60 protein-coding genes (1 of these 60 running past the window's edge) are annotated in these 56579 nt (G+C 75.5%); 45 read left to right on the top strand and 15 right to left on the bottom strand.

Translation table 11 applies throughout. The features are described 5' to 3' along the window. Positions 1-37 precede the first annotated feature (37 nt). From ACI789_RS05395 to smc, 12 genes are all read left to right on the top strand, one after another. Positions 38-1636 carry a DAK2 domain-containing protein gene (locus ACI789_RS05395; protein WP_457007061.1) on the top strand — a complete coding sequence of 533 codons (1599 nt, stop codon included), beginning with the start codon at positions 38-40 and terminating at the stop codon, positions 1634-1636. Next, the gene (recG, locus tag ACI789_RS05400) at positions 1636-3822 is read left to right on the top strand and encodes an ATP-dependent DNA helicase RecG (protein WP_457007062.1); all 2187 of its coding nucleotides are present in this window, start codon (positions 1636-1638) and stop codon (positions 3820-3822) included. Before ACI789_RS05395 ends, recG begins: the two co-directional genes overlap by 1 nt. Before the next feature lie 7 nt (positions 3823-3829). Further along, positions 3830-4384, top strand: coding sequence for a 16S rRNA (guanine(966)-N(2))-methyltransferase RsmD (rsmD, locus tag ACI789_RS05405; RefSeq protein ID WP_457007063.1), 555 nt, complete (start codon positions 3830-3832; stop codon positions 4382-4384). Further along, entirely contained in the window at positions 4381-4869 is a 489-nt protein-coding gene (gene coaD, locus ACI789_RS05410; RefSeq protein WP_456917650.1) for a pantetheine-phosphate adenylyltransferase, read from the top strand. The genes rsmD and coaD overlap by 4 nt, the downstream gene beginning before the upstream one ends. Next, entirely contained in the window at positions 4866-5558 is a 693-nt protein-coding gene (locus ACI789_RS05415; protein WP_457007064.1) for a hypothetical protein, read from the top strand. The genes coaD and ACI789_RS05415 overlap by 4 nt, the downstream gene beginning before the upstream one ends. A gap of 233 nt (positions 5559-5791) precedes the next feature. Then, positions 5792-6364: a YceD family protein gene (locus tag ACI789_RS05420; RefSeq protein WP_456917648.1), complete on the top strand. Its 573-nt coding sequence runs from the start codon at positions 5792-5794 to the stop codon at positions 6362-6364. A 2-nt stretch (positions 6365-6366) separates the two neighbouring features. After that, positions 6367-6546, top strand: a complete 180-nt coding sequence (rpmF, locus tag ACI789_RS05425) for a 50S ribosomal protein L32 (RefSeq protein WP_456917647.1) — start codon at positions 6367-6369, stop codon at positions 6544-6546. Between the two features lie 17 nt (positions 6547-6563). Beyond that, positions 6564-7358 carry a ribonuclease III gene (gene rnc, locus ACI789_RS05430; protein ID WP_457007065.1) on the top strand — a complete coding sequence of 265 codons (795 nt, stop codon included), beginning with the start codon at positions 6564-6566 and terminating at the stop codon, positions 7356-7358. Positions 7359-7364: 6 nt separating this feature from the next. Next, positions 7365-8297, top strand: coding sequence for a bifunctional DNA-formamidopyrimidine glycosylase/DNA-(apurinic or apyrimidinic site) lyase (gene mutM / locus ACI789_RS05435; protein ID WP_457007066.1), 933 nt, complete (start codon positions 7365-7367; stop codon positions 8295-8297). Next, positions 8294-8563, top strand: coding sequence for an acylphosphatase (locus tag ACI789_RS05440; protein WP_457007067.1), 270 nt, complete (start codon positions 8294-8296; stop codon positions 8561-8563). Before mutM ends, ACI789_RS05440 begins: the two co-directional genes overlap by 4 nt. 148 nt (positions 8564-8711) lie before the next feature. Beyond that, complete coding sequence (locus tag ACI789_RS05445; RefSeq protein WP_456917643.1) at positions 8712-8903, top strand: hypothetical protein; 192 nt, start codon at positions 8712-8714, stop codon at positions 8901-8903. Positions 8904-8996: 93 nt separating this feature from the next. Continuing rightward, positions 8997-12569 carry a chromosome segregation protein SMC gene (gene smc, locus ACI789_RS05450; protein WP_457007068.1) on the top strand — a complete coding sequence of 1191 codons (3573 nt, stop codon included), beginning with the start codon at positions 8997-8999 and terminating at the stop codon, positions 12567-12569. Between the two features lie 93 nt (positions 12570-12662). On the opposite strand, the gene ACI789_RS05455 is transcribed toward smc, so the two are convergent. Continuing rightward, entirely contained in the window at positions 12663-13466 is an 804-nt protein-coding gene (locus tag ACI789_RS05455) for an endonuclease/exonuclease/phosphatase family protein (protein ID WP_457007069.1), read from the bottom strand. 4 nt (positions 13467-13470) lie between these two features. Beyond that, complete coding sequence (locus ACI789_RS05460) at positions 13471-15150, bottom strand: alkaline phosphatase D family protein (RefSeq protein WP_457007070.1); 1680 nt, start codon at positions 15148-15150, stop codon at positions 13471-13473. Between the two features lie 72 nt (positions 15151-15222). On the opposite strand from ACI789_RS05460, the gene ftsY reads away from it, so the two are divergent. Next, on the top strand, positions 15223-16443 hold the full coding sequence (gene ftsY, locus ACI789_RS05465) for a signal recognition particle-docking protein FtsY (RefSeq protein WP_457007071.1): 1221 nt from the start codon (positions 15223-15225) through the stop codon (positions 16441-16443). A 110-nt stretch (positions 16444-16553) separates the two neighbouring features. On the opposite strand, the gene ACI789_RS05470 is transcribed toward ftsY, so the two are convergent. Genes ACI789_RS05470 through ACI789_RS05490 form a run of 5 tightly spaced genes read right to left on the bottom strand, consistent with a single transcriptional unit; the run spans position 16554 to position 20243 of the window. Beyond that, positions 16554-17618 (bottom strand): threonine aldolase family protein, encoded by a 1065-nt coding sequence (locus tag ACI789_RS05470; protein ID WP_457007072.1) that lies wholly within the window; start codon positions 17616-17618, stop codon positions 16554-16556. A 43-nt stretch (positions 17619-17661) separates the two neighbouring features. Next, positions 17662-18438 carry an energy-coupling factor ABC transporter ATP-binding protein gene (locus ACI789_RS05475; RefSeq protein WP_457007073.1) on the bottom strand — a complete coding sequence of 259 codons (777 nt, stop codon included), beginning with the start codon at positions 18436-18438 and terminating at the stop codon, positions 17662-17664. Next, positions 18435-19217: a cobalt ECF transporter T component CbiQ gene (cbiQ, locus tag ACI789_RS05480; protein WP_457007074.1), complete on the bottom strand. Its 783-nt coding sequence runs from the start codon at positions 19215-19217 to the stop codon at positions 18435-18437. The genes ACI789_RS05475 and cbiQ overlap by 4 nt, the downstream gene beginning before the upstream one ends. 1 nt (position 19218) lies before the next feature. Continuing rightward, the gene (locus ACI789_RS05485) at positions 19219-19545 is read right to left on the bottom strand and encodes a PDGLE domain-containing protein (RefSeq protein WP_457007075.1); all 327 of its coding nucleotides are present in this window, start codon (positions 19543-19545) and stop codon (positions 19219-19221) included. Further along, entirely contained in the window at positions 19542-20243 is a 702-nt protein-coding gene (locus ACI789_RS05490; protein WP_457007076.1) for an energy-coupling factor ABC transporter permease, read from the bottom strand. Before ACI789_RS05490 ends, ACI789_RS05485 begins: the two co-directional genes overlap by 4 nt. A 345-nt stretch (positions 20244-20588) precedes the next feature. On the opposite strand from ACI789_RS05490, the gene ACI789_RS05495 reads away from it, so the two are divergent. The 6 genes from ACI789_RS05495 (at position 20589) to ACI789_RS05520 (ending at position 28045) form a co-directional block, all read left to right on the top strand. After that, the gene (locus tag ACI789_RS05495; RefSeq protein ID WP_457007077.1) at positions 20589-21947 is read left to right on the top strand and encodes an ammonium transporter; all 1359 of its coding nucleotides are present in this window, start codon (positions 20589-20591) and stop codon (positions 21945-21947) included. Next, on the top strand, positions 21944-22282 hold the full coding sequence (locus ACI789_RS05500) for a P-II family nitrogen regulator (protein WP_456917632.1): 339 nt from the start codon (positions 21944-21946) through the stop codon (positions 22280-22282). The genes ACI789_RS05495 and ACI789_RS05500 overlap by 4 nt, the downstream gene beginning before the upstream one ends. Positions 22283-22380: 98 nt before the next feature. Next, positions 22381-24759, top strand: a complete 2379-nt coding sequence (locus tag ACI789_RS05505) for a [protein-PII] uridylyltransferase (protein WP_457007078.1) — start codon at positions 22381-22383, stop codon at positions 24757-24759. Between the two features lie 84 nt (positions 24760-24843). After that, positions 24844-25062: a hypothetical protein gene (locus ACI789_RS05510; RefSeq protein ID WP_457007079.1), complete on the top strand. Its 219-nt coding sequence runs from the start codon at positions 24844-24846 to the stop codon at positions 25060-25062. Between the two features lie 219 nt (positions 25063-25281). Then, positions 25282-26865 (top strand): signal recognition particle protein, encoded by a 1584-nt coding sequence (gene ffh / locus ACI789_RS05515; RefSeq protein ID WP_457007080.1) that lies wholly within the window; start codon positions 25282-25284, stop codon positions 26863-26865. A 97-nt stretch (positions 26866-26962) separates the two neighbouring features. Beyond that, positions 26963-28045: an amidohydrolase family protein gene (locus ACI789_RS05520; RefSeq protein ID WP_457007081.1), complete on the top strand. Its 1083-nt coding sequence runs from the start codon at positions 26963-26965 to the stop codon at positions 28043-28045. Here ACI789_RS05520 and ACI789_RS05525 read toward each other — a convergent pair. Together ACI789_RS05525 and ACI789_RS05530 are read right to left on the bottom strand one after the other, a co-directional pair. Further along, on the bottom strand, positions 28039-29292 hold the full coding sequence (locus ACI789_RS05525) for a HAMP domain-containing sensor histidine kinase (RefSeq protein ID WP_457007082.1): 1254 nt from the start codon (positions 29290-29292) through the stop codon (positions 28039-28041). The two genes, ACI789_RS05520 and ACI789_RS05525, sit on opposite strands and share 7 nt — an antisense overlap. Further along, complete coding sequence (locus ACI789_RS05530; protein ID WP_457007083.1) at positions 29289-29975, bottom strand: response regulator transcription factor; 687 nt, start codon at positions 29973-29975, stop codon at positions 29289-29291. The genes ACI789_RS05525 and ACI789_RS05530 overlap by 4 nt, the downstream gene beginning before the upstream one ends. Before the next feature lie 122 nt (positions 29976-30097). Between ACI789_RS05530 and ACI789_RS05535 the strand changes: the two genes are divergently transcribed. Next, entirely contained in the window at positions 30098-30703 is a 606-nt protein-coding gene (locus ACI789_RS05535) for a hypothetical protein (RefSeq protein WP_457007084.1), read from the top strand. Between the two features lie 86 nt (positions 30704-30789). Beyond that, entirely contained in the window at positions 30790-32562 is a 1773-nt protein-coding gene (locus tag ACI789_RS05540; protein ID WP_457007085.1) for a proline--tRNA ligase, read from the top strand. Here ACI789_RS05540 and ACI789_RS05545 read toward each other — a convergent pair. Beyond that, on the bottom strand, positions 32535-32930 hold the full coding sequence (locus ACI789_RS05545; RefSeq protein WP_457007086.1) for a VOC family protein: 396 nt from the start codon (positions 32928-32930) through the stop codon (positions 32535-32537). The genes ACI789_RS05540 and ACI789_RS05545 overlap by 28 nt on opposite strands. A 157-nt stretch (positions 32931-33087) precedes the next feature. Between ACI789_RS05545 and rpsP the strand changes: the two genes are divergently transcribed. From rpsP to ACI789_RS05625, 16 genes are all read left to right on the top strand, one after another. Further along, positions 33088-33540 carry a 30S ribosomal protein S16 gene (gene rpsP / locus ACI789_RS05550; RefSeq protein WP_457007087.1) on the top strand — a complete coding sequence of 151 codons (453 nt, stop codon included), beginning with the start codon at positions 33088-33090 and terminating at the stop codon, positions 33538-33540. Positions 33541-33543: 3 nt separating this feature from the next. Further along, positions 33544-33780, top strand: a complete 237-nt coding sequence (locus ACI789_RS05555; protein ID WP_456910496.1) for an RNA-binding protein — start codon at positions 33544-33546, stop codon at positions 33778-33780. An 11-nt stretch (positions 33781-33791) separates the two neighbouring features. Then, a complete protein-coding gene (gene rimM, locus ACI789_RS05560) occupies positions 33792-34340 on the top strand; it encodes a ribosome maturation factor RimM (RefSeq protein ID WP_457007088.1) in 549 nt (182 codons plus the stop codon). Continuing rightward, positions 34337-35074, top strand: coding sequence for a tRNA (guanosine(37)-N1)-methyltransferase TrmD (trmD, locus tag ACI789_RS05565; protein WP_456917620.1), 738 nt, complete (start codon positions 34337-34339; stop codon positions 35072-35074). Before rimM ends, trmD begins: the two co-directional genes overlap by 4 nt. Further along, complete coding sequence (locus tag ACI789_RS05570) at positions 35067-35567, top strand: NUDIX hydrolase (RefSeq protein ID WP_457007089.1); 501 nt, start codon at positions 35067-35069, stop codon at positions 35565-35567. The genes trmD and ACI789_RS05570 overlap by 8 nt, the downstream gene beginning before the upstream one ends. Before the next feature lie 145 nt (positions 35568-35712). Continuing rightward, positions 35713-36069, top strand: coding sequence for a 50S ribosomal protein L19 (gene rplS / locus ACI789_RS05575; protein ID WP_436691790.1), 357 nt, complete (start codon positions 35713-35715; stop codon positions 36067-36069). Between the two features lie 66 nt (positions 36070-36135). Beyond that, positions 36136-37077, top strand: coding sequence for a signal peptidase I (gene lepB, locus ACI789_RS05580; RefSeq protein ID WP_457007090.1), 942 nt, complete (start codon positions 36136-36138; stop codon positions 37075-37077). A 261-nt stretch (positions 37078-37338) separates the two neighbouring features. Then, positions 37339-38043, top strand: a complete 705-nt coding sequence (locus tag ACI789_RS05585) for a LuxR C-terminal-related transcriptional regulator (protein ID WP_457007091.1) — start codon at positions 37339-37341, stop codon at positions 38041-38043. A gap of 459 nt (positions 38044-38502) precedes the next feature. After that, positions 38503-39186, top strand: coding sequence for a ribonuclease HII (locus tag ACI789_RS05590; protein ID WP_456917616.1), 684 nt, complete (start codon positions 38503-38505; stop codon positions 39184-39186). After that, the gene (locus ACI789_RS05595) at positions 39183-39503 is read left to right on the top strand and encodes a DUF2469 domain-containing protein (RefSeq protein WP_456917615.1); all 321 of its coding nucleotides are present in this window, start codon (positions 39183-39185) and stop codon (positions 39501-39503) included. Before ACI789_RS05590 ends, ACI789_RS05595 begins: the two co-directional genes overlap by 4 nt. Before the next feature lie 131 nt (positions 39504-39634). Next, positions 39635-39994 carry a YraN family protein gene (locus ACI789_RS05600; RefSeq protein ID WP_457007092.1) on the top strand — a complete coding sequence of 120 codons (360 nt, stop codon included), beginning with the start codon at positions 39635-39637 and terminating at the stop codon, positions 39992-39994. Beyond that, entirely contained in the window at positions 39991-41511 is a 1521-nt protein-coding gene (locus ACI789_RS05605; RefSeq protein ID WP_457007093.1) for a YifB family Mg chelatase-like AAA ATPase, read from the top strand. Before ACI789_RS05600 ends, ACI789_RS05605 begins: the two co-directional genes overlap by 4 nt. Then, a complete protein-coding gene (dprA, locus tag ACI789_RS05610) occupies positions 41508-42761 on the top strand; it encodes a DNA-processing protein DprA (protein WP_457007094.1) in 1254 nt (417 codons plus the stop codon). Before ACI789_RS05605 ends, dprA begins: the two co-directional genes overlap by 4 nt. Positions 42762-42875: 114 nt before the next feature. After that, entirely contained in the window at positions 42876-43811 is a 936-nt protein-coding gene (locus ACI789_RS05615) for a tyrosine recombinase XerC (protein WP_457007095.1), read from the top strand. A gap of 109 nt (positions 43812-43920) precedes the next feature. Beyond that, positions 43921-44721 carry an RNA polymerase sigma factor WhiG gene (gene whiG, locus ACI789_RS05620; protein WP_456917610.1) on the top strand — a complete coding sequence of 267 codons (801 nt, stop codon included), beginning with the start codon at positions 43921-43923 and terminating at the stop codon, positions 44719-44721. Positions 44722-44739: 18 nt separating this feature from the next. Then, positions 44740-45153, top strand: coding sequence for a thiol-disulfide oxidoreductase DCC family protein (locus ACI789_RS05625; protein WP_457007096.1), 414 nt, complete (start codon positions 44740-44742; stop codon positions 45151-45153). A gap of 10 nt (positions 45154-45163) precedes the next feature. On the opposite strand, the gene ACI789_RS05630 is transcribed toward ACI789_RS05625, so the two are convergent. Further along, the gene (locus tag ACI789_RS05630; RefSeq protein ID WP_457007097.1) at positions 45164-45658 is read right to left on the bottom strand and encodes a M23 family metallopeptidase; all 495 of its coding nucleotides are present in this window, start codon (positions 45656-45658) and stop codon (positions 45164-45166) included. A gap of 309 nt (positions 45659-45967) precedes the next feature. Here ACI789_RS05630 and rpsB point away from each other — a divergent pair, with 309 nt between their 5' ends. From rpsB to ACI789_RS05655, 5 genes are all read left to right on the top strand, one after another. Further along, positions 45968-46897, top strand: a complete 930-nt coding sequence (gene rpsB, locus ACI789_RS05635; RefSeq protein ID WP_456920822.1) for a 30S ribosomal protein S2 — start codon at positions 45968-45970, stop codon at positions 46895-46897. A 116-nt stretch (positions 46898-47013) separates the two neighbouring features. Next, positions 47014-47829: a translation elongation factor Ts gene (gene tsf, locus ACI789_RS05640; protein ID WP_457007098.1), complete on the top strand. Its 816-nt coding sequence runs from the start codon at positions 47014-47016 to the stop codon at positions 47827-47829. Positions 47830-48026: 197 nt separating this feature from the next. Continuing rightward, on the top strand, positions 48027-48812 hold the full coding sequence (gene pyrH, locus ACI789_RS05645) for a UMP kinase (RefSeq protein WP_457007099.1): 786 nt from the start codon (positions 48027-48029) through the stop codon (positions 48810-48812). Positions 48813-48882: 70 nt separating this feature from the next. Next, entirely contained in the window at positions 48883-49440 is a 558-nt protein-coding gene (gene frr, locus ACI789_RS05650) for a ribosome recycling factor (RefSeq protein ID WP_456920825.1), read from the top strand. Positions 49441-49462: 22 nt separating this feature from the next. Then, positions 49463-50566, top strand: coding sequence for a phosphatidate cytidylyltransferase (locus ACI789_RS05655; RefSeq protein WP_457007100.1), 1104 nt, complete (start codon positions 49463-49465; stop codon positions 50564-50566). Between the two features lie 15 nt (positions 50567-50581). Here ACI789_RS05655 and ACI789_RS05660 read toward each other — a convergent pair whose 3' ends face one another. Together ACI789_RS05660 and ACI789_RS05665 are read right to left on the bottom strand one after the other, a co-directional pair. After that, on the bottom strand, positions 50582-51667 hold the full coding sequence (locus tag ACI789_RS05660) for a GNAT family N-acetyltransferase (protein ID WP_457007101.1): 1086 nt from the start codon (positions 51665-51667) through the stop codon (positions 50582-50584). After that, positions 51664-52440 (bottom strand): polyphosphate kinase 2 family protein, encoded by a 777-nt coding sequence (locus ACI789_RS05665; RefSeq protein ID WP_457007102.1) that lies wholly within the window; start codon positions 52438-52440, stop codon positions 51664-51666. The genes ACI789_RS05660 and ACI789_RS05665 overlap by 4 nt, the downstream gene beginning before the upstream one ends. 129 nt (positions 52441-52569) lie before the next feature. On the opposite strand from ACI789_RS05665, the gene ACI789_RS05670 reads away from it, so the two are divergent. After that, the gene (locus ACI789_RS05670; protein WP_457007103.1) at positions 52570-53565 is read left to right on the top strand and encodes a hypothetical protein; all 996 of its coding nucleotides are present in this window, start codon (positions 52570-52572) and stop codon (positions 53563-53565) included. A gap of 57 nt (positions 53566-53622) precedes the next feature. Here ACI789_RS05670 and ACI789_RS05675 read toward each other — a convergent pair whose 3' ends face one another. After that, positions 53623-54270: a TrmH family RNA methyltransferase gene (locus ACI789_RS05675; protein ID WP_457007104.1), complete on the bottom strand. Its 648-nt coding sequence runs from the start codon at positions 54268-54270 to the stop codon at positions 53623-53625. Positions 54271-54303: 33 nt separating this feature from the next. Between ACI789_RS05675 and rlmN the strand changes: the two genes are divergently transcribed. Both rlmN and ACI789_RS05685 read left to right on the top strand, forming a co-directional pair. After that, a complete protein-coding gene (rlmN, locus tag ACI789_RS05680; RefSeq protein ID WP_457007105.1) occupies positions 54304-55479 on the top strand; it encodes a 23S rRNA (adenine(2503)-C(2))-methyltransferase RlmN in 1176 nt (391 codons plus the stop codon). Next, positions 55476-56204 (top strand): VIT1/CCC1 transporter family protein, encoded by a 729-nt coding sequence (locus tag ACI789_RS05685; RefSeq protein ID WP_457007106.1) that lies wholly within the window; start codon positions 55476-55478, stop codon positions 56202-56204. Before rlmN ends, ACI789_RS05685 begins: the two co-directional genes overlap by 4 nt. Before the next feature lie 60 nt (positions 56205-56264). Here the strand turns inward: ACI789_RS05685 and ACI789_RS05690 are convergent, their stop codons facing one another. After that, positions 56265-56579: the 3' portion of a DUF2631 domain-containing protein gene (locus ACI789_RS05690; RefSeq protein ID WP_457007107.1), read on the bottom strand. The gene runs 12 nt beyond the window's last position; 315 of the gene's 327 nt are visible here — the last part of the coding sequence; the start codon falls outside the window, past its right edge — the gene reads right to left on this strand; the stop codon is at positions 56265-56267.

A 56579-nucleotide genomic window follows, 5' to 3' on the forward strand; every position in this document is an offset into this window, starting at 1 on the left:
CCCGGGCCCTGTCGGCCGGCGTGGGTACCCTCCGGCCGTGCTGCGGGCGCTCGACGACGCCGCGGTCGGTCAGTGGTGCCGAGCCGCGGTCGCCGGCCTGTCCGCGTCCCGGAGCCGGCTCGACGACCTCAACGTCTTCCCCGTCCCCGACGGGGACACCGGCACCAACCTCCTGCTCACCGCCCAGGCCGCGCTGGCCGAGCTGGAGCGCGGCGCGGGCGAGCCGGCGTGGGCGCCGCTGGCCCGCGGCGCGGTGCTCGGCGCCCGGGGCAACTCCGGCACGATCCTCGCGCAGCTCCTGCGCGGGCTGGCCGACCAGCTCGCCGACGCCGGACCGGCCGACGGCCCGACGTTCGCCGCGGCGCTGCAGAAGGCCGCCGACGCCGCCTACGCCGCGGTCGCCGACCCGGAGGAGGGCACCTTCCTCACCGTGGCCCGCGCCGGCGGGGAGGCCGCGGTGGCGGCGGTCGCCGAGGGGCGCGGGGAGCTCGCCGACGTCGTCCGGGCGGCAGCCGACGGCGCCCGGACGGCGCTCGAGGCGACCCCGGGGCAGCTGGCCGTGCTGCGCGACGCCGGTGTCGTCGACGCCGGCGGGGCCGGGCTGTGCCTGGTCCTCGACGCGCTGGTCGCCACGGTGACCGGGGTCGAGCCGGCCCGCCCGCCGCTGGTCCGCACCCCCACCCGCCCGCACGACCGCGGCGGCGACCGGCCGCACCAGCCCCCGGCCGGCCCCGGCAGCGAGGTCCAGTACCTGCTGGCCGACAGCGACGAGGCGACCGTGGCCCGGTTGCACGACCGGCTCGCCGCGCTCGGCGACAGCCTGGTGGTGGTCGGCGTCGACACGCCGTCGGGCCGCGAGTGGAACGTGCACGTCCACACCGCCGACGTCGGTGCCGCGATCGAGGCGGGCATCGAGGCCGGCCGGCCGTACCGCATCTCGGTCACCCCGCTCGCGCCGGTGCCGCCGCCGGCCCCGGTGCCCGGCGCGCGGGCGGTGGTCGCCATCGTCGCCGGCGACGGGCTGGCCGGGCTGTTCGCGGGGGAGGGCGCCCGGGTGGTCCCGTGCGGCCCGGACGGCGTCACCGAGGACGACGTGCTCGCCGCGGTCATCGAGTCGGCCGCCGCCACGGTCGTCGTCCTGCCCAACGACGCGGAGCTGACCGCGCCGGCCGCCCGCGCCGCCGAGCGCGCCCGGGAGGCCGGCCGCGACGTGGCCGTCGTCCCGACCCGCTCGCCGGTGCAGGGCCTGGCCGCGATCGCCGTCGCCGATCCCTCGCGCCGGTTCTCCGACGACGTCATCACGATGGCCGAGGCGGCCGCGGCGACCCGCTGGGCCGACGTCACCGTGGCCGAGCAGGAGGCGCTGACCAGTGCCGGGCCGTGCCGGCGGGGGGACGTCCTCGGCTCCGCGGAGGGCGACGTGGTGCTGGTGGGCGGCGACCTCGCCGGGGTCTCCTGCGAGCTGCTCGACCGGATGCTCTCGGCCGGCGGGGAGCTGGTGACCGTCGTCGTCGGGCCCGACCGGGCGCTCGGCGACGCCGTGTGCGCCCACCTGGCCGCGACGCACCCGCTGGTCGAGGTGACCCGGTACGACGACGGGCCCGGTGCGGTCCCGCTCCAGGTGGGGGTGGAGTGATGGCGGTCGACATGACGACCCGGCTGGACCGGGTGCTCGGGGCGAAGACGGCGAAGGCGATGGGCGAGCAGCTGGCGCTGCACACCGTCCGGGACCTGCTGCGGCACTACCCGCGCCGCTACGCCCGCCGCGGCGAGATGACCAAGCTCGAGGACCTCCAGGTCGGCGACCGCGTCACCGTCCTCGCCCAGGTGCGCAAGGTCGCGACGCGGAAGATGCGCAACCGCCCGGGCACGCTCACCGAGGTGACCGTCGGCGACGGCGCGGGCTCCATGCAGCTGGTCTTCTTCAACCGCAGGCACGCCAACCTGGTCGAGGGTGCCTGGGGCCTGTTCGCCGGCACCGTCGGCGAGTACCGCAACTCCAAGCAGTTCGCCCACCCCGACTGCCACCTGATGACCGGGGACGACGACGAGGACTGGGCGCGCGCGCTCATCCCGATCTACCCGGCGACCAAGGACGTCTCCAGCTGGGTGATCCAGCGCTCGGTGCGGCTGCTGCTCGACGCCGGCGGCGGGTTCGGCTTCGTCGACGACCCGCTGCCCGAGGAGATCCGGGCCCGCCACGGGCTGCCCAGCCTGGCCGCGGCGCTGCTCGACATCCACCGCCCGACCTCGGCCGAGGACGTCGAGCACGCCGAGCACCGGCTCAAGTGGGACGAGGCGCTCACCCTCCAGCTGACCCTCGCCGGACGGCGCCGGGCCGCGGCGCTCGAACCCGGCGTGGCCCGCCCGCGCCGCACTGGCGGCCTGCTCGACGCGGTCGACGCCGCACTGCCGTTCGCGCTCACCGAGGGGCAGCGCGACGTGGGAGAGGAGCTGTCGGCCGAGTTGTCCCGGGAGCAGCCGATGCACCGGCTGCTGCAGGGCGAGGTGGGGTCGGGCAAGACCGTCGTCGCGCTACGGGCGATGGCGCAGGTCGTCGACGCCGGCGGACAGGCCGCGCTGCTGGCGCCGACCGAGGTGCTGGCCGCCCAGCACGCCCGGGGCATCCGCGCGCTGCTGGGCCCGCTCGGCCGTGCCGGCGAGCTCGACGGCGACCCCGCCGGCACCCGGGTCACCCTGCTCACCGGCTCGCTCAAGGCCGCCGCCCGCCGCGCGGCGCTCGCCGAGGTCGCCGAGGGGCACGCCGGCATCGTCGTCGGCACGCACGCGCTGCTGCAGGAGACCGTGGAGTTCGCCGACCTCGGCCTGGTCGTCGTCGACGAGCAGCACCGCTTCGGCGTCGAGCAGCGCGACGCGCTGCGGGCCAAGGGCAACCGGCCGCCGCACGTGCTGGTCATGACCGCCACGCCCATCCCGCGCACCGTCGCGATGACCGTCTACGGCGACCTGGAGACCTCCACCCTGCGCCAGCTGCCCAGCGGGCGCGGCGGGGTGCGCAGCTCGGTGGTCCCGGCGCGGGAGAAGCCGGCCTGGGTGGACCGGGCCTGGGAGCGGCTGCGCGAGGAGGTGGCCGCCGGCCGGCAGGCCTACGTCGTCTGCCCGCGCATCGGCGAGGACGCCGGTGCCGACGAGGAGCCCGAGGACGCCGACGGCGCCCCCGCCGAGGAGGCGGCGGCGTCGGACCGGCGCCCGCCGCTGGCCGTGCTCGACGTCGCCGAGGCGCTGCGCGAGGGGCCGCTGGCGGGGCTGCGGCTGGAGGTGCTGCACGGCCGGCTCACGCCCGAGGAGAAGGAGGCCCGGATGCGGGCCTTCGCCGCGGGGGACGTCGACGTGCTCGTCGCCACCACGGTCGTCGAGGTCGGCGTCGACGTCCCCAACGCCACGGTCATGGTCGTGATGGACGCCGACCGCTTCGGCGTCAGCCAGCTGCACCAGCTGCGCGGCCGCGTGGCGCGGGGCAAGCACGAGGGGCTGTGCCTGCTGGTCAGCGAGGCGGCGACCGCCTCGGCCACCGGTCAGCGACTGGCCGCGGTCGCGTCCACCTCCGACGGCTTCGAGCTGGCCCGCCTGGACCTGGAGACCCGCCGCGAGGGCGACGTCCTCGGCGCCGCGCAGTCCGGCCGCCGCTCGGGCATCAAGCTGCTGTCGCTGCTGGAGGACGAGGAGCTCATCGCCGAGGCCCGCGCCGAGGCGACCGCGCTGCTGGCGACCGGAGGTGGCCTGGCCGACTTCCCGGGCCTGGCGATGGAGGTCGCCGCGCTGGCCACCGACGAGCGCGCCGAGTACCTCGAGAAGGCCTGACGGCGCCGTGACCCGCGTGATCTCCGGGGTGGCCCGCGGGCGGCGGCTCAAGGTGCCGCCGTCTGGCGTGCGGCCCACCGGTGACCGCGCCCGCGAGGGCCTGTTCAACAGCCTCGCGTCGCTCATGGACGTCGAGGGCGCCGCCGTCCTGGACCTCTACGCCGGGTCGGGCGCCCTCGGGCTGGAGGCGCTCAGCCGCGGCGCGCAGCAGGTGGTCTTCGTCGAGTCGGGGCCGCGCGTGCTGCCGGTGCTGAGGGCCAACCTCGCCGCCGTCGGCCTGCCCGGCGGCCGGGTGGTCGCGGGCTCGGTGCCCACCGTCGTGGCGGGGCCGCCGCCGGCCCGCTTCGACCTGGTGCTCGCCGACCCGCCGTACGCCACGCCGGCGGTGCAGGTCCTCGGCGTCCTCGGTGCGCTCGTCGAGGGCGGCTGGCTGGCCGAGGACGCCGTGGTCGTGGTCGAGCGCCCGGCCCGCGAGGAACCGTGGGAGTGGCCGACACCGCTGCGCGGACTGCGCGACCGTCGCTACGGGGAGGCCCTGCTCCGGTACGGTCGCTGTCCGTGAGGCGTGCGGTCTGCCCCGGTTCGTTCGACCCGGTCACCAACGGCCACGTCGACGTCATCACGCGGGCGGCCGCGCTGTACGACGAGCTGGTCGTCGCTGTGCTGGTCAACCCCGGCAAGGCCGGGCTGTTCACCGTCGAGGAGCGCATGGAGCTGCTCCGCGACGCCGTCGCCGGCCTGGACAACGTGACCGTCGACAGCTTCCAGGGCCTGCTGGTCGACTACTGCCGCGACCACGACATCCCGGTGATCGTCAAGGGGCTGCGGGCGGTCAGCGACTTCGAGTACGAGCTGCAGATGGCGCAGATGAACCGCGAACTGGCCGGCGTGGAGACGCTCTTCGTGCCGACCGCGCCGCAGGTGGGGCACCTGTCGTCGAGCCTGGTCAAGCAGATCGCCACCTTCGGCGGGGACGTCTCCAGCCTCGTCCCCAAGGCCGTGCACGCGCGGCTGCTGGCCCACCGGGATCGGGGTTCTTCGTCGTGACAGAGGTCGTGTACCGGCTCTACGAGACCGTCGACGAGCTGAGCAGCGTCATCGAGAACGCCCGCAACGTGCCGATGTCCGGCGGCTCCTGCATCGTCCCGCGCGACGTCCTGCTCGACCTGCTCGACGACCTCCGCGAGAACCTGCCCGAGGAGGTGCACAAGGCCGGCGCCATCGTCGAGCAGCGCACCGAGATCCTCCAGCAGGCCCAGGCCGAGGCCGAGCGGCTGACCGGCCGCACCCGCAGCGAGAGCGAGCAGGTCGTCGGCTCCGCCCGGCGGCAGCGCGAGGAGATCCTCGGCACCGCCCGACGGCAGCGCGACGAGCTCCTCGCCCGCGCCCAGGCCGAGGCCGAGGACCTGCTGGCGCAGGCCGAGGAGGAGGCCCAGCGGATCGTCGCGGAGGCCCAGCAGCACGGCGAGGCCGTGCTGGCCGACGCCCAGGCCCAGCACGCGCAGGTCCTCGCCACCGCCCAGGCCGAGCACGAACAGCTGGTCAGCGAGACGGAGGTCTACCGCAGCGCGCTGGCCCGGGCCGACGAGCTCGGCGCGCAGAGCACCGCGGACGCCGCCCGCATGCGGGCCGAGGTCGACGACTACGTCGACACCCGGCTGGCCGACTTCGGCACCACGCTGGAGCGGATGCTGCGCTCGGTGGAGAAGGCCCGCTCCGCGCTGCGCGAGTCCTGAGGGGCGACCCCCGTCCCGCCGCCGCCGGGTGGGTCGGCTCACCCGGTCGGCCCGGACGGCGCCGTCCGGGCATCGGGTAGGCTGGTCCTCCGGTCCGACCGCCTCAAGGCCCCGCGCCCCGGCCGGCCACCTCCCCGCTGCCTACCGCGAGTACCGACATGCCTGCCGCTCAGCCGCCCCGCCCAGGCGCCGCGTCCCCGGACGCCCGGCGCCCCGCTGCCAACCCCTGGCGCGTGGACCTGCGGGAACTCGGCCGGCGGGCCGGCTCCCTGCAGGAGCTGGAGCGGACGATCCCGGCTCCCGCGGACTGGCGGGTGGAGCTCATCGGCGTCCCCGAGGGCGCCGACGTGCACCTCCGGCTCCGGCTGGAGTCGGTGATGGAGGGCGTGCTGGTCTCCGGGGACGTCGACGTCCCCGTCGCCGGCTCGTGCGCCCGCTGCCTGGAGCCGGTCGAGGACACCCTCGAGCTCGGCGTCCAGGAGCTGTTCGCCTACGAGGGCAGCACGACCGAGGCCACCAGCGAGGAGGACGAGGTCCGCACCGTCGAGGCCGACCACATCGACCTCGAGCCGATGGTCCGCGACCTCGTCGTCCTCAGCCTGCCGCTGGCGCCCACCTGCACCGAGGACTGCTCGGGGCTGTGCGTGGACTGCGGGCAGCGGCTCGACGACCTGCCGGCCGACCACGCCCACGAGGTGCTCGACCCGCGCTGGGCCGGACTGGCGGGGCGCTTCGGCGCCTCGCAGGCCGACCGTTCCGACTCCGGACCGGGCACCCCCGGTCCGGGCAACCCAGAGGAGAACTGACCGTGGCCGTCCCGAAGCGGAAGATGTCCCGCGCCAACACCCGCATGCGTCGCTCGCAGTGGAAGGCGTCCGCTCCCACGCTCTCGCCGTGCCCGAACCGGGCCTGTGGCGAGCTCAAGCCGCCGCACACGGCCTGCCCGAACTGCGGTCAGTACCAGGGCCGTCAGGTCCTCTCGGTCTGAGCTCCCCGAGTCCCGCCGTGGCGACGCCGGCCACCGGTACCCCGCCCGCCCCGGGTGGGGTGCCGGGCTGCTCGCCGGCCGGGCAGGCGCACGCCGAACGGTCGGCCGCCTGGCTCCGCGACGCCCTCGGCGTCGAGTTGCCCGGCGGCCTGCTGGCGTTGGCGCTGACCCACCGGTCCTACGCCTACGAGAACGGCGGGCTGCCCACCAACGAGCGCCTGGAGTTCCTCGGCGACTCGGTGCTCGGCCTCGTCGTCACCGACGAGCTGTACCGGCGCCACCCCGAGCTGCCCGAGGGCCGGCTGGCCAAGCTGCGGGCCTCGGTGGTCAACATGACCTCGCTGGCCGGGGTGGCGCGGCGGTTGGGCGCCGGGGGGCTGGGCCCGCACCTGCTGCTCGGCCGCGGTGAGGAGACCACCGGCGGCCGGGAGAAGGACTCGATCCTCGCCGACGCCGTCGAGGCGCTGATCGGTGCGGTGCACGTCGGCCTCGGCCTGGACGTCGCGGCCGCCATCGTGCACCGGCTGTTCGACCCGCTCCTGGACCAGGCCGCCACCCGCGGCGCCGGCCTGGACTGGAAGACCAGCCTGCAGGAGCTCGGCGCCGCCCTCGGCCTGGGCGCGCCGACCTACGTGGTCGAGGACGACGGCCCCGACCACGCCAAGACGTTCACCGCCGCGGTCGTCCTCGACGGCGGCGTGCGCGGCCGCGGCTCCGGCCGCACGAAGAAGGCCGCCGAGCAGGAGGCCGCCGAGGCCGCGTGGCGGGCGCTGTCCGGCGACGGCGCCCCCGAGACGTCGACCGAGGACTGACCCGCCGTGCCCGAGCTGCCCGAGGTCGAGGTGGTGCGGCGCGGCCTGGAGCGCTGGGTCGCCGGGCGCACCGTCGCCGCCGTCGAGGTCGCCCACCCCCGGGCGGTCCGCCGGCACCTCGAGGGCACCGAGCACTTCGTCGCGGCGCTGACCGGCCGCACGTTCACCGCCGCCCGCCGCCGCGGCAAGTACCTGTGGCTGCCGCTGGCCGAGCCCGACGGCACCCCCTCCGGCTCCGCGCTCGTCGCGCACCTCGGCATGAGCGGCCAGCTGCTGGTCGAGAAGGCCTCGCAGCCCGACGAGACGCACCTGCGCGCGCGGTTCACCTTCACCGACGGCGGCCGCGAACTGCGCTTCGTCGACCAGCGCACCTTCGGCGGGCTGGCCGTCGAGGAGATGGCCTGGGACGGTGGGGCGGGTGAGGTCACTGCGGACGGCGCCCTGCCGCCGCGGCTGGCGCACATCGCCATCGACCCGCTCGACGACTCCTTCGACACCGCCGGGTTCAGCGCGGCGCTGCGGCGCCGACGCACCGAGGTCAAGCGGGCGCTGCTGGACCAGACGCTCATCGGCGGGGTCGGCAACATCTACGCCGACGAGGCGCTGTGGCGGGCCCGGCTGCACGGCGCCCGGCCCACCGACAAGCTGACCCGGGCCCAGGTCGAGGACCTGCTCGCCGGCGTCCGCGACGTGCTCGGCGAGGCGCTGGCGCAGGGCGGGACCTCCTTCGACTCGCTGTACGTCGACGTCAACGGCCAGAGCGGGTACTTCTCGCGGTTCCTCGCCGTCTACGGCCAGGAGGACCGGCCCTGCCCCCGGTGCGGGACGCCGGTCGTCCGGGAGTCGTTCATGAACCGGTCCAGCTACAGCTGCCCGTCCTGCCAGCCGCGCCCCCGCGCGCGCCGGACCGCCGCCGGCGCCCGGGCGGGCCGGCCGTGACGCGCCGCGCGGTCGCCGTGGTGTCCGGCTCGGTCCAGGGGGTCGGCTACCGCTGGTTCGTGCGCGGCCGCGCCGAGGCCGCCGGGCTGGCCGGCTCGGCGACCAACCTCGCCGACGGCCGCGTCGAGGTCGTGCTCGAGGGGGACGACGCGGCGGTGGCCGCCGTCCTGGCCGATCTGGAGGGCCCGCGGGCGCCGGGTGTGGTGACGCGGGTCGACGTCCGGGACGAGCCGATCCAGGGGAGCGGCGGCTTCACCACGGCGTGACGAACGCGACACCCCCACGACACGTGACCTGTGCAGAGTCGGCGTTGACCTGCGTGACCTGGCCTGTCACCCTGGAACACACGGACCGCGCCGACCGTCGTACGGGGCGCAGGTCATCCCTCAACGCAGTCGAAAGGCCGTTATCGCCATGGCCAAGGCCCTGTTCGGTCACGTCGTCACCCCCGCGGAGCTCCGAGTAGTCGAGGAGAACGCCGTCCTGCGGGCCAAGGTGCGCCGGCTGGAGCAGGAACTGCAGGAGCTGCGCGCCCAGCGCGACGCGGCCATCGCCCACGAGCTGCTCAGCCTGGCCGGCGAGAACGCCGAGCCCGCGCTGGCGTAAGAAAGGACCCCGTCCTCCCCGCCCTTTCGCACGCTCAGGGCGGGACCCGGGACGGGGCCGGTGGCCGCGCCCCGCGGCTGAGCCACTCATCCTGTGCACCTGTCGAGCCTGACGCTGAAGGGCTTCAAGTCCTTCGCCTCCGCGACGACCCTGCGCCTCGAGCCGGGGATCACCGCCGTCGTCGGACCCAACGGCTCCGGGAAGTCCAACGTCGTCGACGCCCTCGCCTGGGTCATGGGCGAGCAGGGGGCCAAGAGCCTGCGCGGCGGCAAGATGGAGGACGTCATCTTCGCCGGCACCGCCGGGCGCCCGGCGCTCGGCCGGGCCGAGGTCACCCTCACCATCGACAACGCCGACGGCGCGCTCCCGATCGAGTACACCGAGGTCTCGATCACCCGCCGCATGTACCGCTCCGGCGAGAGCGAGTACGAGATCAACGGCGACAAGGTGCGGCTGCTCGACGTCCAGGAGCTGCTCAGCGACTCCGGCATCGGCCGCGAGATGCACGTCATCGTCGGGCAGGGACAGCTCGACGCCGTCCTCTCCGGTCGCCCCGAGGACCGCCGCGCCTTCGTCGAGGAGGCCGCGGGCGTCCTCAAGCACCGCAAGCGCAAGGAGAAGGCGCTCCGCAAGCTCGACGCGATGCAGGCCAACCTCGACCGGCTCGGGGACCTCACCGCGGAGCTGCGCCGCCAGCTCAAGCCGCTGGGCCGGCAGGCGGAGGTGGCCCGCCGCGCGGCCGGCGTCCAGGCCGACCTGCGCGACGCCCGCCTGCGGCTGCTCGCCGACGACCTGGTGCGGCTGCGCGACGCCCTGGACAAGGACGTCGCCGACGAGGCCGCCGCACGGCAGCGGCGGGCCGTCGTCGAGGCCCAGCTGGGAGACGCCGCCCGGCGGGAGTCGGCGCTGGAGGCCGAGCTCGCCGCCAACGCCCCGCTGCTGGGCTCGGCCCAGGAGACCTGGTACCGGCTGTCGGCGCTCACCGAGCGCTTCCGCGGCGTCGCCCAGCTCGCCGCCGAGCGCCACCGCCACCTGTCGGCCGTGCCCGCCGCGACCACCGGCGGCCGGGACCCCGACCAGCTCGAGGCCGAGGCCGACCGGGTCGCCGCCACCGAGGCCGAGCTCGCCGCCGGCCTGGAGGCCGAGCGCGGCCGGTTGGCCACTGCGGTGACCGCTCGCACCGAGGCGGAGACCGCGCTCGCCGAGGCCGAGCGGGCGTGGGTCGCCGCCGCGCGGGCGCTGGCCGACCGCCGGGAGGGCCTGGCGCGGTTGTCCGGCAAGGTCGCCGCCGCGCGCTCGCGGGTGGCGGCCGGCGAGTCGGAGATCGAGCGGCTCGCGCTGTCGGCCGGGGAGGCCGCCGACCGCGCCGAGGTCGCGGCCGAGCGGCTCGCCGAGCGCCGCGACGAGGTCGCCGACGCCGAGGACACCGACGTCGCCCTGGTCACCGCCCACCAGGACGCCGTCACCGCGCACGCCGAGGCGGCCAAGGCGGTCACCGAGCTGGCCGCGGCCGAGCGGGCCGCCGAGCGGGACCGCGCCTCCTGGCAGGCCCGCCGCGACGCGCTGGCCCTCGGCCTGGCGCCCGCCGACGGCTCGGCGGCGGCGCTGGCGGCCGGCCTGCCGGGTGTGCTGGGGCCGCTGACCGAGCGGCTCACCGTCGAGCCCGGCGCCGAGGTGCCGCTGGCGGCGGCGCTGGCCGGCATGGCCGACGCGCTGGTCGTCGACGGCGTCGCCGAGGCGGCCGCGGTGCTGGCCCACCTCAAGGACGCCGACGGCGGCCGGGCCGGGCTGCTGGTCACCGGCGGCCCGCAGCCCCTGCCCCGCGAGGGCTGGCCGCACCTGCCCGAGGGCGCCCGCTGGGCGCTGGACCTGGTGACCGCGCCCGAGCAACTGCAGCCCGCGCTGGCCCGTGCGCTGGACCGGGTCGCGGTCGTGCCGGACCTGGCCGCCGCCGTGACGCTCGTGGGCACCCACCCCCGGGTGCGGGCGGTGACCGCCGACGGTGACCTGGTCGGCGCCGACTGGGCGGTCGGCGGGCAGGCCAACGTCCCCTCCGGCCTGGAGCTGCGCGCCCGCGTCGACGAGGCCGACCGGGAGCTGACCGCCGCCGCCGCGCGCGCCGCCGACCTCGCCGACCGCCTGGCCGCGGCGCGGGAGACGGCGCGGGAGCGGTCCGCCGACGTCGACGCCGCGCTGGCCGCGCGCCAGGCCGCCGACCGCACCCGCTCCGCAGTCGCCGCGCAGCTGGCCGAGCTGGGCGCCGCCGCCCGTTCGGCCGCCGCCGAGGCCGAGCGGTCCGCCGCCGCCCGCGTGCGGGCCGAGCAGGCGCTGGAGCAGGCACAGGCGGCGCTGACCGACCTGGAGGAGCGGCTGGCGCAGGCCGAGGCCGCGCCGGTGGAGGAGGAGCCCGACCCCGCCGAGCGCGACCGGCTGCGGCTGGAGGCCGCCGCGGCCCGGCAGTCCGAGACCGAGGCGCGGCTGGCGGTGCGCACCGCCGAGGAGCGTGCCCGGGCGCTGACCGGCCGCGCCGAGTCGCTGCGCCGCCAGGCCCGGCAGGAGCGCGCCGCCCGGGAGCGGGCCGCGGCCGCCCGGCTGGCCCGGCAGCGCGGCGCGCAGGTCGCCGCCCGCGTGCGCGCCGGGGCCGACGCGGCGCTCACCGCGCTGGCCACCAGCCTCGCTCGCGCCGCCACCGAGCGCGACGAGCTGGCCCGGGTCCGCACCGCCCGCGAGGCCGAGCTGCTCGAGGTCCGGACGGCGGTCCGCACCGCCACCGCCGAGCTGGAGCGGCTGACCGACGAGGTGCACCGCGACGAGGTCGCCCGGGCCGAGCAGCGCTACCGGATCGAGACGCTGGAGGCGCGCGCCGCCGAGGAGTACGGCGTCGACCTGCCCACGCTGCTGGCCGAGTACGGCCCGGCCGCGCCGGTGCCGCCCACCCCCGCCCAGGTCGCCGCCGCGCAGGCCGCCGGGGAGCCGGAGCCCGAGCCGGTGCCCTACGACCGTGCCGCGCAGGAGCGCCGGGCCGCCCAGGCCGAACGTGACCTGGCCACCCTCGGCAAGGTCAACCCGCTGGCGCTGGAGGAGTTCGCGGCCCTGGAGGAGCGGCACTCCTTCCTGGCCACGCAGCTGGAGGACCTCAAGGCCACCCGCCGCGACCTGCTCACCGTGGTCCGGGAGGTCGACGAGCGGATCCACGACGTGTTCGCCGCCGCCTTCGCCGACGTGCAGCGCGAGTTCGAGCAGGTCTTCGCCACCCTGTTCCCCGGCGGCTCGGGCCGGCTCTACCTGACCGACCCCGAGGACCTGCTCACCACCGGCGTCGAGGTCGAGGCCCGCCCGCCCGGCAAGAAGGTCAAGCGGCTGTCGCTGCTCTCGGGGGGCGAGCGCTCGCTGACCGCCGTCGCCCTGCTGGTGGCGATCTTCCGCGCCCGGCCCTCGCCGTTCTACGTGCTCGACGAGGTCGAGGCGGCGCTCGACGACGTCAACCTCGGCCGGCTGCTGACCCTCGTGGAACAGCTGCGGGCGACCTCGCAGCTGATCGTCATCACGCACCAGAAGCGGACGATGGAGATCGCCGACGCCCTGTACGGGGTGAGCATGCGCGGCGACGGCATCACCGGCGTGATCAGCCAGCGCCTCCGCGAGGACCAGGCCGAACCCGCCTGACCTGGCGGATCGGGGCCCCGCAGCGTCACTGGGGTGGCCCCCTCCCGGGTCCCGCCGCGAGCTTGCGAGGCGTGGGGAGGAGGGGGTCCTTCTTCAGACGACGGCGGGCAGTTCCAGGTCGACCACCAGGGGCAGGTGGTCCGAGGCGCCGGCGCCGTCGAGGACCCGGGCCGTGGCCACGCCGATCCCCGGGGTGACCCAGACGTGGTCGATCCGCTTGTGCGGCCGGCGGGCCGGGTGGGTGTGGCCCTCGTCGTGCCGCCAGAACTTCCAGCCGGCCCGGTCGTCCCGGTCGCGGGCGAGCTCCCACGCGTCGGTGAACCGGTCGCGCAGCGCGGCCAGCTCGGGGGCGTCGGGCTCGGCGTTGAAGTCACCGACGAGGACGGCGGCCTCCGCGGGGTCGGCGTGCAGCCGCGCCAGCGCCTCCGCCTGCGCCGCCCGCTGCTCGGTCGGGCGGGTGGACAGGTGGGTCGTGGTCACCCACAGCGCCCCCTCGGGGAGCGCCACCTGCACGCGCAGGGCGCTGCGCGGCTCGCCGTCCCCGGGCAGCCGGTGGACGGCGGAGGAGCGGATCGGCAGCCGGGACAGCAGCGCGTTGCCGTACTGGCGGCGCATGGTCTTCTCGTCGCCGCGCGGCTCGTCGATCGCCGGTCCCCAGGCCAGCTCCATGTCCAGCGCCTCCGACAGCAGCAGGGCCTGGTCGACGTCCTCGCTGCGGTCGCTGTAGCGGCGGTCCACCTCCTGCAGGCACACCAGGTCGGCGTCGACCGCGGCGACCACCTTGGCCAGGCGGGCGAGGTCGTGCCGGCCGTCGTCCCCGACGGCGTGGTGGGTGTTGAAGGTGGCCAGCCGCAGCCGGGTCGGGGGCCGTCCGGGGCCGGGAGCGGGTCGGGTCACCCGTTCAGCGTGTCACCTCCGCGGCGACGGGACCGGACAGCGGGAGGTCGGCGACCTCGCGCAGGGCGTCCTGCCCGGTGGCGTCGCGCTCGGCCACGAACAGCCGGAAGCGCGCCTCGCGGTCGTGCAGCACCAGTTCGCCCAGCTGGTTGCCGAACCAGGGGCCGGTCACCTTGGCCCAGTCCAGGCCGGAGGGCTGCACCCGGCCCAGCCGGGCGATCCCGGTGGTGAGCCGCCGCGCCCAGCGGCTCCAGCCCATCCGGAATCCGACCTTGATCGGGTGCGGTGCCTGGTTGTGCAGCGGGGAGACCGTCAGCTGGTGTACCCGGGTGGTCAGCCCGGCGGGCTCCACGAGCTCGGCGGCGTAGGCGTGGTGGACGTCGCCGGAGAGCACGAGTGTGGTCGCCGGCGCCCGGCCGTGCTCCCCGCGGGCGATCGACACCACGGCGCGCCCCAGCCGCTCGAAGGAGTCGCCGAACGCCGCCCAGTGCTCGAGGTCGGCGGCCTGCCGCAGCTTCTCCGACAGCCGGCCGACCGGCCCGCCCAGATGGCGCCGGTTGAGCGTCTCGTTCCACCGCTCGATCTCGTGGATCGCGTGCGGCAACAGCCAGGGCAGCGAGGTGCCCAGGATCAGGTGCTCGACGCCCTCGTCGGCGGCGCGGCGCATCGCCGCCTCCACCCAGGCGAACTCGTCGTCGTCGAGCATCTTCCGGTCGCGTTCGTCGAGCACCCGGCCGGCGCGGCTGTCCACCATGATCATCCGTGCCTCGCCCCAGTGGCGCACGAAGCTCCAGCGGATCGACCGCGGGTCGGTGTCGGCGGCCCGGGCCATCTCCCGCAGCACCGGGTCGGCGTCGCCGACGGAGTCCCGCACCGCCTGCCAGGTCCGGTTCTCCGCCAGCTCCTGCGGGCTGAGGTTGCCCAGGTGCTGGTAGACCCAGTAGCTGACCAGCCCGCCCTCGATCCGGCCCACCCACCAGTCCTGCCGGGTGGTCTCCCGGCGCCAGGCGGCGGAGGTGTTCCAGTCGTCGATCATCTCGTGGTCGTCGAAGATCATCGACGACGGGACCGTCGACAGCAGCCAGCGCACCTGGGGGTCGCTCCAGGACTCGGCGTAGAGCCGGGTGTACTCCCCGTAGTCGGCGACCTGGCTGTCCTCGGGGGCGTGGGCGCCGCGGCGCAGCGCCAGCCAGCGGCGGGTCGCCGTCGTCAGCTCGTCGGCGTAGACCTGGTCGCCGAGCAGGACCAGGGCGTCGGGCCAGGTGTCCTCCGGCTCGCCGGCCAGCCGCGCGGCATAGGTGTCCAGCGCGTCGGGCGGGATGCCCTCGTCGGCGTCCACCGTGCTGGGCGTGGCGTACCGGCAGGAGCCGAAGGCGATCCGGAAGGGGCCGGGGCGGCCGGGGGTGCGGATCCGGCTGGCCGGGAAGCGTGAGGTCGCCTCCGGCCACACCCGCTCGCCGTCGAGGTGGACCTCGTAGGGCGTGGTGCTGCCCGGTTCGAGGTCCTCGACGACGACCAGGGCGTAGTGGTGGCCGCCCACGGTGAAGGTCCGCGTGCGCCGGCCCAGCACCTCGACCTCGCACGGGCGGTCGGTCTCGACCCAGACGGTCGCCGACACGGGGTCGACGTGGCGCAGCAGCGGACCGAGCAGCAGGACCGGGGACTCCCGGCCGGGGAGGGGCATGCCGGACAGGGTGGCCCACGGACCTGTGCATCGCCCACCCCGGCCGGTACGGCTACTGGGAGACTGGGGGCCATGGAGTTCGTGCTGATCGCGGTCGCGATCCTCGTCGTCGCCCTGGTCCTCGGGGTCAGCCTGCTGGTCGGCCGCGGTCGGCGGACGACCCGCCTGGACGAGGACGCCGCCGCCGGCACGACGCTGACCCGTCCGCGGCCGCCCGCGCCCCCGCGCCCGGCCGAGCCGGCCCCGCCCGCCGGCACCACCGCCCCCAGCGACCAGACCCAGCCGGACACGGTGCAGCCGGAGGCGCCGCCCACGCCGCTGCCGCCGGCCGAGCCCGAGCCCGGCCTGGTCTTCGAGACCCCGCCGCCGTCGGCGGGCCGCCTGGTGCGGCTGCGCTCGCGCCTGGCCCGCTCGCAGTCCTCGCTCGGCCGCGGCCTGCTCACCGTCCTCGCCCGCGAGCGGCTGACCGAGGACGACTGGGAGGAGGTCGAGGAGACCCTGCTGGCGGCCGACGTCGGCGTCGCCGCGACGCAGCAGATCGTCGACCGGCTGCGCACCCAGTCGATGGTGCTGGCCACCGCCTCGGGGGCGCAGCTGCGCGAGCTCCTGGTGCGGGAGCTGACCGCCGTCCTGGGCCCCGACCTCGACCGCACGCTGCACGTCGACCGGCACGATGGCCGGCCCGGCATCGCGCTGGTCGTCGGCGTCAACGGCGCGGGCAAGACCACCACCGTCGGCAAGATCGCCCGGGTGCTCGTCGGCGACGGCAGGAGCGTGGTGCTCGGCGCGGCCGACACCTTCCGGGCCGCGGCGGCCGACCAGCTCGAGACGTGGGGCGAGCGGGTCGGCGTCCTCACCGTGCGGGGCCGGGAGGGGGCCGACCCGGCGTCGGTGGCCTTCGAGGCGGCACGCACCGGCGTGGAGGCCGAGGTCGACACCGTGGTCGTCGACACCGCCGGCCGGCTGCACACCAAGGGTGGCCTCATGGACGAGCTCGGCAAGATCAAGCGGGTCGTGGAGAAGGTCTCGCCGGTCACCGAGGTGCTGCTCGTCCTGGACGCGACGACCGGTCAGAACGGCGTCGTGCAGGCCCGGGTGTTCACCGAGGCCGTCGACGTCACCGGCGTCGTCCTGACCAAGCTCGACGGCACCGCCAAGGGCGGCATCGTCGTCTCGGTGCAGCGCGAGCTCGGCATCCCGGTGAAGTTGGTCGGGCTGGGGGAGGGCGCCGACGACCTCGCCCCGTTCGAGCCGGAGGCCTTCGCCGAGGCGCTGGTCGGTGGAGCCGACTGACGAAGGACCCCGTCCTCCCCACCCCTCGCAGGCTCGGGGTGGTGCCCTGGACGGGGCCGCCCTGCCCCCCGCTGCTCGCCAGCTCGCGGCGGGCCCCTGCAGGGGGGCCGTCAGCCGGTGAGCGCCGCGACGGCGGTGCGCACCTCGTCGTCGCGCAGCGCCATCGTCGCGTCGCCGACCGACAGCTCCACCCGCACGACGGCGGGGTCCCCGGTGCGGGCGGCGCGGGCGAACGTCCACAGCCCGTGCTCCACCGCCAGGGCCCGGGCGGCCGCCTCGAACGCCTCCGGCGTGGTGCGCAGCAGCAGGTGCAGCATCGGCGTCTCCGGCGGGTCGGGGACGACGGCGACGCCGGGCAGGTCGCGCACCGCGTCGGCGACCTCGCGGGCGCGGCGCAGGTAGGCCGGCATCAGCGGCAGGCGACGGCGCAGGCAGGTCAGGGCGGACGCCGCCCCGGGCCACATGCCGAACAGCGTGCCGCCCATCCGGCGCCGCCACTCGCGCACCTCGGCCACGACGTCGGCCGGCCCGGCCAGGCAGCAGCCCGCCAGCGCGCCGAGGCCCTTGTAGAAGCTGACGTAGACGGTGTCGAAGAGGCCGGCGATCTCGGCGGGGGAGCGGTCGTACCCCGCCGAGGCCTCCCACAGCCGGGCGCCGTCGAGGTGGGCGGCCGCGCCGCGCTCGCGGGCCCAGGCGGCCTGCTCGACGACGTCGTCCCAGGGAGGGAGGCGGCCGCCGAGGTCGCGCTGCGGCAGCTCGACCAGCAGCGCGGCCGGGTGCTCGGCGACCCCGTCGAGATCGGCGCGCAGCAGCAGCCGGTCCCGGTCGCCGACGGGACGGCCGACCATGCCGTGCAGCCGCTCGAGCGCCTGCTCCTCGTGCAGGGCCAGGTGGCACTCGGGGTGGAACAGCACGGTGCGCCGTCCGCGGCGGTCGGCGTGCACGCGCAGCGCCGCCTGCTGGGCCATCACGCCGCTGGGGAGGTAGGCGGCCGCGGGGAGGCCGAGCACCCCGGCGACCTCGGCCTCCAGGTCGGCGACCACGCCGCCGTCGCCGTAGCGGTCCAGCGCCGTGTCGGCCGGGACGGACGCCAGCAGGTCGCCCGCCCGCCACTCCCCGTGCCCGCTCAGGGACCGGTCGCAGGAGGCCCGCAGGCTCAGCAGGTCGTCGTCCACCGGGCCAGTCTCGCCGGGCCGGTCCGGCTCGGGCCGCGGCGGGTCAGGGGACGGTGTCGGGGTCGAACCCGTAGGGCAGCTCGAGCCGGTGGTGGCGGAGCAGGTCGGCGTCGGCGAGCAGCTCGCGGGTCGGCCCGTCGGCGACCACGACGCCGCCGTCCAGCACGACCGAGCGCGGGCACAGCTGCAGGGCGTAGGGCAGGTCGTGGGTGACCATCAGCATGGTCACCGGCAGCGCCTCCAGGACCTCGGCCAGCTCGCGGCGGCCCGCGGGGTCCAGGTTGGACGACGGCTCGTCGAGCACCAGGATCTCCGGGTGCATCGACAGGACCGTGGCCACGGCGACCCGCCGGCGCTGACCGAACGAGAGGTGGTGCGGCGGGCGGTCGGCGGCGCCGGTCATGCCCACCTGCTCCAGCGCCGCGGCCACCCGGGCGGCGACCTCCGCCTCGGGCAGTCCGAGGTTGCGCGGGCCGAAGGCGACGTCCTCGCCGACGGTCGGCATGAACAGCTGGTCGTCGGGGTCCTGGAACACGATGCCCACCCGCCGGCGGATCTCCTGCAGGTGCCGCTGGCCGACCGGCAGCCCGGCGACGGTCACCGCGCCCCGGCCGCCCCGCAGGATGCCGTTGAGGTGCAGCACCAGGGTGGTCTTGCCCGCACCGTTGGGCCCGAGCAGCGCCACCCGCTCGCCCTGCTCGATCCGCAGGTCGACCCCGAACAGCGCCTGGTGCCCGTCGGGGTAGGCGAAGGCGAGGTCCTCGACGAGCAGGGAGGGCTCGGGACGCGAGGAGCCCAGGGGAGGGGGTGGTGCACTCACCCGAGAAGCAGACCAGACGCCAGGACGGCGCCGGCAGCCGCCGGGAGGGCGAGGGCGGCCAGCCACGCCTGCGCGGGCACCGCCGCGGCGGGGCCGGTCGGCACCTGCCCGGTGTAGCCGCGCGACAGCATGGCCAGGTGCACCCGCTCGCCGCGCTCGTAGGAGCGGATGAACAGCGAGCCGGCCGCCGGGCCCAGCACGCGCAGCGCGCCCAGGTGGCGGCCGCGGAACCCCCGGGACTCCCGGGCCACCCGCATCCGCCGCAGCTCGCCGCCGACCACGTCGGCGTAGCGGAACATGAACATGAGGATCTGCACGAGCACCGAGGGCAGCCGCAGCCGCTCCAGTCCGCGCAGCAGCGCCCGGGGCTCCGTCGTCGCGGCGAGCACGGTGGCGGCCAGGACCGAGAGGGTCGCCTTGGCCAGCAGCCCGCCGGCCGCGACCAGCCCGCTCTCCGAGAGGGACAGGCCGGCGACCTCGATCCGCGGCCCGCGCGCCACCACCGGCAGGAGCAGCGCGAACAGCACGAAGGGCGTCTCCACGGCGAGGCTGCGGGCCAGCCGGCCCGGCCGGACGCCGGCCACGGCCGCCGCGCCGAGCACCAGCGCCAGGTAGCCCGCGTAGGCGGCCCACGCCCACGGTGCGTGCACCGGCGTCGCCACGACCACGACGGCGAAGGCGAGGACCGCGACCAGCTTCAGGTGCGGCTCGAGCCGGTGCACGGGACTGGTCCCGCTGACGTAGGCGGCGCCCAGCGCGCCGCCGTGCCCGGCACCCACGTCAGGAGGTGGTGTCCGCGGTGTCCCGGCCGCGCCGGCGCACCACCAGGGTCAGCCCGCCGGCGAGCAGCAGCGTGACGGTGACGCCGATGACCCCGGCCAGCCCGCCGGAGAGCCGGCCGTCGTCGACGCCGGCCACGGCGTAGTCGGCCAGCGGGGAGTCCGCCGTGGCGCTGTCGCGGGCCGTGCCGGAGAAGCCCTCCTGCTCGGCCGACCACTCCAGCCCGTCGGGGTGCGAGCTGGCGTAGTAACTCCCGACGCCGGCCACGAGCAGCGCGACGAGCAGACCGACGAGCAGGAAGCCGCGGGTCCGCCGGGACGTGGTCATCGGGCACCTCCGGTGGGCGTGGTGGGGCGCGGGGCCAGCGGCGTCGCGGCGCGCAGGGAGCGCGCGCCCCAGACCAGGTCCGGCCGGACGGCCAGGACGGCGGTGAGCACCGCGACGGTGATCAGCGCCTCGCCGATGCCGATGATCAGGTGGACGCCGCCCATCGTGGCGGCCACCGTGCCGACCGGGACGTCGGCGACACCGCCCACGGCGAACAGGGCGACGAAGGCCAGCGCCGCCGCGGGCACCGAGAGGAACGCGCCGACGCCGGCGGCGGTGAGCACCCCGGTGCGGGTCCGCGGCAGGACGGCACTCAGCAGCCGGAAGGCGCCGTACGCGACGCCGACCGCGACCAGGCCCATCAGCGTGGTGTTGGTGCCCAGCGCGGTCAGCCCGCCGTCGGCGAACAGCACCGCTTGGACGAGCAGCACCACGGTCATGCACAGCACGGCCGTCCAGGGGCCGACGAGGACGGCGGTGAGCGCGCCGCCGATCAGGTGTCCGCTGGTGCCGGCACCGACCGGGAAGTTCATCATCTGCACGGCGAAGACGAAGGCGGCCGTCAGGCCGGCCAGGGGAGCGGTGCGCTCGTCGAGCTCGCGCCGGGCGCCCCGCAGGGCCACGGCCACCCCGCCGGCGGCCACGACGCCCGTCGCGACCGACGTGGGTGCGTCGAGGAACCCGTCGGGGACGTGCACGCTGCCTCCTGGCGTCCGGGGCCGACCGCGGTCGGCCGGCTGGGACCGACCTTATTGCACACCGTTGGCAACTGCACATGGCTTGCAACAAGCCGCGGCCCCCGTGACTGGGGCCACTCGCGAGGGCGGCGCAACACGGCTGGAACACACCGGCCGGACACGCGGGGCGGAGTTCACCGTCCGGAAACAGCGGCGTGCCGCCGGGCGAAACAGGCGGGCGGCACCGTGAACGCCACGTCGCCCCTCCCTGGAGGAGCGCCGGTCTGAGCCCCCTCGGTCCGGGGGCACGCTCCGCCCCGGACCGCCCCCGTGGCCCTGCCACACCGATCCCGTCAGGAGGTTGCCGTGGACACCGGCGACACCGCCTGGGTTCTCGCCAGCGCCGCCCTGGTGCTGTTCATGACCCCGGGCCTGGCGCTCTTCTACGGCGGCATGGTCCGCGCGAAGAGCGTGCTCAACATGATGATGATGAGCTTCGGCGCGCTCGCCCTCATCGGCGTGCTCTGGGTGCTCTACGGCTACTCGATCGCCTTCGGCAACGACGTCGGCGGTGGCCTGCTGGGCGACCCGTTCGAGTTCTTCGGGCTGTCCTCGCTGATCGGCACCGGCGGCCTCGACGCCGCCTTCGCGCCGGACAACCTGGTCTTCACCATCCCGTCGCTGGCCTTCGTCGCCTTCCAGGCGGTCTTCGCGATCATCACCGTCGCGCTGATCTCCGGCGCCGTCGCCGACCGGGCCCGGTTCGGTCCGTGGATGGTCTTCGCCGGCATCTGGGCGACCGTCGTCTACTTCCCGGTCGCCCACTGGGTGTTCGCCTTCAACGGGGCGGAGTCCGAGACCGGCGGCTGGATCGCCAACAACCTGCTGGCCATCGACTTCGCCGGTGGCACCGCGGTGCACATCAACGCCGGTGCCGCCGGCCTGGCCCTCGCCCTCGTGCTGGGCAAGCGGCGGGGCTTCGGCCGCGACCCGATGCGCCCGCACAACCTGCCGCTGGTCATGATCGGCGCCGGCATCCTGTGGTTCGGCTGGTTCGGGTTCAACGCCGGCTCGGCGCTGTCGGCCAACGGCCAGGCCGCGGAGGTGTTCGTCACCACCCTCGCCGCCACCGGCGCGGCCACCCTCGGCTGGCTGCTGACGGAGAAGATCCGCGACGGGCACGCCACCTCGCTGGGCGCCGCCTCCGGTGTCGTCGCGGGCCTGGTGGCCATCACCCCGGCCTGTTCGTCGGTGACGCCGATCGGCGCCCTGTTCGTCGGCGCCATCGCCGGTGTGCTGTGCGCCCTCGCGGTGGGCCTGAAGTACAAGCTGGGCTACGACGACTCGCTCGACGTCGTCGGCGTCCACCTCGTCGGCGGCCTGTGGGGCACCCTCGCGGTCGGCCTGTTCGCCTCCGCGGCCACCACGGCCGGTGTCGACGGCCTGTTCTACGGCGGCGGCGTCGACCAGCTCTGGCGGCAGGCCATCGGCGCCATCGCGGTGCTCGTCTACTCGTTCGTCCTCACGCTGGTCATCGGGTTCGCCATCGCCAGGACGATGCGCTTCCGGATCACCGAGGAGGAGGAGGTCAGCGGCATCGACGGCGCCGTGCACGCTGAGACCGGCTACGACTTCGCCTCGCTCGGGAGCGGGGGCGGCGGCGCTGCGACACTCACCGCGCAGGCGCACGCCGAGGCGCGCAACACGGAAGGGATCCGGGCATGAAGCTCGTCACTGCCATCGTCAAGCCGTTCAAGCTCGACGACGTCAAGAACGCCCTCGAGCTGATCGGGATCGCGGGCCTGACCGTCAGCGAGGTCCAGGGCTTCGGCCGCCAGCGGGGTCACACCGAGGTCTACCGCGGCGCCGAGTACCAGGTGGACTTCGTGCCCAAGGTCCGCATCGAGGTCGTCGTCAGCGAGATCGACGCCGCCCGCGTCGTGGACGCCATCGTCGAGGCCGCGAGCACCGGCCAGATCGGCGACGGCAAGGTGTGGGTGACGACGATCGACGAGATCGTCCGCGTCCGCACCGGTGAGCGCGGCGCCGACGCCCTGTAGGCGCGCAGGACCGCACGAACGCACCGGCCGGGGTGGTGGGAGGACCCGCCACCCCGGCCGGTGCGCTTCTCGACACCGAACCGAGCGGAGGGGGAGACGTGCTGGACACCGGGTCGCTGCCCGCACTGTCGCGGGCGGAGCGGGTGCAGGTCCTCGACGACTGGCTCACCGGACTGCTCGACGAGGCCGTGGCGGGGACCCCGCCGCCCCGCCGGGGCCGTGGCCCGGGTGGGCGGGGGACGGAACAGCCGCGGACCGGGACCGACGGCGTGGCCCTCCTCGCCGTCGGCAGCCTGGGCCGCCGGGAGCCCCCGCCGCACGCGGACCTCGACCTCGTGCTGGTGCACGACGGGCGGCCGGAGATCGCCGCCCTCGCCGACGCCGTCTGGTACCCGATCTGGGACGCCGGCCTGCGCCTGGACCACTCGGTGCGCACCGTCTCGGAGGCCGTGGGGGTGGCCTCCACCGACGTCAAGGCCGGCCTCGGGCTGCTCGACGTCCGGCTGGTGGCCGGGGACGCCGGCCTCGCCGCGGCGCTGCGGACGGCGACCCTGGCCAGCTGGCGCCAGTCGGCGTCCCGGCTGCTGCCGCAGCTGCGCGACCTGCGGCGCGGGCGCGCCCGGCAGGTCGGTGAGCTGACCTTCCTGCTCGAGCCGGACCTCAAGGAGGCCTACGGCGGGCTGCGGGAGGGGCAGGTGCTGCGCGCGGCGGCCGCCGCCCAGCTGGCCGACGAGCCGACGGCCGAGGCCGAGCAGGCCTACGCGTTCCTGCTCGACGTCCGCGACGAGCTGCGCCGGCGGTCCGGCCGGCCCACCGACGTGCTGGTCCGCCAGGAGCAGCGGCCGGTCGCGGTGGCGCTCGGGCTGCCCGACGAGGACGCGCTGCTGCGCGAGGTGAGCCTGGCCGGGCGGCGGCTGGCCTTCGTCGCCGACGAGACCTGGCGGCGGGTGGAGGCGGCCCTCGTCCGCCGTCCCCGCGGCCGTTACCGCCGGGTGCGCCGCGAGCCGCTGGCCGAGGGGGTGGTCCGCCAGGGCGACGAGGTCGTCCTCGCCCGCGACGCCCGCCCGGCCGCCGACCCCGGCCTGGTGCTCCGCGGCGCGGCGGCCGCCGCCCGGGCCGACCTGCTGCTGTCGCCGTACACGCTCAAGGTGCTCGCGGTGCACTCGCCGCCGGTGCCGGAGCCGTGGCCGGCCGAGGTGCGCTGGTCGTTCCTCCGGCTGCTGGCCAGCGGCCGGTCCGCGGTCGCGGTGCTCGAGCAGCTCGACCAGGAGGGGCTGCTGGCCCGGCTGCTGCCCGAGTGGGACCGGGTGCGCTCGCTGCCGCAGCGGCACCCCTGGCACCGGTTCACGGTGGACCGCCACCTGGTCGAGGCCGCCGCCGCGGCGGCCGAGCTGACCCACGACGTCGACCGGCCCGACCTGCTGCTGGTCGGCGCGCTGCTGCACGACATCGGCAAGGGCTGGCCCGGCGACCACAGCGTCGTCGGCGAGCCGGTCGCCGCGCAGATCGCCACCCGGATGGGCTTCTCCGATACCGACGTCGCCACCGTGGCGGCGATGGTGCGCCACCACCTGCTGCTTCCCGACACCGCCACCCGCCGGGACATCGACGACCCCGCCACCGTCGCGCGGGTCGCGGCGACCATCGGGCACGACCCCGCGCTGCTGCAGCTGCTGCACGCCCTGGCCCAGGCCGACGGCGCGGCCACCAGCAGCTCCGCGTGGAGTCCGTGGAAGGCGCACCTGGTCGCCGCCCTCGTCGCCCGCGTGCAGGCCCACCTCGGCGGGGCCCCGGTCCGCGAACCGGAGCCGGTGCTGCAGGCCGGCGAGCCCCAGGTCAGCTCCGAGGGGACGCACGGCGTGAGCGTCGGGGTGGAGGACGTCGCCGACGGCCAGCAGGTCACCTTCACCGCGCCGGACCGGCACGGCCTGTTCAGCAACCTGGCCGGGGTGCTGGCCCTCAACCAGCTCGACGTCCGGGCCGCGAAGGTCAACGTGGTCGGCGGGCGGGCCACCGCGGTCTTCGCCGTCCGGCCGCGGTTCGGGCGGGTGCCGGTGCCGGCGATCCTGGCCGACGCCGTGCGCGCGGCCCTGGAGGGCACCCTGCCGCTGGCCGACCGGCTGCGGCAGCGCGAGGCCGACTACCGGCAGGACGCCGCCCGGGCCACGCCGCCGCGGATCGCGTGGCACAACGGCGAGGTGACCGGCGACGCCACCGGGATCGTCGAGGTGCGGGCGGGGGACCGGGCGGGCCTGCTGTACCGGCTCACCGCCGCGATCGCCGCCGAGGGCCTCGACGTGACGTCGGCGCGGATCGAGACCCTCGGCGCCGACGCCGCCGACCACTTCTACGTGTGCAACCCGTCGGGCGAGCCGATCGGCGGCGAGCAGCGGGCCCGCGTGGACGCCGCGCTGGCGGCCGCGGTCCGCGGCGCGGTGCCCGAGCCGGTGACCGCGCCGGGGGACACGCCGGGCTGAGGTCCCAGGAACTGTCGGACCCCCGTGTCAGCCTCGCGGGCGAGTGGGACGGAACGGTCCCGTCGTCCGGGGGAGGGAACCCGCATGCACCACCGGTCCTTCGAGATCGCGGCGGCCGAGGGGCGCGTGTGGCACTGCCCGGCCTGCGCGGACGACCGGGAGTTCGTGCAGCCGCCCTGCGTCGACGGGCACACCGACGACGGCGGCGAGTGCCCCGAGTGGGCCTGCGCCGACTGCGGGACGGCGGTGTTCTCCGCCGCCTCGGTCGCCGTCGTGCCGGTCGCCGCCCGCCGCGCCGCCTGAGAAAGGACCCCGTCCCCCCACCCTTCGCCGGCTCAGGGCGGGCCCCGGAACGGGGCCGTCATGGGAGGGCCGGTGGCGCGCGCCGCCCGGCTCGGGTGCTGCGCTCGTTAGGCTGGTCGGGAGGTGGCGCGACGGCCCCGGGTCCCCGGGTGCCGGCAGCCGAGCAGCCGGTCGGTCCGACCGGCCGGCCGCGCCCGCGAGAACTGCTGAGGACGTGCTGTGTTCGAGACCCTCTCCGACCGCCTCGACAAGGTGTTCAGCGGCCTGCGCGGCAAGGGCCGGCTCACCGACGCCGACATCGACGCGACCGCGCGCGAGATCCGCATCGCGCTGCTGGAGGCCGACGTCGCCCTGCCGGTGGTGCGGGCCTTCATCACCGCGGTCAAGGACCGGGCGCGCGGCGCCGACGTCTCCCAGGCGCTGAACCCCGCGCAGCAGGTCATCAAGATCGTCAACGAGGAGCTCATCGAGATCCTCGGCGGGGAGACCCGCCGGCTGCGGTACGCCAAGCAGTCGCCGACGGTCATCATGCTGGCCGGTCTGCAGGGGTCGGGTAAGACGACCCTGGCCGGCAAGCTCGGCCGCTGGCTCAAGGCCCAGGGCCACACCCCGCTGCTGGTCGCCGCCGACCTCCAGCGGCCCAACGCGGTCAACCAGCTGTCGATCGTCGCGGGCCAGGCCGGGGTCGACGTCTTCGCGCCCGAGCCGGGCAACGGCATCGGTGACCCGATCCGCGTCGCCGCCGACTCCATCGAGCACGCCCGCCGCACCATGCACGACGTCGTGGTGGTCGACACCGCCGGCCGGCTGGGCATCGACGCCGAGCTGATGGCCCAGGCCGCCGGCATCCGCGACGCCGTGCAGCCGGACGAGACGCTGTTCGTCGTCGACGCGATGATCGGTCAGGACGCCGTCAACACCGCGGAGGCCTTCCGCGACGGGGTCGGGTTCTCCGGGGTCGTCCTCACCAAGCTCGACGGTGACGCCCGCGGTGGTGCGGCGCTCTCGGTCCGGTACGTGACCGGCCAGCCCATCATGTTCGCCTCCACCGGCGAGAAGCTCACCGACTTCGACGTCTTCCACCCCGAGCGGATGGCCTCGCGCATCCTCGGCATGGGCGATGTGCTCACCCTCATCGAGCAGGCCGAGCAGGCCTTCGACGCCGAGCAGGCCGAGAAGATGGCCGGCAAGCTCGCCTCGCGGGAGGGCTTCACCCTCGAGGACTTCCTCGAGCAGATGATGGCCATCCGCAAGATGGGGCCGATCGCCAACCTGCTGGGCATGCTGCCCGGCGCAGGGGCGATGAAGGAGCAGCTCAAGCAGGTCGACGACCGCGACCTGGACCGCACCGCGGCGATCATCCGGTCGATGACCCCCGAGGAGCGGGTCAACTCCAAGATCATCAACGCGTCGCGCCGGGTGCGCATCGCCAACGGCTCCGGTGTCACCGTCACCGAGGTCAACCAGCTGCTGGAGCGCTTCGCGCAGGCCCAGAAGATGATGGGCCAGATGGCCGGCAGCATGGGGCTGCCCGGCATGGGCCCGATGTCGAAGAAGGCCCGCGGCCGCCAGATGCAGGCCCAGCCCAAGAAGGGCAAGAAGGGCAAGGGGAAGGGCAAGGGCGGCCCCGCCCGCCGGCCGATGGGCGCTCCGGGCCTGCCGCCCGGCGCCGGCTTCCCCGGCGGGCTCCCGGGCGGGATGCCGGGTGGGATGCCCGGGGGGATGCCGTCGCTGCCGCCCGGCCAGGGCCTGCCCGACCTCACCAAGCTGAACTTCGACCAGTTCAAGGACGACCGGCCGTGACACTGGCTCGCCTCCGCCCCCGGTCCGCTCCTCGCTCGTTCCTCGCTGCGATGCTCCCGGCGGCGTCGGCTCGCGCACGCCGGTGACCGCCCCGGCGGTGACCGCTCCGGCCCTGCACCTCGCCGGCGTCCTGCTGCCCGAGGCCGAGCACCGCGACGTGTGGGTCCGGGACGGGCGGCTGACCTTCGACCCGGTCCCCGGCGCGGAGACCGTCAGCCGCGGCGGCTGGCTGCTGCCGGGGCTGGTCGACGCGCACTGCCACGTGGGCATCGGGCGCGGCGGCGTGCACGTCGAGGACCTCGCCGGGCTCCGCCGGCAAGCGGTCGCCGAGCGGGACGCCGGGGTGCTGGCCCTGCGCGACTGCGGCTCGCCGGTCGACACCCGCGCGCTGGACGACGAGCCGGACCTCCCGCGGATCATCCGCGCCGGCCGGCACCTGGCCGCGCCGCGCCGCTACATCCCCGGGCTGGCGGTCGAGCTCGCGCCGGACGACCTCGTGGCCGGGGTGCGGGTCCAGGCCCGCCGCGGCGACGGCTGGGTGAAGCTCGTCGGCGACTGGATCGACCGCGGTGCCGGCGACCTGGCCCCCGAGTGGCCGGCCGAGACCCTGCGCGCGGCGATCGCGGCCGCGCACGAGGAGGGGGCGCGGGTGACCGCGCACACCTTCGGCACCGACGCGCTGCCCGACCTCATCGGCGCGGGCATCGACTGCATCGAGCACGGCACCGGACTCACCGAGGAGCTGGTCGGCGAGATGGCCGCGCGCGGCACCGCCGTCGTCCCGACGCTGGTCAACGTGGAGAACTTCCCGTCCTTCGCGGCTGCGGGGGAGGCGAAGTTCCCCGCCTACGCCAGCACGATGCGGCGGCTGTACGCGACGTCGGGGGCGGTGGTCCGGGCGGCGTACGAGGCCGGCGTGCCGGTGTTCGCCGGCACCGACGCCGGTGGCGGCATCGACCACGGCCGCATCGCCGACGAGGTGCGCGCCCTGGCCGCGGCCGGGCTGCCGGCCGAGGCGGCGCTGGGCGCGGCGTCGTGGGCGGCCCGGGACTGGCTGGGCCTGCCGTGCATCGAGGAGGGCGCACCGGCCGACCTCGTCGTCTACGACGGCGACCCGCGCGCGGACCTCGACACCCTGGCCCGGCCCCGCCTCACCGTGCTGCGCGGCCGCGTCTACTGACCGACCGGCGGGCCCAGCTCGAGGGTGACCTCCGCGCCCGCGGGGGAGGAGGACACCCGCAGCGCGCCCCCGGAGCCCTCCGCGGTGCGGCGGGCGATGTCCAGCCCGAGGCCGGTCGAGCCGCCCCCGCTGGTCCCGCGGTCGACGGCGGTCGGCGGCAGCCCCGGCCCGGCGTCGGCCACGGTGACCTCCGCGCCGCCACCGGCCCGCGGTCGGACGGCGACCCGGAACCCGGCGCCCTCGGGCGTGTGGGCGAAGACGTTGCCCAGCAGCGCGTCGACGGCCGCGCCCAGGTCGGCGGCGGCCACCCGCACCGGCAGCGGCCCCGCGGCGAGGTCGACGTCCACGGCCCGCCGCTCCTCCTCCGCCAGCACCGACCAGAAGCGGACCCGCTCGCCGACGACGGCCGCGGCGTCGCACCCGGCCCCCAGGCCCTCGCGGACGGTCCGCCGCGCCTCGCTGATCACCTCGTCGACGCCGCGGCTGACCGCGTCGACGTCGCCGAGCAGCCGCTCGCGGTCGGCCGGCGGCAGGGCCTCGATATCCAGCCGCAGGGCGGTCAGCGGGGTGCGCAGCCGGTGCGCGAGGTCGGCCGCGGCCTCCCGCTCGGCGGCGAGCAGCTCACCGATCCGGCCGGCCAGCCGGTTCATCGCGGTGCCCACCTCGCGGACCTCGTCCGGCCCGGCCGGCGTCACCCGCGCGGCCAGGTCACCGCTGCCCAGCCGGTGCGCGGTCGTCGCGAGGTCGGTGACCGGGCGGGTCAGCGAGCGCGCCAGCCGGTCGGCGACCAGCAGCGCCAGCAGCAGCAGGACGACGCCCAGCCCGGCGAGCACCAGCCAGGTGCGGGTGACCCCCGCGTGCAGCTCCGCGGCCGGGACGAAGACCTCGACCACCGCTGTCCCGTCGTCGCGGCGCACCGGCTGGACCAGGCGGGTGCCGTCCTCGCCCTCGCGCACCTCGGCGCTCGACGGCGCGGGGTCCGCGCCCAGGACGCCGACCTCGCCGAGCCACGTGTCGTCGACCCAGCGCACCGCGACCGTCCCGCCGTCGGAGACGGGCAGGCCGGCGGCCACCTCCGCGCGCTCGTCGAGCCCGACGACGGGGATGAGCAGCTGCAGCTGGACGCGGGCGGCGTCCAGCGCCCGGCCCTCCGCGACCCGCGCCACCAGCGCCGCCGCCGGCAGGAGGAAGGCCAGCAGCACGACCGACGTGGTCGCCGCCACCAGCAGCGTGATCTGCCGCCTCACGAGCCCGGCTCGGCCAGCCGGACACCCACCCCGCGGACGGTCTGCAGCAGCCGCGGCTCGGCCGCGGACTCGCCGAGCTTGCGGCGCAGCCAGGACAGGTGCACGTCGACGGTCTTGTCCGAGCCGCCGTAGGGCTGCTGCCAGACCTCGGTGAGCAGCTCCCGCTTGGGCACCACGGTGCCGGCCCGCGCGGCGAGGTAGGCGAGCAGGTCGAACTCCTTCGGGGAGAGCTCCACCTGCTCCCCGGCGTGCGTGACGCGCCGCGAGCGCGGGTCGACGGTGAGGTCGCCGACGGTCACCGGGGCCGGCCCGCCCTCGGCGCCGGCGGCCCGGCGCAGCACCGCCCGGATGCGGGCCTCCAGCTGGCCCGCGGAGAACGGCTTGACCACGTAGTCGTCGGCGCCGGCGTCCAGGGCGGCCACGACGCTGCCGTCGTCGTCCCGCGCCGTCGCGACGATCACCGGGACGGCGGAGACGGCGCGCAGCATGCGCAGCAGCTCACCGCCGTCGAGGTCGGGCAGCCCGAGGTCGAGGACCACGAGGTCAGGGCGGTCCTCCACGGCCGACCGGAGGCCGGTCAGGGCGGTGCCGGCCGAGCTCACGGCGTGCCCGCGCTCCCGCAGCGCGCGGATCAGCGCGGTGCGGATGCGCTCGTCGTCCTCCACCACCAGGAGCTGGGCCACGGCCGGACGCTAGCGCCGCCGGGGCCTGCGGGGGCGTCCCCCAGGAGGGGGGTGTGCTCCCGTGCCTTCCCTTGGCACCGTCTTAACGTGGCCTTGACCGAGGCGGCGACAGGGTGTGCCGCATGAAGCGAACCGTCGCACTCGGAGCCCTCTGGACCGCCTCGGCTGCCGCGGCCGTCGGGCTCGGATTCCTCGCCGTGTCCTTCGTCGACGCGGGCGCCGCACCCGCCACCCGGCCGGCCGCGGTCACGACGTCGGCGCCCTCCCCGTCGACCCAGGGCGATCCGACCGCACCGACCCCGGAGCCGGCGGCGGCGCCGTCGGGGGAGTACGCCACGGTCGGGGGGACGGTCTACGCCTCCTGCGACGGCGACGTCCTGGACGTGGCCGCCGCGCCGGCCGCCGGGTGGTGGCTCGACGACCAGGACGCCGGCGGCGAGGTGGAGTTCGAGAGCGCGACGCAGAAGGTCGAGGTGCACGTCTCCTGCGCCGGCGGCAGCCCCGTCTTCTCCGACGAGGGCGTCCGGGCCGACGCGAACGAGCGCGAGGACTCGTCCCGCACCTCGAGCTCCGCGTCGTCGAGCGCGCCGGTCGACGACTCCGCCGGCCGGGTGGGCGGCGGCCACGGGTCCGACGACCCGCCCGGTGACGACTCCGCGGGCCGGGGCGACGACTCCGGCTCGGACGACGACAGCGGTCGGGGCCGCGGCCGCGGTAGTGACGACTGAGCGATCGGTCGTCGTGAGGTGGGGGCTCGGCGCTGCGCCAGGGGGCACCTGGAGGCGGTGTCGGCCGGTAGGCCGACAATGTCTCCGTGCTGTTGCGGATGTCCACCCTGTTCCTGCGCACCCTGCGCGACGACCCGGCCGACGCCGAGGTCCCGAGCCACCGCCTGCTGGTCCGGGCCGGCTACATCCGGCGGGCGGCGCCGGGCGGGTTCACCTGGCTGCCGCTGGGCTACCGGGTCTTCCGCAACGTCGAGCGGGTCATCCGCGAGGAGATGGACCGGATGGGCGCCCAGGAGGTGCACTTCCCGGCGCTGCTGCCCCGCGAGCCCTACGAGGCCACCGGCCGCTGGACCGAGTACGGCGACAACCTCTTCCGCCTCAAGGACCGCCGCGGCGTGGACCACCTGCTCGGCCCCACGCACGAGGAGATGTTCACGCTCCTGGTGAAGGACCTGTACTCGTCGTACAAGGACCTCCCGCTGTCGCTGTACCAGATCCAGACCAAGTACCGGGACGAGGCGCGGCCCCGGGCCGGCCTGCTGCGCGGCCGCGAGTTCACGATGAAGGACAGCTACTCCTTCGACGTCGACGACGCCGGCCTGGACAAGAGCTACGCCGCCCACCGCGACGCCTACATCCGGATCTTCGACCGGCTCGGGCTGGAGTACGTGATCGTCTCGGCGATGTCCGGGGCGATGGGCGGGTCCAAGAGCGAGGAGTTCCTGCACCCCACCGAGATCGGCGAGGACACCTTCGTCCGCTCGGCCGGCGGCTACGCGGCCAACGTGGAGGCGGTCACCACCGTCGTCCCCGACGACATCCCGCTGGAGGGCCTGCCCGAGGCGCACGTCGAGGACACCCCCGACACCCCGACCATCGAGACCCTCGTCGCGGTCTCGCAGGAGATGTTCCCGGACGCCGGGTACACCGCCGCGTCGACGCTGAAGAACGTCGTCGTCACGCTGGTCCACCCCGACGGGACGCGCGAGCCGCTGGTCGTCGGCCTCCCCGGCGACCGGGAGGTCGACCTCAAGCGCCTCGAGGCCCAGGTCGCCCCGGCCGAGATCGCGCCGTTCGAGGACTTCGCCGAGCACCCGCAGCTGGTCAAGGGCTACATCGGCCCGCAGGTGCTCGGCGCCGACAGCCCGTCGGGGATCCGCTACCTCGTCGACCCGCGGATCGTGCCCGGCAGCCGCTGGATCACCGGGGCCAACGAGACCGGCAAGCACGTCTTCGACCTCGTCGCCGGCCGGGACTTCGGCTGGGACGGCGTCGTCGAGGCCGCCGAGGTGCTGCCCGGCGACCTCGCCCCGGACGGCTCCGGCCCGCTGGAGCTGGCCCGCGGCGTGGAGATCGGCCACATCTTCCAGCTCGGCCGCAAGTACGCCGAGGCGCTCGAGCTCAAGGTGCTCGACGAGAACGGCAAGCTTGTCACGGTGACCATGGGCTCCTACGGCATCGGCGTCTCCCGCGCCGTGGCCGCGATCGCCGAGTCCACCCACGACGAGCTGGGCCTGGTCTGGCCGCGCGAGATCGCGCCGGCAGACGTGCACGTGGTCGCCACCGGCAAGGACGCCGCCGTCTTCGAGACCGCCGAGTCCCTCGCCCAGGAGCTGGTCGCCGCCGGGCTGACGGTCCTCTACGACGACCGGCCGAAGGTGTCGCCGGGGGTGAAGTTCAAGGACGCCGAGCTGCTCGGGATGCCGACCATCGTCACGGTGGGCCGCGGGCTGGCCGACGGCGTCCTCGAGCTGCGCGACCGCGCGACCGGTGAGCGCGAGCAGGTGCCGGTCGCCGAGACCGCGGCCCGCGTGCTGGCCGCCGTCCGCGGTCAGTCCGCGACGAGTTCGACCTCGTAGCCGTCGGCGTCCTCGAGGTAGGCGGCCCGGTGCTCCGGGCCGCCGGCGAACGGGTGCCGGTCGGGGAACAGCAGCCGCCAGCCGTGGGACGGCGCCTCGGCGACGAGTGCGTCGAGCTCGGCGGCCGTCCCGGCCCAGAACGCGAGGTGGTTCAGGCCGGGGGCGCGCCGCTCGTGGACGGCGCCGGTCAGGGCCGGGGACTGCTCGACGACGACGTAGACCCCGTCGGCCCGCCACGACCGGCCGTGGGCCCAGGACTGGTACGGCTGCGCGCCGAGCGCGGTCAGCAGCCACCCCCACGAGCGCTCGGCGCGGGCCAGGTCGGGGACCCACAGCTCGACGTGGTGCAGCAGACCTCGCCTCGGCATGGGGTCATCCTGCGGATCTGGCATGATGGTCGGTCGAACACGGCGGTGGGCGGCCCTCTCACCGTTGCCGGCCGTGTCCCTGGCTCCGCCCCGGCGTACCCCACGCGTCCGTCCGGCGAGCAACCGACGAAAGCGTTCGAGGAGAACACGAGCCACCGTGGCCACCAAGATCAAGCTCATGCGCCTGGGCAAGATGCGCGCCCCGTACTACCGGATCGTCGTCGCCGACGCCCGCACCAAGCGGGACGGCCGCTCGATCGAGACGATCGGCAAGTACCACCCGAAGGAGGACCCGTCCTTCATCGAGGTCGACTCCGAGCGGGCGCAGTACTGGCTGGGTGTCGGCGCGCAGCCGACCGAGGCCGTCGCCGCCATCTTCCGGGTGACCGGTGACTGGCAGAAGTTCAAGGGCGAGCCGGCCCCGCCGCCCATGAAGGTCGCCGCCCCGAAGCCGGACAAGAAGGCCCTCTACGAGGAGGCCGTCCGCAACGCGGGTGCCGAGGAGCCGGCCGCCGGCGCCACCACCCCGAAGAAGAAGGCCGCCCCCAAGGCCGACGACGCCGCCGCGGCCCCCACCGGGGACGCCGCCGCCGAGACGCCCGCCGAGTAAGACGTGCTCGAAGAGGCGCTCGAGCACCTGGTCAAGGGCATCGTCGACCACCCCGAGGACGTCACGGTCGACCTGCTCAGCAGCCGGCGCGGCAAGACCCTGGAGGTCCGGGTGCACCCCGACGACCTCGGCAAGGTCATCGGCCGCGGCGGGCGCACCGCCAAGGCGCTGCGCACCGTGATGACCGGCGTCGGCGGCCGGGGCCTGCGGGTCGACGTCGTCGACACCGACGGGCGCTGAGCCTCCCCTCGTTGAGCACCGCCTCCGACGAACCCACCGACACCGTGGTGGTCGGCCGCATCGGCCGGCCCCACGGTGTCCGTGGTGAGGTGACCGTCGAGGTCCGCACCGACGACCCCGACCTCCGGTTCGCCCCCGGCACCGTCCTGCTCACCGAGCCCGCCGCGCGCGGGCCGCTCACCGTCGCCGGACGCCGCTGGCACCGCGACGTCCTCCTGCTGTCCCTCGAGGGCCCCGGCGGCCAGACCGTCGACAGCCGCGAGGCGGCCGAGGAGCTGCGCAACACCGAGCTGCACGTCGCCGTCGCCGACCTGCCGCAGCTCGACGACCCCGACGTCTTCTACGACCACCAGCTGGTCGGCCTCACCACCCGCCTGCCCGACCAGACCGTGCTGGGCGAGGTGACCGCCGTCCGCCACGAGGGCGCCGACCTGCTGGTCGTCCGCCGGGACGAGGGCGGGGAGCTGCTCGTCCCGTTCGTGGCGGCGATCGTGCCGACCGTCGACGTGGCGGGCGGCTTCGTCGTCGTCGACCCGCCCGAGGGGCTGCTGGACCTGTGACCTTCCGGATCGACGTCGTCACGATCTTCCCCGAGTACCTGGCTCCGCTGCGCCAGTCGCTGCTGGGCAAGGCCGTCGAACGGGGCCTGGTCGACATCGGCGTGCACGACCTGCGGCAGTGGACCGACGACGTCCACCGCACCGTCGACGACGCCCCCTACGGCGGTGGACCGGGCATGGTCATGCGCCCGGAGCCGTGGGGCCGCGCGCTGGACGCCGTCCGCCCGCCGGGCACCCGGCTGGTCGTGCCCACCCCGGCCGGGCGCCCGTTCACCCAGGCGATGGCGGCGGAGTGGTCGCGGGAGCCGGGCCTGGTCTTCGCCTGCGGTCGCTACGAGGGCATCGACCAGCGGGTCGCCGACTGGGCCGCCGACGCCGGGCCGGTGTCGGAGGTCTCCCTCGGCGACTACGTGCTCGCCGGCGGGGAGTCCGCGGTGCTGGTCATGGTCGAGGCGGTCACCCGGCTGCTGCCCGGCGTGGTGGGCAACCGCGAGTCGGTCGAGTTCGACTCGCACGCCGACGGCCTGCTCGAGGGCCCCTCCTACACCCGGCCGGCGTCGTGGCGCGGTCACGACGTCCCGCCGGTGCTGCTCTCCGGCGACCACGCCGCGATCGCCCGGTGGCGGCGGGCGGAGTCGCTGCGCCGGACGGCGGCCCGCCGGCCCGACCTGCTGGCCGCGCTCCCGGAGGACGCGCTGACGCCCGCCGACCGGGCCGTCCTCGACGATGCCTGAGCGCGCCTGGGTGCGCCCGACCGCGCGCGTGGTGGTGCTGGACCCCGCCGGGCGGGTGCTGTTGCTGGGTGCGCGGCTGACCGATCCCGCGGTGCCGCCCGGCGAGGTGCTGTTCTGGTACACGCCGGGCGGGGGAGTGGAGCCCGGCGAGAGCGTGCGGGAGGCCGCCGTCCGGGAGCTGGCCGAGGAGATCGGCCTGCTCGTCGAGCCCGCCGCGCTGGAGGGCCCGGTGTGGTTCCGGCGACACGTCGGCCCGTTCGCCGGCGTCCCGATCGACTCCCGGGAGACCTTCTTCGTGCTGCGCGACATCGTCCACGAGGTGGACCCGCGCGGGCGCACCGAGCTGGAGCTCCTGGGGCAGGAGCCGCACCGCTGGTGGAGCGCCGCGGAGGTCGCCGCGGAGGCCGTGGAGTTCGCACCCCGGGAGCTGGCCACCCTGCTGCCGGAGTTGCTGGAGGGGCCCTGGACGGGGCCGCCGCGCTTCGTCGCCTGAAGATGTGGCACAGTAGAGAGCTGCTGCGGACCGTCGGCCCCTCGACGTCGAGCTCCTCCCGGAGTGCAGCTCCCCGGATCGGACAGCCGGGGCCGCTCGCTGTCCGCACCGCAGAAGACGCAACCGCTAGGACAGGACTGCCGCGATGAACACCCTGGACGTACTCGACGCCGATTCGCTGCGCGCCGACATCCCCGAGTTCCGCCCGGGCGACACCGTCAAGGTGCACGTGCGCGTCATCGAGGGCAACCGCTCCCGCATCCAGGTCTTCCAGGGTGTGGTCATCCGCCGTCAGGGCGGGGGCATCCGCGAGACCTTCACCGTCCGCAAGGTCAGCTTCGGCGTCGGCGTGGAGCGCACCTTCCCGGTGCACACCCCCGTCGTGGAGAAGATCGAGGTCGTGACCCGCGGTGACGTGCGTCGCGCCAAGCTGTACTACCTCCGCGAGCTCCGCGGCAAGGCCGCCAAGATCAAGGAGAAGCGCGAGACCGTCTCGCGCTGACACGCTCCACCGGCCGGGTGACCGGCCTGACGTCGGCGGGTCTCCCGCGGCCGTACGCTGGCTCCGATGAGCAGTGACCGGCCCGGGAGGCCCGCCGACGTCGTTCCGGAGGGCGAGGAGCCACGACCGGCCACCTCCACCGGTGAGATCGCACCCCGCGAGACCCGGTCCGCCGCCCGCCGGCGCCGCCGCCGGGAGCGCGCGGAGGAACGGAAGAAGGGCTCGCTGGTGCGCGAGCTCCCCGTGCTCCTGGTCGTCGCCTTCGTGCTCGCCCTGCTGGTGAAGACCTTCCTCGTGCAGGCGTTCTTCATCCCGTCCGGGTCGATGGAGCAGACGCTGCACGGCTGCCCGGGGTGCACCGGCGACCGCGTCCTGGTCAACAAGGTGCCGTACTGGTTCGGCGAGCCCGAGCCCGGCGACATCGTCGTCTTCCGGGGGCCGGACACGTGGTCGCCCGAGGTGGACGTCGCCGAGCCGAGCAACTGGTTCACCGGGGCGCTGCTGTGGCTGGGGCGCGCGGTCGGTGTCGCCCCGCCCAGCGAGGACGACTTCGTCAAGCGGGTGATCGCCACCGCGGGCCAGACCGTGGCCTGCTGCGACGCGCAGGGCCGGGTCACGGTGGACGGCGAGCCGCTCGACGAGCCCTACATCTACGAGAACACCCCGCTGGAGTCGCGGGCGTTCAGCCCGGTCATGGTCCCCGAGGGCCGGCTCTGGGTGATGGGTGACCACCGGTCGGCGTCGGCGGACTCGCGCTCGCACGTGGGCGACCAGCACTCCGGGACCATCGCGGTGAGCGACGTCATCGGCAAGGCCGCGCTGATCGTGTGGCCGCTGGACCGCTTCGACCTGCTGGACTCGCCCGACATCCAGGGCGTGGAGGCCGCCGGGGAACCGACGTCCGGTGCCGCGGCCGTGGCCGCTCCCTACGCCCTGGGACTGATGGGCGCGGTCCCGCTGACCGCCTGGCGACGACGACGCAGGGCTCCGGCCCGTCGGCTGCGCTGATCCGCCATCCCTCGACGAGACCCGCGCCACGCCTCCCGGCGTGCGCGGGTCTCGTCGTGTCCGGGAACTTTCCCGGAATGGACGTCGCCATGTCGACACGAATGGTCCGGTCGCCTTTTCGCTGTTCTCCGTGTGACTCGGCAATGGCGTCCGGAGTTCTGGGAAATTCCTCGGAGAATTTCTGAGAAAACGTTCAAGCAGCTCTCTCACTCGTCCGATGGAGATGGTGTAAGCCACCGAATGCGTGAAACGGAGCCTGCTGTGTCTGCAACCCTGGCGAGCGCCGCCCGCGGCGTCACCCGCGTGCTGATCCTCGCCGATGCCCCCGTCCTGCGGCGGGGTCTGGTGAGCATGATCAACGAGACTGCCGGCATGCAGTCGGTCGGGACCCCCGGCGAGCTGCGCCGGGCGCTGACCCTGGTCGAGACCGCCCGCCCGGACGCCGTCGTCGTCGAGCTGGGCCCCGGCCGCGCCGCCACGCTGAACGCCTGCCGGGACCTGCGCCGCCGGTACCCCCGGGTGACGATCGTGGCTCTGGGCACCTCCGAGGACCCGGCCGTGGTCAACGAGGCGCTGGCCGCCGGCGTCCGCGGCTACCTCATGATCAACACCTCGCCGACGCTGCTCGGGTGGGCGATCCTGGCCGCCCGCGCCGGCCGGACCGTGGTCGACCCGCAGATCCGCCGCGTCGAGCCGTCGGCCACCCCGGCCGCCAAGCCGCTGGCCCCCGAGGTGCCGCTGACCCGGCGCGAGTCCGACGTCCTCGACGAGCTGATCCAGGGCCAGTCCAACCGGCAGATCGGCCGCAACCTGTTCATCAGCGAGGACACCGTCAAGTCGCACGTGAAGGCGATCCTGCGCAAGCTGGGCGCCCGCGACCGGGCCCACGCGGTCTCCCTGGTGCTCTCCTCGCGCAACGGCGGGTGCACCTGCGGCGCCCACAGCCTCGCTCCCGCCGAGGTCTGAACCCCCCGTACTCCGGGGTGCCGGTGGACTCGCCGCCGTCGCCGGACCTCCGGGGCGCCCGTACGGACCGTCCGCCTCCTCGGCGGTCCGCCGGGCGCCACCCGGGTCGCTCGTCGGCCCACTGGGCCGCTGGTCGGCCCACCTGAGCCGCTGGTCGGCCCACCTGAGCCGCTCGCCGGCTCGCCCGGGCCGCTCGTCGGCTCGCCGATCGGGCCGCCGCCGGCCCGCCGGTCCCATGGGCCGGTCCCCTTTGACCCCGGGGACCGGCCCCTGGCGTCTCCGGCCCTCCGCACCGAGGCGGCCCGTCGAGCGGGCCCGCCGGGAGCGCGCCGTCCGGTCACTGGCGCGTCGTACTGTCGGACCGCGATGCCTCCCCGTACCACCCCCTCCGCCGTCCAACCGGGCCCCCGTGTCCGGCGGGTGCGGCCCGGCGAGGACCGGCCAGACGCCCTGTGGGACATGGAGCGGTCCCTGCGCCGCCGCGGCTTCGACGCGATCGCCGGCGCCGACGAGGCCGGCCGGGGCGCCTGCGCCGGGCCCCTGGTCGCCGCGGCCTGCGTGCTCCCCGCCGGTCGCCGGGGCCGGGTCCCCGGGCTGGCCGACTCCAAGCTGCTCACCGCGGCCGCGCGGGAGCGGGTCTACGCCGAGATCGTCGACCGCGCCGTCGCGTGGTCGGTCGTCGTCATCCCGGTGGCCGACCTCGATGCCCGCGGCATGCACGTGACCAACATCGAGGCGCTGCGCCGGGCGGTGTGGACCCTCGACCCGGGCGCGGACTACGTCCTCACCGACGGGTTCCCCGTGTCCGGCCTGGCCCGGCCCACGCTGGCGGTGTGGAAGGGCGACCGGGTGGCGGCGTGCGTCGCCGCCGCGTCGGTTCTGGCCAAGGTCACCCGCGACCGGATCATGCTCGACCTGCACGAGCGGTGGCCGGAGTACGACTTCGCCGTCCACAAGGGCTACATCACCGACGCCCACAGCGCCGCGCTGGACCGTCACGGCCCCTGCCCGGAGCACCGGATGCGGTTCGTCAACGTCGCCCGCGCACGCGATGCACACGCCGAGCGGGTACTCCAGCTGACCGGCTCCGCCGCGATGGTCGATGATGGGGCCATGCGCCCTGTGTCCGGAGAGTCGCGATGAGCACCGAGGACCTGGAGAAGTACGAGACCGAGATGGAGCTGCAGCTCTATCGCGAGTACCGGGACATCGTCCGGCAGTTCACCTACGTGGTGGAGACCGAGCGGCGCTTCTACCTGGCCAACGCCGTCGACCTGCAGGTCCGCGAGGCCGGGGGCGAGGTGTACTTCGAGCTCAAGCTCTCCGACGCCTGGGTGTGGGACATGTACCGGCCGGCGCGGTTCGTGCGCAACGTGCGGGTGCTGACCTTCAAGGACGTCAACGTCGAGGAGCTGGACAAGCCCGACCTCGAGCTGCCCGACGGCCCCCGGCTGACCTGACTCCCGCGCCACGGGGCCCAGGCTGCCCCGACGCCCCGTCGTGGACGCCGTGACCGTCCACAGGCGCCCCGTCCGTCCACAGACCGCCGCCGGGCATGGCGCCGGGGTCCGGGGCGACCGACGGTCGGCGGGTGGCAACGAGATCGGACCTCGGCATCCAGGGCGAGCGCATCGCCGCCGCCTACCTCACCGACAGGGGCCTGCGGGTCCTCGACCGCAACTGGCGCTGCCGCGACGGTGAGCTCGACATCGTCGCCCGCGAGGGCGAGGCGCTGGTCTTCTGCGAGGTGAAGACCCGCCGCGCCGTGGGCTTCGGCCACCCCGTGGAGGCGGTCGACCCGCGCAAGCAGCGCCGGCTGCGGACGCTGGCCCAGCGGTGGCTGGCCGCCCACGACGAGCACGCGCCCGAACTGCGGTTCGACGTGGTCGGCGTGCTGGTCCGGCCGGCGCGGCCGGCGCTGGTCACCCACCTGAGGGCGGCTTTCTCGTGACGCTCGCACGCACCTGGTCGGTCGGGCTCGCCGGGGTGCACGGCGCCATGGTCGACGTCGAGGTCGACATGTCGGCCGGGGTCCCGCAGGTGGTGCTCGTCGGCCTGCCGGACGCGGTCGTGCGGCAGTCGGTGGACCGGGTCCGCGCGGCCGTGGTGAACGCCGGCGGTCGCTGGCCGCTGCGCCGGATCACGATCGGTCTGTCGCCGGCGTCGATGCCCAAGCAGGGGAGCGGCTTCGACCTGGCCCTGGCCGCCGCGGTGCTCGCCGCGGACGGGGCGGTCCCCGCGGAGTCGGTGGGCAGGCTCGTGCTGGTCGGCGAGCTGGGCCTGGACGGCTCCGTCCGCGCCGTCCGCGGGGTGCTGCCCGCCGTGCTGGCCGCGGCCCGGGCGGGGCACGGCACGGTCGTCGTCCCCGCCGGGAACGCCGAGGAGGCGGCCTTGGTGGACAGCGTCGAGGTGCTGGCCGCCGGCACGCTCACCGACCTCGTCGCGCACCTGCGGGGCCGCACGGCGTTGCCTCGCCACAGCCGCGGCCCGCTGCCGCCGCCACCCCCGGGCCCGGATCTGGGGGACGTCGTCGGCCAGGCCATCGGGCGCCGCGCGGTCGAGGTGGCGGCCGCCGGTGGCCACCACCTCTTCCTGACCGGGCCGCCGGGCGCCGGCAAGACGATGCTCGCCGAGCGGTTGCCCGGCCTGCTCCCGCCGCTCGACGAGCAGGCGGCGCTCGAGGTCACCGCCATCCACTCCGTGGCCGGCGCACTGCCGCCCGGCGCGCCGCTGGTGACCCGCCCGACGTTCGAGGCGCCGCACCACTCCGCGACCATGGCGGCACTGGTCGGCGGCGGGTCCGGGCTGATCCGCCCGGGAGCGCTCTGCCGGGCGCACCGCGGCGTGCTCTTCCTCGACGAGGCCCCGGAGTTCCCGCGCGCGGTGCTGGACACCCTGCGCCAGCCGTTGGAGCGCGGGCAGGTGACGATCTCGCGGGCCAGCGGCGCGGCCACCTTCCCGTGCCGGGCGCAGCTCGTGCTCGCCGCCAACCCCTGCCCCTGCGCCAGCGCCGCGGGGGAGGCCGCCTGCACCTGCAGCCCGCTGGAGCGGCGGCGCTACCAGTCGCGGCTGTCCGGGCCGCTCCTGGACCGCATCGACCTGCGCGTCGACCTCCCCGCCGTCACCCGGGCGGCCTGGCTGGAGGCCGGCAGCGCCCCGGAGTCGACCGCGGTCGTGGCCGCGCGGGTGCTCGCGGCGCGCAGCACGGCCGCCGAGCGGCTCGCCGGCACGGGGCTCGGGCTCAACAGCCAGGTGCCCGGCCGGATGCTGCGGGAACGGTGGTCCCCGCCCCGGCCGGCGCTGCGGCTCGCGGAGCGGGCGCTGGAGCGGGGTGCGCTGTCGGTGCGCGGCTACGACCGCGTGCTGCGGGTCGCCTGGACCCTCGCCGACCTCGCCGGGCGGACGGTGCCCGCGCCCGACGACGTCGCGGAGGCGCTCGGCCTGCGGCTGCAGCGGGTGGCGGCATGACCGCCGTGCCGAGCCTCGACGAGGACATGGAGGAGGGGCTGGCCTCGCCCGCCGCCCTCGACGGGGTTGCCCCGCCGTCGGTGCGCCGGGCCCGGGCGTGGCTGAGCCGGGCGGCGGAGCCGGGGAGCATCCCGTTCTGGCGCTTCGTCGACGACCTCGGTCCCGTGGAGGCGGTGCGGCGGCTGCGGAGCGGCCGCGCACCCGACGCCGTCCGGGCTCTCGCGGGCGCACGGGTCGACCAGGACGCGTCCCTGGCCGACCTGACCCGCGCCGAGCGCTGCGGTGCCCGGCTGGTGGTCCCCGAGGACGACGAGTGGCCCGGCCTGCTCCTGCACTCGCTCACCCTCGCGACCAGCGAGGAGCCCGACGACCCCCGCCAGCAGTCGCCCCGCACGACGGCGCCGGTGCCGCCGGTGGCCCTCTGGGTCCGCGGCCCGGGTCGGCTCGACGACCTGGTCGACCGATCCGTCGCGATCGTCGGTGCCCGGGCGTCGACCGCCTATGGCGAGCACGTGGCGGGTGAGTTCGGGCACCGGTTGGGGGAGCGGGGCTGGACGGTCGTCTCCGGCGGTGCCTTCGGCATCGACGCGGCCGCCCACCGCGGCGCACTCGCCGCCGAGGCGCCGACCGTCGCCGTCCTGGCCTGCGGGGTCGACCGGGTCTACCCGGCGGCGCACGGGGCGCTGTTCCACCGGATCGCGGAGGAGGGGCTGCTGGTCAGCGAGTGGCCGCCCGGGGCCGCGCCGCACAAGCACCGGTTCCTGGTGCGCAACCGGCTCATCGCCGCACTGACCCGCGGCACCGTCGTGGTGGAGGCCGCCGCCCGGTCCGGTGCGCAGGCCACCGCGCGGCGGGCGGGCCGGCTCGGCCGACGCGTGCTGGTGGTGCCCGGTCCGGTCACCTCCGCGATGTCGGTGGGCTGCCACGAGCTGCTGCGCGACGAGGAGCTCGGTGCGGTGCTGGTGGCCAACGCCGCGCACGTGCTGGAGGAGGTCGGCCGGCTGGGGGAGGACCTCGCCGACCCGCCCGTGCGGCCGACCGAGCCGCGGGACGGGCTGTCGGACGTCGCCGTCCGTGTGCTCGACGCCTGCCCGGTGCGCTCCGGGGTCAGCCCCGAGCGGCTGGCCGCGACCGCCGGCTGCGACGTGCTCGACGTGCTGCGCGTGCTCCCGGCGCTGGAGCTGGCCGACCTCGTGGAGCGGACCGCTGCCGGGTGGCGGCTCGCCGCGCCGGACCGGCCCGGCCGGTGAACGCGGGGAGGGACGGGCGGGGACCCCGGTACCAGCGGGGAGGAACGGAACTGGCGGGTCCAGGGGTCGGCGCGGCTGCTTGACCGGCGGCGGGCGCCGTCGGACCGTTCCGGGGTGACCGCCCGGACCGCCGATGCGCGCGCTGCGCTGCCGCCGCAGCTGGCCGAGGCGCTGGCCGGGTACGAGGACCACCTGCGCACCCAGCGGGACCTGTCCGAGCACACCGTCCGCGGGTACGTGAGCGACGCCGTCTGGCTGCTCGACCACCTCACCCGGCGCGGCGGCACCCGGGTCGACGACCTCGACCTGGCCGCGTTGCGCAGCTGGCTGGCCCAGGGGCGCACCCGCGGCGCAGGGCGCGCCACCACCGCCCGGCGGGCCGCGGCGGCGCGGTCGTTCACCGCCTGGCTGCGGCGGGCCGGCCTCACCCCCGAGGACGTCGGCCAGCGGCTGGTCAGCCCCAAGGCGCACCGCGTCCTCCCCGACGTGCTCGCCCCGGACCAGGCGCGCGCCGTGGTGGAGTCCGCCGCCGGGGCGGAGGAGCCGGTCAGGTTGCGGGACGCGGTCGTCCTCGAGCTGCTCTACGCCAGCGGCATCCGGGTCAGCGAGCTGGTCGGGCTCGACGTGGACGACGTCGACCGCGGCCGCCGCCTCCTGCGGGTGCTCGGCAAGGGGCGCAAGGAGCGCAGCGTCCCCTACGGCGCTCCTGCCGAGCGGGCTCTCGACGCCTGGCTCACCCGCGGCCGTCCCGCCCTGGCGACGGCCGACTCCGGCCCCGCCCTGCTCCTCGGGCTGCGTGGACGGCGGCTGGACCCCCGCGAGGCGCGCCGCACGGTGCACGCCGCGGTGGCCGCCGCGCCCGGGGCGCCGGACATCGGGCCGCACGGCCTGCGCCACTCCGCGGCCACCCACGTGCTCGAGGGCGGCGCCGACCTCCGCTCGGTCCAGGAGCTGCTGGGCCACGCCAGCCTGGCCACCACCCAGATCTACACCCACGTGACCGTCGAGCGGCTGCGGGCGGTCCACGCCCAGGCCCACCCGCGCGCCTGAGGAGAGCCCCGACGTGTCTGACACAGTTGTCGTGCCCACGACCGAATCGCCCACCCTGCCCACCCCGAGGCGGCCCTGGCCGGCCTCCGGACCATCGGGAGCGCAGACAGTGCCCGAGGCCACCATCCACCGGCTCGACGGGGCCCACGACGACGCCGACGCCGCGCTGGCCGAGCTCTGGGCGAACTACGTCGCCGATCGCGACCCCGCCCTCCGGGACCGGCTGATCCTGCACTACGCCCCGCTGGTGAAGTACGTCGCCGGCCGGGTGGGCAGCGGCCTGCCCGCGCACGTCGAGCAGGCCGACCTCGTCTCCTACGGCACCTTCGGGCTGATCGACGCGATCACCCGCTACCAGCCCTCCCGCGAGGTGAAGTTCGAGAGCTACGCGATGGCGCGCATCCGCGGCGCGATCATCGACGAGCTGCGCAGCACCGACTGGATCCCGCGGTCGGTGCGGATGAAGGCGCGCCAGTTCGAGCGCACCGTCGCGACGCTCGAGAGCCGCCTGCAGCGCAGCCCCACCGACGAGGAGGTGGCCGCTGAGATGGACATGGACGTCGAGGAGGTCCGCAAGTTCCTCGGCCAGCTCTCCCTGGTCAACGTGGTGGCCCTCGACGAGCTGCTCTCCGACGACGAGGGCGGCGCCCCGCGCCTGGTCGACACCCTGCAGGACCCCAGCGCCCTGGACCCGCAGGCCATGGCCGAGCACGGTGAGGCCCGCCAGCTCCTCGCGCGGGCCGTGGAGCAGCTGCCCGAGCGGGAGAAGGTCGTGGTCAGCCTCTACTACTTCGAAGGCCTGACCCTGGCCGACATCGGCCGCGTGCTGGGCGTCACCGAGAGCCGCATCTGCCAGTTGCACACCAAGGCGGTGCTGCACCTGCGGACCAAGCTCGCCGACATCGCCTGACGGCGACCGGGGCTCCAGGTGCACCAGCCCACCCTCGTCTACGACGGGGACTGCGGCTTCTGCACCCGCGCCGCGGAGGTCGCCCGCCGCCTCCTGCCGCCGGACGCCGCGGTGACCCCGTGGCAGTCGGCCGACCTGGCGGCCATCCGGGTGACCCCGGCGCGGGCGCGGCGCGAGGTCCTCTGGGTGTCGCGGACCGGCCGCGTCGCCGGGGGTGCCCGCGCCGTGGCCGAGGCCCTGCGGGCGGCGGGCGGCCTCTGGGCGGTCCTCGGGGTCGTCCTGCTCGTGCCCCCGCTGTCCTGGGCGGCCGGGGGCGTGTACCGGCTCGTCGCGGCCAACCGCATGCGCCTGCCGGGCGGCACCGCGGCGTGCGCCGTCCCACCCCCGCCGCCCGACGAGCACCGGGGCGGCGCGGCGGAGCCGGGTCCCTGACCGCCGCCGGTCACCCGAGCGGCAGCAGCCGCACCTCCGGCGGTTCGAGCAGCGCCATCGGGTCCAGGTAGGTCTCCCCGCGGCGCAGCCCCCAGTGCAGGCAGGCGGCGGCCGGACAGCCGTCGTGCCCGGCGGTCAGCGTGCCCAGCGGGGAGCCCCGGGTCACCGCCTGGCCCGCGCCGACGCCCGCCACGACCGGCTCGTACGTCGTCCGCAGCCCGTCGGGGTGGTCGACGCTCACCACCGGCCGCCCGGCGACCATCCCCGCGAAGGCCACGACGCCGTCCCCGGCGGCCAGGACGACCGAGCCCGGCCCCCCGGCGAGGTCCACGCCCCGGTGACCGGCGGCGTACCGGTCCGGCGGCGGGTCGAACGGCCGGGTCACCGTGCCGTCGAGGGGCCGCACCCACAGTGCGGGGGACGACGGAGGCGTGGGCTCGGCGACGGCGGGAGCGGGGCCGAGCAGGAGTGCCCCCGCGAGCAGCAGGGGAGCGAGGCGGCGCACGCCGGCAGCCTCCGCCCGGGACCGGGTGCGCGGGCCGGTGGACGGCGGTCTGTGGACGGCCCCGGCCGCTGGGGAAGCCGTCCCCGCCCGGGGCGTATGCTCGTCGGTGCGACCCGTCTGAGCCGGGTCGACTTCGCGCGTCCTCGAGCTCGCTGGAACCAGCGGGCCGGTCGCCACCTCGGTCCCCGTGGGAGTCCTCCGCGGGGTGGTGTGGCGCCCGTGGACGCCAGGGCGGTGCACCACCCGGTGCCCGCGACAACCGAGGAGCGCGGTCGCCGAGCGGCCGCGCGCGACAGGAGGGCTGCGACCATGGCAGTCGTCAGCATGAAGCAGCTGCTCGACAGCGGCGTCCACTTCGGGCACCAGACCCGCCGGTGGAACCCGAAGATGAAGCGGTTCATCTTCACCGAGCGCAACGGCATCTACATCATCGACCTGCAGCAGACGCTCGGGTACATCGACAACGCCTACGAGTTCGTCAAGCAGACGGTCGCGCACGGCGGGACGATCCTGTTCGTCGGCACCAAGCGGCAGGCCCAGGAGGTCGTCGCCGAGCAGGCGCAGCGCGTCGGCATGCCCTACGTCAACCAGCGCTGGCTGGGCGGCATGCTCACCAACTTCTCGACCGTCCACAAGCGGCTGCAGCGGCTCAAGGAGCTCGAGGACATGGAGCAGACCGGCGTGATGGCCGGCCTGTCCAAGAAGGAGCAGCTGGGCCTGACCCGCGAGAAGGCCAAGCTCGAGCGCAGCCTCGGCGGTATCCGCGACATGCAGAAGGTGCCCAGCGCCATCTGGATCGTGGACACCAAGAAGGAGCACATCGCCGTCGGCGAGGCCCGCAAGCTCAACATCCCGGTCGTCGCGATCCTCGACACCAACTGCGACCCCGACGAGGTCGACTACAAGATCCCGGGCAACGACGACGCCATCCGCAGCATCACCGTGCTGACCCGTGTCGTCGCCGACGCCGTCGCCGAGGGCCTCATGGCCCGCTCGGCCGCGCAGGCCAACGCCGGCCGTGAGGACGGCGGCGAGCAGGTCATCGGCGGCGACGAGCCGCTGGCCGACTGGGAGCGCGAGCTGCTGACCGGCCAGCAGGGTGACGCCGCCGGCGCCACCGAGCTGCCCGAGACCCCGGCCGCCCCGCCCGCGGTGACCGCCGAGGAGGTCGCCCCGGTCGAGGGCGTGCCCGCGACCGGCGACACGGCCACCGGCACCCAGGGCGCCCAGAACGGCTGACCCGCGCCGGCGCCGTCCCCGCGCGACGCGGGGACGGCGCCGTGGCACGTCCGGACCACTCGGTCCGGGACACCTGACTTCGCACCACCGCCACCCAGACCCCAGAGGGAAGTGACATGGCTGACTTCACCGCTGCCGACGTCAAGCGTCTCCGCGACGCGACCGGCGCCGGGATGATGGACTGCAAGAAGGCGCTGACCGAGGCCGAGGGCGACTACGACAAGGCCGTCGAGCTGCTCCGGATCAAGGGCGCCAAGGACGTCGGCAAGCGCCTCGAGCGCTCGACGACCAACGGTGTCGTCGTCAGCAAGGACGGCGCGCTGCTCGAGCTGGACTGCGAGACCGACTTCGTCGCCAAGAACGCCGACTTCGTCAAGCTGGCCGAGCGGCTGCTGGACATCGTCCTGGAGCGCAAGCCGGCAGACATCGAGGCGCTGCTGGCCACCGAGGTGGACGGCCAGACCGTCGCCGCGCTGGTCGAGGCCGAGTCCGCCCGCATCGGCGAGAAGCTGGTCCTGAGCCGCTTCGCCGTCTTCGAGGGCACCACCGCCACGTACCTGCACAAGCGGGCCACCGACCTGCCGCCGGCCATCGGCGTGGCCGTGCAGTACTCCGGTGGCAGCGAGGACGCCGCGCGCAGCCTGGCGATGCACATCGCCGCGGCGCGCCCGCGCTTCCTCAACCGCGACGAGGTGCCGGCCGAGACCGTCGAGACCGAGCGCCGCGTGGCCGAGCAGACCGCCAAGGAGGAGGGCAAGCCCGAGCAGGCGATCGTCAAGATCGTCGAGGGCCGCGTCAACGCCTTCTACAAGGACTTCGTCCTGCTCGAGCAGCCGTCGATCACCGAGCCCAAGCGCACGGTGAAGCAGATCCTCGACGACGCCGGCCTGACCGTGGAGCGGTTCGCCCGCTTCGAGGTCGGCCAGGCCTAGTCGGCCCTCCTGCAGGGTCCCGCCGTGAGCGTGCGAGCGGCGGTGGACAGGAGAGTCCTCTCCCACCGGCCCCGTCCCGATCCCGGGACGGGGCCGGTGGTCTGTCCGGGGTCCGACCGCGGGTACCCCTGCCCGCGACAGGCCGCGGAGCCCATGCGGCAGGATCAGGGGAACGTCGCCGAGCGAGGGAAGAACCGTTGACAGACACCGCCGCGCCGGAGGACAGCGTGCCGCTGTCCGCCCCCTCCGCCTTCGAGCCCGCCGATGACACGGGCTACAAGCGGGTCCTGCTGAAGCTCTCCGGTGAGGCCATGGGCAACGGCAAGGTGGGCGTCGACTCGACCACCGTGCAGAGCATCGCCGAGCAGCTCGCCAAGGTCGTCCACGGCGGCACCCAGGTCGCCGTCGTCATGGGCGGCGGCAACTTCTTCCGCGGCGCCGAGCTGTCGCAGGCGGGCATGGACCGCCGGCACGCCGACTACATGGGCATGCTCGGCACGGTCATGAACTGCCTGGCGCTGCAGGCGTTCTGCGAGCAGGTGGGCCTCGAGACGCGCGTCCAGACCGCGATCACCATGGGGCAGGTCGCCGAGCCCTACATCCCGCGCAAGGCGGTCCGGCACCTGGAGAAGGGCCGGCTGGTCATCTTCGGCGCCGGTGCCGGCATGCCCTACTTCTCGACCGACACGGTCGCGGCCCAGCGGGCGCTCGAGATCGGCTGCCAGGTGCTGCTGATGGCCAAGAACGGGGTGGACGGCGTCTACGACGACGACCCGCGCACCAACCCCGACGCGGTCATGTACCACCACCTCGACTACGCCACGGTGCTGGCCAAGCAGCTCAAGGTGGCCGACGCGACGGCGATCAGCCTGTGCATGGACAACCGCATGCCGATCGTCGTCTTCAACCTGCTGCGCGACGGCAACATCGCGCGGGCCGTCGCAGGTGAGAAGATCGGGACGCTGATCAGCGACCCGGCCTGAGCGGCCGGTCCCCGCAAGCAGACCCGCGACACCGGCGGTGGAGTCCCCGCCGCCCCAGGAGGAGAGACCCGTGATCGACGACACCCTGCTCGATGCCGAGGAGCGGATGGACAAGGCCCTGTCGGTCGCACGGGAGGACCTCGGCTCGGTGCGCACCGGGCGGGCCGCGCCGGCGATGTTCAACAAGATCCTGGTCGACTACTACGGCAGCCCGACGCCGGTGCCGCAGATGTCGTCGATCACCGTGCCGGAGGCGCGGATGGCCGTCATCAAGCCCTACGACAACGGCCAGCTGTCGAGCATCGAGAAGGCCATCCGCGACAGCGACCTCGGCGTCAACCCGACCAACGACGGCCAGATCATCCGCGTGGTCTTCCCGCAGCTGACCGAGGAGCGCCGCCGCGACCTGGTCAAGATGGCGCGGTCCAAGGGCGAGGACGCCAAGGTCGCCATCCGCAACATCCGGCGGCGCAGCAAGGAGGAGCTCGACCGCATCGCCAAGGACGGCGAGGCGGGCGAGGACGAGGTGCGCCGCGCGGAGAAGGAGCTCGACGACCTCACCGCCAAGCACGTGCACTCCATCGACGAGGCGGTCAAGCACAAGGAGAGCGAGCTGCTCGAGGTCTGAGCGCTCCCGGCTCCTCCCGCACATGACACCCGACCCCGACACCGGGCCGATCCCGCCCTCCGGCCGGCGCCCCTCACCGCCCCAGCCCCGGCCGGCACGCGAGACCCGGACGGCGCACCTGCCCGTGGCCGAGCCGGCGACCGTGGAGGCCCCGGCCGCGGGTGTCCCGGCCCCGGCCCGGGGCAGCTCGGCCCCCGACGGCTCGCCCGACGGCTCACCCCCCGACGACTCGCGTCCGGACGGCTCGGCCCCCGACGACTCGCGTCCGGACGGCCCGGCCGACGTCGCCGCGCCGGCGGAGCCCCCGGCGCGCAAGCCCGGCCGGGCCGGCCGCGACATGGTCGCCGCCATCGGCGTCGGCCTGGGCCTGGGCGCGGTCATCATCGCCTCGCTGCTGATCTACCGGCCGGCGTTCCTGCTGGTCCTCGTCGTGGCGATCCTGATCGGGATCGTCGAGCTCACCCGCGCCGTCGAGGCCGGCGGGGCCCGTCCGCCCCTGGTGCCGGTCCTGGTCGGTGCGGTGGCGATGCTCGGCCTGGCCTGGACCCGCGGGGCCTCGGGCCTGGTCGTCGGGTTCCTGCTGACCGTCCTCGCCGTCCTGCTGTGGCGGCTCGGTGACGGCCCCGAGGACTACCTCCGCGACGCCTCGGCCGGCGTCCTGGTCACCGCCTACGTGCCGCTGCTGGCCGGGTTCGCCGTCCTGCTGCTGGTGCCCGACGACGGCGTGGCGCGGGTGCTGGCGTTCATCGCCACCGTGGTCGGCAACGACGTCGGGGGTTTCGCGGCGGGTGTGCTGGTCGGCAAGCACCCCATGGCCCCGTCGGTCAGCCCGAAGAAGTCGTGGGAGGGGATGGCGGGCTCGATCCTCGCCTGCGTGCTGATCGCCACGCCGATCATCACCCTCGCCCTGGACGGCCCGTGGTGGGGCGGGGTGCTGTTCGGCGCCGCGCTCGCGGTCACCGCCACGGTCGGCGACCTGGGGGAGTCCCTGATCAAGCGGGACCTCGGCATCAAGGACATGGGCACGCTACTGCCCGGCCACGGCGGGATCATGGACCGGCTGGACTCGCTGCTGCCCTCGGCCGCGGTCGCCTACCTGCTGCTGTCCTGGGTCGCCCCGGCCTGAGGACGGGGGCTGCGGTCAGTTCCCGCGGCCGACGTCCCAGGCGGAGCCGAGCACCCGGAACCCGCGGCGGGCGTACCAGTGCCGCGGCCAGTCGCCGGCGTGCGCCTCGAGGACGACGAGGTCGCAGCCGGCCTCCGCGGCGAGGGTGACCAGCCGGGCCAGGACGGCGTCGCCGTGGCCGCGCCCCCGCGCGTGCGGCTCGGTCATCACCGACTCGATCGCGGCGGTGGCGCCGTCGACCCGCAGCTGAGCGGCGGCGACCGGGCGGCCCTCCTCGCGGACGGCGACGTCGGTGACGGCCACGACCTCGCCGGTCCGGTGCTCGCGGCCGACGAGCTGGGCGACGACCTCGTCGAGCTCGGGCAGCGCCGGGAGGTCGCGCCGCCACGAGCGATCCCAGAGCCCGTGCAGCTCCCGCTGCTCCACCAGGTCCGCGCGCTCGCCTCCGTCCACCGGGGTGGCCGGGCGGCCCATGACCACCAGCTCGGAGACCTCCCAGCCGCGCCCGGCCAGCTCGGCGGCGACCGTCCCGGCGCCGGGCCAGCGCAGGACGGCGGTGGGGGAGGGCAGGCCGGAGTCGAGCGCCGTCCGCTCGACGGTCGCGGCGTCCACCGGGCGGTTGAGCAGCAGCGCGTTGTCGTCGCGCGAGTGCGGGAAGCGCGGGTCGGTGACCAGCACACCGCCGGGCACGTCGCGCACCACCGGTGACCGGCGGACGGCGAGGGACGTCGGCAGCGCCACGGCCCGGCCGATCACGTCGTCCGGGGTGGGCAGCAGCGGCTCGGTCGGCGGCCGCCACGGGACGACCGCGATCACGGCCGACGTCGGCAGCGCTCCGTACAGGTGGGGGAAGCGCGTGCCGGGCGGGTCCTCGGGGTGGCCCGGTTCCCAGCGCAGCGGGTCGGGCAGGCGCGCGGGGTCGACGACGAGCAGGACGAGGTCGCGGCGCCCCGGGAACAGCCGCCCCGCGGGCAGGTGCACCTGCTCGGGCGTGGACAGGTGGACGAAGCCGGCGTCGGCCAGCGACGGCGGGCGCAGCGCCCCGACGTCCAGGGCGGCGCGCCACGCCGCGGGCTCGGTCAGGTGGAGGAGGACCGTCACCAGCCGGGGCCGTCGAGCGGCGGGTCGGGGTCGATGCCGTGCTGGGCCAGGGCAGCCTCGATCGCCTCGCACACGGTGCGGACCACCGCCACCCGCGCAGTGCGCTTGTCGTCGGCGGCGACCACGTGCCAGGGGCCGCCGGGGTGGTCGGTGCGCTCGAGCATCTCCTCGACGGCGGCCTCGTAGGCGGGCCGCTTCTCGCGGTTGCGCCAGTCCTCGTCGGTGAGCTTCCAGGCGCGGTAGGGGTCGTCGCGGCGGGACTCGAAGCGGCGCAGCTGCTCCTCGGGGGAGACGTGCATCCAGAACTTGACCAGGACCATGCCCTCGGCGGCCAGCGTGGTCTCCAGGTCGACGATCTCGGCGTAGGCCCGGCGCCACTGCTCCTCGGTGGCGAACCCCTCCACCCGCTCGACGAGGACCCGGCCGTACCAGGTGCGGTCCAGGACGGCCATGCCGCCCCAGCCGGGCAGCACCGGCCAGAACCGCCACAGGAAGTGGTGCCGCTTCTCGTCGTGGCTCGGTGCCGCGAACTGCGCCACCCGGACGTGCCGGGGGTCGAGCGGCTCCACCAGCCGCTTGATCGCGCCGCCCTTGCCGGAGGCGTCCCAGCCCTCGAACAGCACGCAGAGCGGGGGGCCGAGGTCCCCGAGGCCGATCTGCCCGCCGAGCAGCAGGCGCAGGTGCACCAGTCTCTTCTGGGCCTGGTCGAGCTGGTCCCTGGCCTCGCCCTTGGACAGGCGCGCCGACAGGTCGACCTCCGACAGACGACTCATGCCGTGCAGCCTGGCAGGACGCCGGACGGTGTGCTCGACCTCGCCCGATGGGAGGAGGACACCGATCCAGATGATCAAGGTCCGCAGCGGCCGGACCGAACCCCCGGGAGACCAACCCAGGAGGTTCTCATGGCCCTACCAGGGCGAACCTGGAGACGCCTCGTCGCCGGAACGGCGGCCGCGGCGCTCTCGCTCGGTCTGACCGCCACCTCGGCGCAGGCCGCGACCCCCGACGCTCCCGGTTCGTACCGCAGCGTCACCACGACGACCCCCCAGAACACCTGGACGCCGGGCACGATGTCGTCGGTCAAGGACGTCGACACCTACCGGTTCACGACCACGACGGCGCGTTCTGCCCGCATCCTGCTCGGCGATCTGCGCGCGGACTACCGGATGCGCCTGCTGGACTCCGCGGGTCGCGTCCTGGCCACGTCCGACCGCGGCGGGCTGGCCAACGAGGAGATCTACCGGGCGCTGCCGGCGGGGAAGTACTTCGTGGCCGTCGACGCGCCGCACGGCAAGGTCTCGGCGAGCGCCTACGCACTCAGGTTCACGAGCCTGGACTCCGGGCTGGTCCTGCTGTCGCAGCGTGTGCGCGGGTCGGGAGCTGCCCGGGTGGTCGACGTCGAGGTCCTGAACAACACCTCTCGTCCGGTCAGGACCCTGCACTGGTGGTTCACGCCGGCCACGCCCTGCGACCCGGTGCTGTCCGGCTCGTGCAACGGCGGGTGGGGGCGGGACGTCTACATCCCGGCCCGCGGACGTGCCACGTTCACCGCGACGGAGGCTCCGACGAGCAGCTCCCGGGTCGCCGTGGACGCCGACTGGACCTCCGGGACGTCCCCGAAGGTGTCGGTCGCGATCACCCGGACCACGAGCACCAGCGTCACCGGGACCTGGACCAACGGCAGCTCCTCCCGGCTGTGCTTCCCGACCCCGGTGCGGACCAGCTACGACGCGCGCGGCGCGGTCCTCGCCGCCCACGAGGTCTGGCTCGCCGCCGGCCCCTGGGCCGCAGGGCGCACGTCCACCTGGTCGGCCACGAAGGTCCCGGCCCCTCCGTCGGGCACGGTCCGGACGGCCTGGAGCATCACCACCGGCCCGCCGCCGCCGCTCGGCTGCTGACGACCCGCCGCGGCACGGCCTCACGTGGTGCCGTGCCGCGGTGGACCGGCCGCGGTGTCATCCGGAGGACGACGTGGTGATCCCGTGCTGGCGGACCCAGGCGTGCATCGCGATCCCGGCGGCGACGCCGGCGTTGATCGACCGGGTGGAGCCGAACTGGGCGATCGACAGCACCCCGTCAGCGGCCGCGCGTGCCTCCTCGGTCAGGCCGCTGCCCTCCTGGCCGAACAGCAGCACGCAGGCGCGGGGGAGCGGTTCGGTCTCCAGCGGCCGAGCCCCGGGCAGGTTGTCGACGGCGAGCAGCGGCAGCCCCTCGGCCCGCGCCCAGGCGGCGAGCGCCGCGACGTCGGGGTGGTGCCGCACGTGCTGGTACCGGTCGGTGACCATGGCCCCGCGGCGGTTCCAGCGGCGCCGTCCCACCACGTGCACGGCCTCGGCGAGGAAGGCGTTCGCCGTCCGGACGACGGTCCCGATGTTGAGGTCGTGCTTCCAGTTCTCGATCGCCACGTGGAAGGGGTGCCGGCGCGGGTCGAGGTCGGCGACGATCGCCTCGACGGTCCAGTACCGGTACCGGTCGACGACGTTGCGCCGGTCGCCGCCGGCGAGCAGTTCCGGGTCGTAGCGCGGGTCGTCGGGCCACGGACCCGCCCAGGGGCCGACCCCCACGTCGTCGGTGGAGGTGAGTTCCCTCTCGGCCTCGGTCACCCGGCCGACGCTAGTGGGACCATGGAGGGCGCCATGACTGCCCTGCCCCTGGTCTTCGACGCCCCCCGCCGGGGCAAGCCGCCCCGCCACCTCGCCGACCTCACCCGCGAGGAGGCGCGCGCAGCGGTGGCAGAGCTCGGCCAGCCGGCGTTCCGCGCCGACCAGCTGGCCCGGCACTTCTACCGGGGGGTCACCGACCCCGCGCAGATGACCGACCTGCCGGCCGCGGTGCGCGAGACGCTCACCGGCGCGCTGCTGCCCGGCCTGCTCACGCCCATGCGCCACCAGTCCGCCGACGGCGGCCGCACCCGCAAGACGCTGTGGCGGCTGCACGACGGCGCGCTGGTCGAGAGCGTGCTGATGCGCTACCCGGACCGCGCCACCGTCTGCATCTCCAGCCAGGCCGGCTGCGGCATGGCCTGCCCCTTCTGCGCGACCGGCCAGGGCGGGCTCACCCGCAACCTGTCGGCCGCGGAGATCATCGGCCAGGCCGTCGCGGCCGCCGCGGCCATGGCGAACGGCGAGATCCCCGGCGGGCCGGGCCGGCTGTCCAACGTCGTCTTCATGGGCATGGGCGAGCCGCTGGCCAATTACGCGCGGGTCCGCAAGACGATCGACGCCCTCGTGACGCCGGCGCCGCACGGGCTGGGCCTGTCCCAGCGCTCGGTGACCGTCTCCACCGTCGGCGTCGTCCCGGCGATCCGGCGGCTCACCGAGGAGGGGCTGCACACCACCCTCGCGGTCAGCCTGCACGCCCCTGACGACGAGCTGCGCGACACCCTGGTGCCGATCAACACCCGCTGGAAGGTCGAGGAGGTGGTCGCCGCCGCGGACGCCTACGCCGAGCGCACCGGCCGCCGGTACTCGATCGAGTACGCCCTGATCCGCGACGTCAACGACCAGCCGTTCCGGGCCGACCTGCTGGGCCGGCTGCTCGCCACGCGCCGGGCGCACGTCAACCTCATCCCGCTCAACCCGACGCCGGGCAGCCCGTGGGACGCCAGCCCCCTGCCCGCGCAGCGCGAGTTCGTCCGGCGGCTGCGCGCCGCCGGCGTGCCGACGACGGTCCGCGACACCCGCGGTCAGGACATCGACGGCGCCTGTGGCCAGCTGGCCGCCGCGGACCGGGTGGAGGGCGTCCCCGCCGTCGCGGTGCCGCAGCCGTCGCTGGAGCCCCCGGTGGAGCTCGGCGCCGAGGCCGACGAGTGAGTGACCGGGCCGAGTCCACGGCGCCACCGGCAGAGGCCCACGAGCACACCCACGCCGACGTCTCCGGCGGCTGGCTCCGGGCGGCCGTCTTCGGCGCCATGGACGGCCTGGTGACCAACACCGCGCTGGTCGCCGGCGTCGGCGGCGGCGGGGCGGAGCCGCGGGCCATCGTCCTGGCCGGGACGGCCAGCCTGGTGGCCGGCGCCATCTCCATGGCGCTCGGCGAGTACACGTCGGTGAAGACCCAGAACGAGCAGCTCGACCTCGAGGTGGCCAAGGAGCGCCGCGAGATGGAGCGCAACCCCCGCGGGGAGCTCGCCGAGCTGGTGCAGATGCTGCGCGTGCGGGGCGTCGACGCCGACCTCGCGGAGCGCGTCGCCGTCCAGCTGCACCGGGACCCCGCCGTGGCGCTGCGGCTGCACGTCGTCGCCGAGCTGGGCCTCAACCCCGAGGAGAAGCCCTCGCCGACGACGGCGGCGGTCTCGTCGTTCCTCACGTTCGCCACCGGCGCGGTGGTGCCGCTGCTGCCGTACCTGTTCGGCGCCTCGCTGCTGTGGGTGGCGCTGCTGTGCGGCGGGGTCGGGCTGGCCGCCGCCGGGGCGCTGTCGTCGCGCTTCACCCCGCGGCCGTGGTGGTTCGCCGCCGCCCGCCAGTTCCTCTTCGGAGCCCTCGCCGCCGGGGTCACCTACGCGATCGGTCTGGCGATCGGCGTCAGCGTCTCCTGAGTCGGCCCCGTCCCGAGGCTCGCGCCGAGCGTGCGAGGCGTGAGGAGGACGGGAGTCCTCCTACTGGCTGCGCCAGGCGTTCTTCCGCCGGAAGTAGTCCATCACCTTGATGAGGATCATGATCACGACCAGCGCGACGAGCCAGTAGTCCTCCATCCGGCCCTCGTGGTTGCCGATCAGGTAGGCCGCCAGGAAGAGGATCGCGACCCAGGAGGCGATCCGGCCCGCCCGGCCGGTCTCGCCGTGCCAGCCCCACTCCTCGGGCCGCTCGTGCTCGACCGGGTGCTCGTCGCGACGGACGACCGCCTCCTCGCGCCCGGGCTGGTTGACCCGCTCGGTCGCGGGGTGGTCCGTCGCGATCCGCTCGCGGTGGGT

The sequence above is a fragment of the Geodermatophilus sp. SYSU D00965 genome (assembly GCF_054050075.1).

What these genes read in the sequence shown, in the direction of transcription:
- recG (WP_457007062.1), top strand. Translation starts at nt 1,636, where the DNA reads ATGGCGGTCGACATGACGACCCGGCTGGACCGGGTGCTCGGGGCGAAG.
- ACI789_RS05445 (WP_456917643.1), top strand. Translation starts at nt 8,712, where the DNA reads ATGGCCAAGGCCCTGTTCGGTCACGTCGTCACCCCCGCGGAGCTCCGA.
- ACI789_RS05460 (WP_457007070.1), bottom strand. Translation starts at nt 15,150, where the DNA reads ATGCCCCTCCCCGGCCGGGAGTCCCCGGTCCTGCTGCTCGGTCCGCTG.
- ftsY (WP_457007071.1), top strand. Translation starts at nt 15,223, where the DNA reads ATGGAGTTCGTGCTGATCGCGGTCGCGATCCTCGTCGTCGCCCTGGTC.
- ACI789_RS05485 (WP_457007075.1), bottom strand. Translation starts at nt 19,545, where the DNA reads ATGACCACGTCCCGGCGGACCCGCGGCTTCCTGCTCGTCGGTCTGCTC.
- ACI789_RS05500 (WP_456917632.1), top strand. Translation starts at nt 21,944, where the DNA reads ATGAAGCTCGTCACTGCCATCGTCAAGCCGTTCAAGCTCGACGACGTC.
- ACI789_RS05510 (WP_457007079.1), top strand. Translation starts at nt 24,844, where the DNA reads ATGCACCACCGGTCCTTCGAGATCGCGGCGGCCGAGGGGCGCGTGTGG.
- ACI789_RS05535 (WP_457007084.1), top strand. Translation starts at nt 30,098, where the DNA reads ATGAAGCGAACCGTCGCACTCGGAGCCCTCTGGACCGCCTCGGCTGCC.
- ACI789_RS05545 (WP_457007086.1), bottom strand. Translation starts at nt 32,930, where the DNA reads ATGCCGAGGCGAGGTCTGCTGCACCACGTCGAGCTGTGGGTCCCCGAC.
- ACI789_RS05570 (WP_457007089.1), top strand. Translation starts at nt 35,067, where the DNA reads ATGCCTGAGCGCGCCTGGGTGCGCCCGACCGCGCGCGTGGTGGTGCTG.
- rplS (WP_436691790.1), top strand. Translation starts at nt 35,713, where the DNA reads ATGAACACCCTGGACGTACTCGACGCCGATTCGCTGCGCGCCGACATC.
- lepB (WP_457007090.1), top strand. Translation starts at nt 36,136, where the DNA reads ATGAGCAGTGACCGGCCCGGGAGGCCCGCCGACGTCGTTCCGGAGGGC.
- ACI789_RS05590 (WP_456917616.1), top strand. Translation starts at nt 38,503, where the DNA reads ATGGAGCGGTCCCTGCGCCGCCGCGGCTTCGACGCGATCGCCGGCGCC.
- ACI789_RS05595 (WP_456917615.1), top strand. Translation starts at nt 39,183, where the DNA reads ATGAGCACCGAGGACCTGGAGAAGTACGAGACCGAGATGGAGCTGCAG.
- dprA (WP_457007094.1), top strand. Translation starts at nt 41,508, where the DNA reads ATGACCGCCGTGCCGAGCCTCGACGAGGACATGGAGGAGGGGCTGGCC.
- rpsB (WP_456920822.1), top strand. Translation starts at nt 45,968, where the DNA reads ATGGCAGTCGTCAGCATGAAGCAGCTGCTCGACAGCGGCGTCCACTTC.
- tsf (WP_457007098.1), top strand. Translation starts at nt 47,014, where the DNA reads ATGGCTGACTTCACCGCTGCCGACGTCAAGCGTCTCCGCGACGCGACC.
- ACI789_RS05655 (WP_457007100.1), top strand. Translation starts at nt 49,463, where the DNA reads ATGACACCCGACCCCGACACCGGGCCGATCCCGCCCTCCGGCCGGCGC.
- ACI789_RS05665 (WP_457007102.1), bottom strand. Translation starts at nt 52,440, where the DNA reads ATGAGTCGTCTGTCGGAGGTCGACCTGTCGGCGCGCCTGTCCAAGGGC.
- ACI789_RS05670 (WP_457007103.1), top strand. Translation starts at nt 52,570, where the DNA reads ATGGCCCTACCAGGGCGAACCTGGAGACGCCTCGTCGCCGGAACGGCG.
- rlmN (WP_457007105.1), top strand. Translation starts at nt 54,304, where the DNA reads ATGACTGCCCTGCCCCTGGTCTTCGACGCCCCCCGCCGGGGCAAGCCG.